This window comes from Clostridioides sp. ES-S-0048-02 (genome assembly GCF_020658495.1).
In the GTDB taxonomy this organism is placed as follows: domain Bacteria; phylum Bacillota; class Clostridia; order Peptostreptococcales; family Peptostreptococcaceae; genus Clostridioides.
Map to the genome: position 1 here is coordinate 57,672 of NZ_JACVWH010000002.1, position 57,671 is coordinate 115,342.

Below are 57,671 nucleotides of genomic sequence, written 5' to 3' on the forward strand. Positions count from 1 at the left end.
TTATAGAAATTGGAAAGCAATCAGGAGTAAAAGTTCACTTCTCACACTTTAAGGTTTGTGGTAAATCAAATTGGAAGTATATACCTCAAGTTATAGAACTTTTAGAAAAAGCAGAAAAAGAAGGTATAAGAGTATCATTTGACCAATATCCTTATGCAGCTGGAAGTACAATGCTTGGAGTAGTTTTACCTCCATGGGCACATTCAGGAGGAACTGATAAATTAATAGAAAGATTAAATGATGAAAACGAAAGAGCAAAAATGAAAAAAGATATAGCAAATGGAATCGAAGGTTGGGATAACTTTATAGAATTTGCTGGAATAGACCAAATCTTTGTAACAAGTGTAAAGACAGAAAAAAATCAAGATACAATTGGTAAGAGCCTACTAGAAATTGGAAAGATGAGAGGTAAAGACCCGTTAGATGCAACGTTTGATTTATTGAAAGAAGAAGAAAATGCAGTTGGAATGGTAGATTTCTATGGATTGGAAGAACATATAATAGGTTTTATGAAAAGAGACGAACAAAATGTGTGTACAGATGGTCTTTTAGCAGGTAAGCCACATCCAAGAGCATATGGTTCTTTCCCTAAAATACTAGGAAGATATGTTAGAGAATTAAATGTACTAACAGTTGAAGAAGCTGTTTATAAAATGACTAAAAAAGCAGCAGTAAGCTTTAGTATAAAAGATAGAGGTGAACTAAAAGAAGGATATTTTGCAGACTTAGTTATATTTGACAAGGATACTGTTAGTGGATGTGATGATTTTATCAATTCTATGCAATATCCTACAGGTATAGATTATGTAATTATAAATGGAAATTGTGTTGTTGAAGAAGGAAAATACAATAAAATTAAAGCAGGAAAAGTACTTAAAAATTAAATCTTAGCTTTAAGGAGGAATAAATTTATGATTTTAGTGGGGAATGGGAGGCTAATAAGCCAAGATTCTTTAAATCCCTATATGGAAGATGGATGTGTTGTAATAAATGACAATCTGATTGAAGATATAGGTACTACTGAGGAAATGAAAGCGAAATATCCAGGACATGAATTTATAGATGCAGGCAAGAAGATAATCATGCCTGGTCTAATAAATTCACATATGCATATATACAGTTCATTTGCTAGAGGTATGGCAGTTCCAGGAAAACCATCTGAAAATTTTTTAGAAATATTAAACAATTTATGGTGGAGACTTGATAAACAACTTACACTAGAAGATACAAAATACAGTGCATATGCAACTTATATAGAATGTATAAAAAATGGTGTCACAACAGTTTATGACCATCATGCAAGTCCAAATGCAATTGAAGGTAGTTTATTTACAATATCAGATGTTGCAAAAGATTTGGGAATAAGAACATGCCTTTGTTATGAGGTATCTGATAGAGATGGTGGAGATACAATACAACAAGGTATCAATGAAAATGTAAATTTCATAAAATATGCTCAAAAAGATGATACAGACATGATAAAGGGAATGTTTGGTCTTCATGCTGCATTTACATTGTCTGATGATACATTAAATAAGTGTGCCTCAGAAATGGCTGGTCTTGATACAGGTTATCATGTACATGTTGCTGAAGGATTAGCAGACTTACAATATAATGTAGATAAATATGGAAAAAGAGTTTTAGAAAGATTTAATGATTTTGGTGTTCTAAAAGAAAAGACTATAGCAGTTCATTGTATATATATAAGTACAGATGAAATCAATCTTTTAAATAAAACAAATACATTTGTAGTTCATAATCCAGAATCTAATATGGGAAATGCAGTTGGATGTTCTCCTGCAATAGAATTACTAAAAAGAGGTGTTACAGTAGGTCTAGGAACTGACGGATACACTAGTGATATGTTTGAATCGTTAAAGGTTGCTAATATAATTCATAAACACCACTTAAGTGACCCAAGAGTTGGATTTGGAGAATCACAAACAATGTTATTTGATAACAATAAAAAAATAGCAAAGGCTTATTATAAAAATGACCTAGGCATACTTAAAAAAGGTGCTTATGCGGATGTCATAGTAGTTGATTATACACCACATACTCCATTGACAGAAAACACAATAGGGGGACACATCATATTTGGAATGAGTGGAAGAAGCGTGGATACAACTATTATAAATGGAAAAGTACTTATGAAAGACAGAAAATTGGTAAACATTGATGAAGAAAGTATTCTAGCTAAGAGTAGAGAACTAAGTCAGAACCTATGGAATAGAATCTAAATAATTGATAATGACATACAAGTAAGAGACAAGAATATAAGTGTTAAAAATAAAACTTAGACAAAATTAGAATTTAAATGAAGTATATAGATAAAAAATATATGGAATAGAATATTAAACTAAATATAGAAGGGAGACCCAACATGTCTCAAAATGAAAGCCCTAAAATAGCTCCAGTAGATGAAAGGTTACCTGTATCCAAATCCTGGGTATTTTCACTACAGCACGTTTTAGCAATGTGTGCAGGAGCGGTAGCAGTTCCTATGATGATAGGAAGTGCTGCACGACTAGATCATGCTAGTATTGTTTTTTTAATAAATGCTTGCTTGTTTATGGCAGGTATAGGAACACTCATACAAAGTGTTGGTATAGGAAATATTGTAGGCGCTAAAATACCAGTAATTGAAGGAACTAGTTTTGCCGCTGTGGCAGGTATGACAGCAATAGCCTCATCATATAGTGATTCTCAAGTTGCAATACAGACAGTATTTGGCTCTGTAATAGTAGCTGGACTGTTTTGTATATTACTTGCTCCAGTATTTGAAAAACTAATAAGATTCTTCCCTAGTGTAGTTACTGGAACAGTTGTTATGGTAATAGGTATTTCACTATTCCCAGTTGGGATAAAGTGGATAACTGACAACAAATTGGAAGCGGTTGAACCAAACTCATTAGCATTAGCTTTAGCAGTATTGGCTATAACTTTACTTTCATTTAAGTTCTTAAAAGGAATTTGGAATAGTACAGCGATATTGGTAGGTATAGTACTTGGTACATTACTTTCTATGGCAGTTGGAATGGCTGATTTTAGTGCAGTAAGTGGAGTTGGTTGGCTTAACTTAAATGTACCTTTAAAATTTGGAATGCCTAGATTTGAACCATCTGCAATATTATCATTATGTTTAATTATGTTAGTACTTATGACAGAATCAGTTGGTAATATGATAGCTATTCACGAAATGGTAGACAAAGAGGTAACTGGTAAAAATATTAAAAGAGGTCTATTTGGAGATGGAATATCTACAGCTTTATCTGGAATATTCAATTCATTTCCAATAACTCCGTTTGGTCAAAATACAGGAATTGTTGGACTTACAGGTATAAAATCAAGATTTATTGCAGTTTATGCAGGGGTAATATTGCTAGTACTTGGTTTCTTACCAAAGTTTGCAGCAATAATAGGAGCAATACCTAAGCCTGTTCTTGGTGGAGTAGGATTTGCAATGTTTGGAATGGTAATGGTTGGAGGAGTAAAAACTCTAAGTAAAGTAAAATTTGATGGAACTAAAAATGGAGTGATAGTAGCAGTTAGTGTTGGGTTATCTATGATACCACTGACAAATCCTGATTTCTATCATAATTTTCCAACTTGGGTGCAAACGATATTCCACAGTGGAATAACAACAGGAAGTTTATCAGCAGTACTTTTGAATATCTTCTTCAATGAATTAGGTTCAAAAAAGGAAAAAGCTCCTAAGACTGAAGAAGCAAAATAGGAAGAAATAAATGAAAAGCAACATATATAAAAGAGTATCTAAGCTAAATATTAAAAAATATATTTAATTAAGGGAGAGATAATAATATGGCTAATTTAAAAGTTAATTTATATGGAATGGAATTCTTAAATCCAGTTATGACAGCGGCAGGTCCTGGAGCAAAAGATGGTGATCTCTGTCAAGAGGCAGCAAAAGGTGGAGCAGGAGCTATATGTACAAAAACTATATCTGTGTTACCAGCAGATGTACCAAGACCATGTATGGCAAAAACTAACAGTGGTTTCTTAAATACAGAATTATGGTCAGAGCTTCCAAAAGAACAATGGATAGAAGAAGAATACAAAAAAGTAAAAGCAGCAGGTCTTCCAGTAATAGTAAGTATGGGATATTCAGCAGAACAAATAGCTGAGGTTGCACCTTTGGTAAAACCTTACGCAGATGCAGTTGAATTATCAACTCATTATGTAGGCACAGATGTTGCTCCAATAGTAAATGCTTTAAAAGCTGCAAAAGCTGTTTTAGATGTACCAGTATTTATGAAAATGAGTCCTCATACTGATATTCAAACTATTGCAAAAGCTGTTGAAGAAGCAGGAGCAGATGGACTTGTAATGATAAACTCATTTGGACCATGTATGGCAATAGATGTAAACACAGGATACCCTATAATGGGAAGTAAAGCAGGATATGGATGGTTATCAGGAGCTCCTATAAGACCATTAGCAATAAGATGTATATATGAAGCTTCTCAAGTTGTAAATATACCAATTATAGGTGTTGGTGGAATAACTTGTGGAAAAGATGTAGCTGAAATGATGATGGCAGGAGCAAGTGCTGTTCAAGTATGTACAGAAGCAATCCTTAAAGGGCCTTCTATATATGGAAAAATTGCTAAAGAATTAAATGATTTCTTAGATGAAAATGGATATGCTGATGTTAATGAAATCAAAGGATTAACTCATAAGAAAATGGCAGCTAGAGGATTTAGAACTCATGCAGTGGCTCCAGTTGTAGATGATAATAAGTGTATCAAATGTAAACAATGTGTAACAAGCTGTGTATATGAAGCTTTAGAAGTGACAGATAAATTAAATATAGATGTGGATAAGTGCTTTGGTTGTGGATTATGTGTAACTAGATGTCCAAAAGGTGCTTTAAGTATTTGCTACAATCAAGTAGAAGCTGTTAATGAATAATAATTATATAGAATTTTAGTAATTAACTTAGAGTAATAAATATATTAAGATAATAAAATATATTAGATAAGCAAGTTTATACATTAACAATACAACGTGAAGTTAATAATTTTATGACGTTGATTTAACTAAACATTAGTTTAATTAAATAATGGTTTAATCTAAATATAAATTTACTGTGTATAAGTTCTCTAATCAAATTACTTTAAGTTAATTTCTTCAGATAAAATAAATTGATACGTTATAAGTAAGGTGGAGTCTATATGGGAATTGTTTTAAAAGGTGGGAAAGTAGTAACAAGTGAAAAAACTTACTGTGCAGATGTAAGAATAGAAAATGAGAAAATAGTTGATATAGGTGTTGATATATCAAAAGAAAATGATGAAGTAGTTGATGTTAGTGATTCTTATATTATACCAGGAGGTATAGATACACACACTCACTTTGATTTAGATACAGGAACTACTAAGACAGCAGATAATTTTGAAACAGGAACAAAAGCTGCAATAGCTGGAGGTACTACTACTATCTTAGATTTTGCTACACAATCTAGAGGTTGTTCTTTAAAAGAAGGATTAGATGAATGGCATGAAAAAGCTAGAGATAAATCTTATTCAGACTATGGTTTTCACATGGCTATAACAGATTGGAATGCTTCAGTTTGTAATGAAATGGAAGACATGGTGAAAGAGGGAGTATCTTCATTTAAATTGTATATGGCATATAAAGGAAGCCTTCAAGTTGATGATGGTGTCATCTTTGAAGCTTTGAGAAAAGCAGAAGAGGTAGGAGGAATTATTGGATTCCATTGTGAAAATGGGGATATAATATGTGAACTTGTGGATAAAGCAAAAGCAGAAAATAATCTATCTCCAAAATATCATCAATTAACTAGACCAGCTATATTAGAAGCAGAAGCAACTTCAAGACTGATGAAGATAGCAGAAGTGGCAAATTCTAAGGTGTACGTTGTTCACCTAAGTTGTAAAGAATCTTTGGAAGAAGTTCTAAAAGCTAAACAAAGAGGAGTAGATGTGATAGTTGAAACTTGTCCTCAATACCTTCTATTAAGTGATGAATTATATGATTTAGAAGGATTTGAAAGCGCTAAATATGTAATGTCACCACCTTTAAGGGATAAAGAAAATAATGAAATTTTATGGAATGCTATTTTAAATAATCAAATAGATACTATAGGTACAGACCACTGTTCTTTTAATTATAGGGGGCAAAAGGAACTTGGAATAAACGATTTCAGTAAAATTCCTAATGGTTCGCCAGGGGTGGAACATAGGATGAGTCTTTTATACACATATGGAGTCTGTAAAAATAAAATATCTATCAACAAGATGGTAGAAGTAACATCGACTAATGCCGCCAAATTATTTGGAATGTATCCTGAAAAAGGAACTATAGAAATAGGTAGTGATGCAGATATATTAGTTTTAAATCCAAATAAAAAATCTAAAATAGAAGCAAAAAAACAATTACAAAATGTAGATTATACGCCTTATGAAGGTTATGAAGTAAATTGTCAAATAGAACATGTTTATTTAAGAGGAAAAGAAGTTGTTAGAGAGGGAGAATTAATTTGTAATACTCCAAGTGGGAGATATATAAAAAGGCGTCTAACAGAGGGGGCTAGAGAATGGTAGAATTTATATTAAATGGAGAGAAAGTTGTTGCAAAAGAAGGCAAAAAACTTTTAGACTTCCTTAGAGAAGATATGAATATAACTTCAGTTAAAAATGGATGTTCAGAAGGTGCTTGCGGAACTTGTATGGTCATAATAGATGGTAAAGCAACTAAAGCATGTGTATTTAAAACTGATAAATTAGCTGGGAAAAATATAACAACTATAGAAGGATTATCAGAAAGAGAAAGAGATGTTTTTGCATATTCTTTTGCCAGCCAAGGAGCTGTTCAATGTGGATTTTGCATCCCAGGTATGGTAATTAGTTCAAAAGCGCTTATAGACGTTAATAATAATCCTACTGAAGATGACATAAAAAAAGCTTTAAAAGGTAATATATGTAGATGCACAGGTTATGTAAAAATAATTAAAGCTGTGAGTTTGGCAGCAAAGATATTTAGAGAAGATATAGATGTGCCAAAAGTAAACTGCAAAGGTCTAGTTGGTGAAAGTCTTCATAGAGTTGATGCAGTAGGCAAAACACTTGGATACTCTGAATATGTAGATGATATAAGATTAGAAGGTATGATTTATGGTTCAGCAGTTAGAGCCAAATATCCAAGAGCATTAGTTAAAAAGATAGATATAGAAGAAGCAAAAGCTTACCCAGGAGTTGTTGCAGTTCTTACAGCTAAAGATATTCCAGGAACTATAAAAGTAGGTCACTTAAAGAAAGATTGGGATACTTTAATTCCAGAAGGTGAAATAACTAGATACTTAGGAGATGGAATAGTTTTAGTAGCAGCAGAAACTAGAGAAGCATTAGAAGAAGCGAAAAAACTAGTTAAGATAGATTATGAAGAATTGACACCTTTAAGTACTACAGCAGAGGCTCTTAAAGAAGATGCTCCAAATATACATGAAACAGGTAATGTACTTGTTAAGGAACATTTAGTAAGAGGAAATGCTGAAGAAAAAATAAGGAACTCAAAATACGTTGTAACTAAAAAATACACTACACCTGCAACAGAACATGCATTTTTAGAACCTGAATGTGCAGTAGCAGGTCCTTATGAAGAAGATGGAGTAATAATTTACTCAACAGACCAAGGTGTGTTTGCTACTCAACATGAATGTGCAGATATGTTAGGATTACCACATGAAAAAGTAAGAGTGATAAATAAGATGGTAGGAGGCGGATTTGGTGGAAAAGAAGATATGAGTGTTCAACACCATGCAGCCTTACTTGCATACCACACAAAGAGATTTGTAAAAGTACAGCTTACTAGAAAAGAAAGTATAATTGTTCATCCAAAAAGACATGCTACAGAAATGGAATTTACAACAGCATGTGATGAAAATGGATATCTAACAGGTATGAAAGCAACTATAATATCTGATACAGGTGCTTATGCATCTCTTGGAGGACCAGTATTGCAAAGATTATGTACTCATGCAGCAGGACCATACAATTATCAGGATATTGATATAACTGGAACAGCAGTATATACTAATAATCCTCCTGGAGGAGCATTTAGAGGTTTTGGAGTTACACAAAGTTGTTTTGCTACAGAATGTAATCTAAATTTACTTGCTGAAATGGCTGGAATATCACCTTGGGAAATAAGATATAAAAATGCAATAAGACCTGGTCAAGTTTTACCAAATGGTCAATTTGCAGATGAAGGAACAGCAATGGCAGAAACATTAGAAGCTGTAAAAGAAGAGTATGAAAAACACCCACGTGCAGGTATAGCTTGTGCAATGAAAAATAGTGGTGTAGGAGTTGGGATACCTGATGTGGGAAGATGTAGACTGGTAATAAAAGATGGTAAAGTTCATATAAGAACAAGTGCCTCTTGTATAGGTCAAGGTCTTGGTACGGTTATGACTCAAGTAGTTTGTGAAACTGCAAATTTACTACCTGAAAACATAGTGCATGAAGTTCCAGATACTCACTTGACACCAGATTCTGGTAATACTACAGCTTCAAGACAGACAGTATTTACAGGGGAGGCTACTAAGGTTGCATCAATTAAATTAAAAGAAGCTTTAGCAACTGGAAAAGCATTATCTGATTTAGAGGGAGAAGAATTTTACGGAGAATATGCAAGTGTTACAGACAAAATGGGTTCTGATAAAGAAAATCCAGTAAGCCATGTAGCTTATGGATACGCAACACAAGTTGTAATGCTAGATGAAAATGGAAAATTAGAAAAAGTAGTAGCAGCACATGACGTAGGAAGAGCTATAAACCCAATCAGTTTAGAGGGGCAAATAGAAGGTGGAGTTGTTATGGGCCTTGGATATGCCTTAACAGAGGATTACCCAGTAGTCAACTCTGTACCTACAGCTAAATTTGGTACATTAGGCTTATTTAAATCTACAGATATACCAGAAATACAAGCCGTAATAGTTGAAAAAAACAAAGATTTATTGGCATATGGTGCAAAAGGAGTAGGAGAGATTTGTACAGTTCCCACTGCACCAGCAGTGCAAAATGCCTATTATGTATTTGATAAAGAGTTTAGAACTGAACTACCACTTCAAAATACGCCATATAGTAAAAAAAAATAACAAAAAAATAAATATTAAATAAAAAAAATCAATTAAATTGTAAATAAAAAAAACCCTTTTGCATAAGGTATATTTTAAATGATAGAATATACATATACAGGAGGGTTTTTCTTTTATAAAATAAGTTTAATAAAATTGAGAGGTGAGCAAAATGAATTTTAATAATAGTCTAGAGTTAACTCAGTCTCAGAAGCTAATCATGACTACACAACTTAAGCAATCATTATCAATATTAAATATGAGTAAGTTGGAGTTAGAAGAAGAGATTAAAAGGGAAGCAGAGAATAACCCATTAGTCGAAGTTGAGAAAAGTGGGGAGATAAATTGGGAAGAATATATAAAAGATATGGAAAAATCAAGACGTTTAGATAGAACAGAAATAAGTTATAACCCTGACAATGAAGTTAATCTAGAAAATTTAGTTAAATATTCGTCAAATTTATATGAGGATTTGAAGTTTCAGATAAGCTTATATAAGCTAACAGATAAACAAATGGAAGTCTGTGAGTATATAATTGATAGCTTAGATGAGGACGGATATTTGAGAACTGAGGAAAAAGTAATTGTTGATACTTTAAAGATAGATGAAGAACTTTTTGAAAAATGCTTGATTAGTGTTCAGCAGTTGGAACCTAGTGGAGTAGGTGCAAGAAGTCTTTCAGAATGTCTGATGATTCAAATGGCAAGCTTAGGAATATATAATGAAATTTTAGAGGAAATCGTTACAAAAGACTTAAATTTAATTGCAAATAATAAATATAAAGAGATAAGCAAGAAGTACAATATGTCACTACAAAAATGCGTTGAACTAATAAATATAATTAAAACATTAGACCCTAAGCCAGGAAGAACCTGTTCAGTAGAAAAAAGTGTATATATACAACCAGATGTAACAGTTGAAAAAATTGATGATGAATTTATTGTGTATTTAAATGAAAAAGACTCCTATCAAATAAAAATAAACAGTTATTATAAAGACATACTAAAAAATTCACAGTCTGACGAAAGTGCAAAAGAATTTATAAAAGAAAGACTAAATTCGGCAACAGGGCTTATGAAAAATATAGAAAGTAGAAAGACTACAGTACTTAAAATTGCAGAAGAAATAGTAAAAGCTCAAGATGAGTTTTTGAGAAAAGGAACAAAATATATAAAGCCCTTAAAAATGAAAGACATAGCAGAAAAATTAGATTTTCATGAATCTACTATAAGTAGAGGTGTAAATGGGAAATATATGCTGACACCTTTTGGAGTATATGAATTTAGGTACTTTTTCAGTAGTGCTATTGAAACTGAAAATCATGAAATGGCATCTAGTACAAGCATAAAAAAAATTATAAAGGAAACAATAAAAGACGAAAATAAAAAGAAACCTTTAAGTGATGACCATATATCTAAGCTATTAAAAGAAAAAGGAATCAATGTTGCAAGAAGAACAGTTGCCAAGTATCGTGAAGAATTAGGAATTTTGTCTTCAAGTAAGAGAAAAGAATATTAGTGAAAAGAGAAAGAAGTATCAGTAAAATGAGGGGAAATGCTAATTAAAATACAAATGAGCATTATACAAATGAATTTAAGTATTGGAAAGAAAAGTATTAGAAATAAAATTAAATATTAGGAAAAATCAGGAATTAGAACGATAACTAGAGTCAAAAAAATACAGAGATAAATAAACTGTTATTGTTAATTTTAAGAGCATAAAAATAAAAACATAAAGTATAAAAACAAAGACATATAGAATCTAGCAGAGTAGAACATGCAAGATTGAGTCAAAAATATTAGAATAAAAACCAAAAAATATATGGAAAAAATATTATATAAAAAATAAAAAATACTGTACTTTGAAAATGGTGGAGAAATTGCTATAAAACAAAAAAATAAAAAAGTTTTTGAAAAACTATTGAAATCTATACGCAAATCCTATAAAATAAAATTATCTTGTGGGACTTAAATAAACACTAGGGACAAAAAAAGTCCCTAAAGGAAAGCAATAAGGAGTATGTTATGAAGAACTTATTAGAAATTCAAAAGAAACTAATTCCACAGGCAATTGAACTTATGGAAAGAAGATACTCTATTTTAAGACAAATATCTTTAAGTGAACCAATAGGTAGAAGAACTTTATCAAATGTATTAGAAATTAGTGAAAGAATAATTAGGTCAGAAACAGAGTTTTTAAAAGAACAAGGACTTATAGATGTTGCTGTATCTGGAATGACTATCACTAAAGAAGGTTCTGATTTATTAGATAAACTTAAAGACATCATGAGTGACATCATGGGATTGTCTAAGTTACAAGATAGGGTCAGAGAAAAGCTTGGAATAAAAAAGGTAATACTAGTTCCTGGAAGCTGTGATGAAAATGGAAGCTTATTAAAAGATGTAACTAGATATGGAAGCGAGTATTTCTTAGGTATTTTAAAAGATGGAGATATAGTTTCAATAACAGGGGGAAGCACTATGTTAGAGTTTTCAAATGTTATTAAAACTGATAAGAGATATCCAAATTCTACAATAGTGCCAGCTAGAGGAAGTATGGGAACTGATGTAGAGATGCAGTCTAATAGTATAGTTGCTTCAGTAAGTAAGAAATTACACTCTAATTGCAAACTTTTACATATACCAGATGAATTGGACGAGAGTGCAATGAAAACTCTTAGCCAAGTGCCAGAGATTAAGACAACTTTGGAGTATATTAAAAGAACAGACATTTTAGTTTTCAGCATAGGTAGAGCAGATGTCATGGCAAAGAGAAGAAAACTTCCAGAAGATAAAGTTAACGAGATATTATCTAAAAATGCAGTTGGAGAAGCATTTGGATATTATTTCAACAAAGATGGAGAAATAGTTTATAAATTAAATACTGTTGGAATTGATTTAGAGACAGTTAAAGAAGTAAAAGAAACTATTGCAATCTTTGCAGGAACAGAAAAAGTAGAAGCCTTATTAGCCATATCAAATATGCATAAAAACATGGTTCTTGTAACAGATGAAGAAAGTGCTTATAAGATATTGTCATTATTATAAAAGTCGAAAACTAGCACAGAGCTAGACAACATACATTTACTTTATAGGAGGTAGCGAAAATGGTTAAAGTAGCTATAAATGGATTTGGAAGAATAGGAAGATTAGCATTAAGAAAAATGATGGAGCAACAAGATAAGTTTGAAGTTGTTGCAATAAACGACTTAACAGATGCTAAAATGTTAGCTCATTTATTTAAATATGATACAGCTCAAGGAAGATTTAACGGTGAAATAGAAGTTAAAGAAGGTGCTTTTATAGTAAACGGAAAAGAAATAAAAGTAACAGCAGAAAGAAATCCTGCTGACCTACCATGGGCTGAATTAGGAGTAGATATAGTATTAGAATGTACAGGATTCTTTACTTCTAAAGATAAAGCAGAAGCTCATATACAAGCAGGAGCTAAAAAAGTTGTTATATCTGCACCAGCAACTGGAGATTTAAAAACAATAGTATTCAACACAAACAGTGACATATTAGATGGTTCTGAAACAGTTATATCAGGAGCTTCTTGTACAACTAACTGTTTAGCTCCAATGGCTAAAGTATTAAATGATAAATATGGTATAGAAAAAGGATTAATGACTACTATACATGCATATACTAATGACCAAAATACTTTAGATGGTCCTCATCCAAAAGGTGATTTAAGAAGAGCTAGAGCTGCTGCTGGAAACATAGTTCCAAACACTACAGGAGCTGCAAAAGCAATCGGTTTAGTAATACCTGCATTAAAAGGAAAATTAGATGGAGCAGCACAAAGAGTACCAGTTGTAACTGGTTCAATAACTGAATTAGTTTGTACATTAGGAAAAAATGTTACAGTTGAAGAAATAAATGCAGCTATGAAAGAAGCTTCAAACGAATCTTTCGGATACACTGAAGAAATGTTAGTATCTTCTGATATAATCGGAATAAGCTACGGTTCATTATTTGACGCTACTCAAACAAAAGTTATGGAAGTAGATGGAAAACAATTAGTTAAAGTTGTTTCTTGGTATGATAATGAAATGTCTTATACTTCTCAATTAATAAGAACTTTAGGATACTTTGCACAATTAGCAAAATAGTCAGCTTTTAGAAAATAGAAAAGTAGATTGACAAAGTCCGAGTTTGTAGTTTAACACTACGGACTCTGGACTTTTTTTAAGAAAAAATATATAAAATACACCTAAATAATGTTACATACTATATATAAAAATATGATAATATGATATATTTAATAGGGTAAAAGTATGTACTATATTATACTTGGCAATAAAAAATTACTTTATTAAAAGGAGAGATATTTATGTCAATGCTAAACAAAAAAACTATAGAAGATATTGATGTGTGCGGGAAAAAAGTATTAGTGAGATGTGACTTTAATGTACCATTACAAGATGGTGTAATTACTGATGAAAATAGATTAAACGGAGCTTTACCAACAATTCAATATTTAATTTCTAAAGGAGCAAAAGTTATATTATGTTCTCATTTAGGAAAACCAAAGGGAGAAGCTAAACCAGAATTATCTTTAGCACCAGTTGCAAAGAGATTATCTGAAATGTTAGGTAAAGAAGTTGTATTTGCAGCAGATGATAATGTTGTAGGAGAAAATGCAAAAAAAGCTACTGAAAAAATGGAAAACGGAGATGTAGTGTTATTAGAAAATACTAGATATAGAAAAGAAGAAACTAAAAATGAAGAAAACTACTCTAAAGAATTAGCTTCACTTGCTGAAATATTTGTAAATGATGCATTTGGAACTGCTCATAGAGCGCATTGTTCAACAGTTGGAGCAGGAGAATTTTTACAAGAGAGAGTTTGCGGATACTTAATTCAAAAAGAATTGAAATTCTTAGGAGAAGCTGTTGCCAATCCTGTAAGACCATTTACAGCTATACTTGGGGGAGCTAAAGTTTCTGATAAATTAGCTGTTATAAATGAACTATTAGAAAAAGTTGATAATCTAATAATAGGTGGAGGAATGGCTTATACATTCTTAAAAGCTCAAGGTTATGAAGTAGGAACATCTTTACTTGAAATAGATAAAGTAGAATATGCAAAAGAAATGATGGAAAAAGCTAAGGCAAAAGGCGTTAACTTATTATTGCCAGTAGATGTTGTTATGGCAGACCACTTTGCACCAGATGCAACTCCAATAGTAACAGAAGATGCTAATGTAAAAGAAGATTATATGGGACTAGATATGGGACCTAAGACTATAGCAAACTTTGTAAAAGCTATAAAAGAATCAAAAACTGTAGTATGGAACGGACCAATGGGAGTATTTGAATTTGAAAACTTTGCAAATGGAACACTATCAGTAGCCAAAGCTATGGCAGAATTAACTGACGCAACTACTGTAATTGGTGGTGGTGATAGTGCAGCAGCAGTTAATCAATTAGGATTTGGTGATAAGATGACTCACGTATCAACAGGTGGAGGAGCATCACTAGAATTTTTAGAAGGTAAAGAATTACCAGGTATTGCAGCATTAGATAATAAATAAACTACTATATAGAGGAGATTGTAAAATGAGAAAACCTATAATTGCAGGAAACTGGAAAATGCATAAAACAATAAAAGAAGCTTTAGAATTTGTAAATGAAGTTAAAGGAAAAGTTAATGCTGATAAGGCAGAAGCTGTTATATGTGCACCATTTACTTTATTGAAGGATTTAAAAGAAGCTACTAAGGGTACAAATATAAAGATAGGTGCTCAAAACATGCACTTTGAAGAAAAAGGAGCATTTACAGGAGAAGTTTCACCTCTTATGTTAAAAGAAATAGATATGGACTATGTTATAATAGGACATTCAGAAAGAAGACAGTACTTCAATGAAACTGATGAAACTGTAAACAAAAAAGTTTTAAAAGCTTTAGAAGTAGAAATAGACCCAATACTATGTGTTGGTGAAACTTTAGAGCAAAGAGAAGCTGGAAAAACTAAAGATGTTTGTAAAGTTCAAGTTGAAAAAGCTTTAGAAAATGTTCTTAAAGATGATTTAGCAAAAGTAGTTGTTGCATATGAGCCAATTTGGGCTATTGGAACTGGTAAAACTGCAACTGCTGAAGATGCTAATGATGTTATATCTTATATAAGAGAAGTTATAAAAGGATTATATGGAGAATTAGCTAATGAAGTTAGAATACAATATGGTGGAAGTGTTAAACCTTCAAATGTAGCTGAAATAATGGGTCAAAGTGATATAGATGGAGCTTTAGTAGGTGGAGCTAGTTTAGCTGCTAATGACTATTTAGACCTTGTTAATTTCTAAGGAGTGAAATGATGAAAAAACCAGTTGCTTTAATTATTATGGACGGATTTGGATATAATAAGGAAGTTAAGGGAAATGCAATTGCTGAGTCCAAAACTCCTAATTTAGACAGAATAATGAAAGAATATCCAAACACATTAATAAATGCTAGTGGTCTTGATGTTGGTCTACCTGATGGTCAAATGGGAAATTCAGAAGTTGGCCATACTAATATAGGTGCAGGTAGAATTGTATATCAAGATTTAACTAGAATAACAAAATCTATAAAAGATGGTGATTTTTTTAATAATAAAGTTTTATGTGAAGCTATGGACAATGCAAAAGAACATTCTCTTCATGTAATGGGTCTTTTGTCTGATGGTGGAGTACATTCACATATAGACCATCTTAAAGCTATAATCAAAATGGCAAAAGATAAAAGTGTAGAAAAAGTATATGTTCATGCATTTACTGATGGTAGAGATACTGACCCTCAAAGCGCATTGGAATATGCTAAGGAAGTACAAGCTAGTATGAATGAAATTGGAGTAGGTGAATTTGCTACAGTTTCTGGTAGATACTATGCAATGGATAGAGATAAGAGATGGGAAAGAGTAGAGCTTGCATACAATGCCATGGCTAGAGGTATTGGCGAAAAAGCAACTTCTATTGAAGAAGCTATTCAAAACTCTTATGATAATGGAAAAAATGATGAATTTATAATGCCAACAGTTATTGTTAAAGATGATAAAGCAGTTGGAAGTATAAAAGAAAATGATTCAATTATATTCTTCAATTTCAGACCAGATAGAGCAAGACAAATAACAAGAGCTTTAGTAAGTGAAGAGTTTGATGGATTTAAAAGAGAAGAAATTAAAAACTTCTTTGTATGTTTAACAGAGTACGATATAACTATAAAAGAAGTGCATATAGCATTTGGACCACAATCTTTAACTAATACTCTGGGTGAATATCTTGCGAAAAATGGAAAGACTCAATTAAGAGCTGCTGAAACTGAAAAATATGCGCATGTTACTTTCTTCTTCAATGGTGGAGTAGAAGAGCCAAACAAAGGTGAAGAGAGATTATTAATACCTTCTCCAAAGGTTGCAACTTACGACTTACAACCAGAGATGTCTGCATATGAATTAACAGACAAAGCTTTAGAAAAACTAGGAGAAGATAAGTTTGACTTTATAGTTTTAAACTTTGCAAACCCTGACATGGTAGGTCATACAGGAAATATTGAAGCAGCTATAAAGGCTGTTGAGACTGTAGATACTTGTGTAGGAAAATTAGTAGATAAAATAATAGAGCTAGGTGGAAGCGCAATAATAACTGCTGACCACGGAAATGCTGAATACATGTTAGACCCACAAACAGGAAAGACTGTAACAGCCCACTCTATTAATCCAGTACCATTTGTGGTTGTTGGACAAGAATTTGAAGGTGCAAAATTATTAGACGCAGGAAGATTATCTGATATAGCGCCAACTGTTTTAGATATGATGAAGTTAGAAAAACCAGAAGAAATGACTGGTCATTCACTTATTTCAAAATAGTTAAGCTTAATAAGTATTATCTATTAATCTAGTGCCATTTGAAATTTTTGCTAAAGAATTTGAATATGCAAAATTAGGTGCTAGAAATTGAATTAATAAGTTTATAAATTGAATTAATAAGTAGAATAGTAACTTACAATAAAGTAAACTTAAAAGTATTTCAGTCTAAGTGCATTTTATAAAGTTTAAGTAAAATGATGTAAAAAATAATAATTAATATATATTATAAAATCAAAAATTATTAGAATCATTAGTTGTAAATTTTGTGTTTCATGTTTTAAGTTTATCTGTATATTTATGTATTGAAGATTGATTTTGGCTAATAGATAAGTTAAAAATTATAAAAAATAAAATAAAAATAGAAACTTTTACAAATTTACCCATCAAATAAATTTGTATCTAATTTTCAAAAATAACTTTCTGTACTATAATATAATAAGTAGATTAAAACTAGTAGACGGATGTTTACAGTAAATGAAAATTTAACTAATAGAAAAATCGAAGGGAGATATACAAATGTCAGTTATTGAATTAGTATATGCTAGAGAAGTATTAGACTCAAGAGGAAATCCAACTGTAGAAGTTGAAGTAGTATTAGAAGATGGAGCAATGGGAAGAGCAATAGTTCCATCAGGCGCATCTACAGGAGCTTTTGAAGCTGTTGAATTAAGAGATGGAGACAAAGGAAGATACTTAGGAAAAGGTGTAGAAACAGCTGTTGCTAACGTAAATGAAATAATAGCACCAGAAATCGAAGGAATGGATGCATTTGACCAACCAGCTATAGATGCAATGATGATAGAATTAGATGGAACTCCAAACAAAGGTAAATTAGGAGCTAATGCTATATTAGGTGTTTCAATGGCAGTAGCTAGAGCAGCTGCTGATGAAATAGGTTTACCATTATTCCAATACTTAGGTGGAGTAAATGCTAAGCAATTACCTGTTCCAATGATGAACATATTAAATGGTGGAGAACATGCTGATAATAACGTTGATGTTCAAGAGTTCATGATATTACCAGTAGGAGCTTGTTGCTTTAAAGAAGGTTTAAGAATGGGAGCAGAAGTATTCCATTCATTAAAGAAAGTTTTAGGAGAAAAAGGATTAGCTTGTGGTGTAGGTGACGAAGGTGGATTCGCTCCAAACTTAGGTTCAAACAGAGAAGCTTTAGAATTAATAGTTGAAGCCATAACAAAAGCTGGATATAAGCCAGGAGAAGATGTTATGTTAGGACTTGATGTTGCTGCTACAGAAATGTACAACAAAGAAACTAAAAAATACGTTTTAGCTGGAGAAGGAAAAGAATTAACTGCTGCTGAAATGGTTGCTTTATATGAAGATTGGTCAAACAACTTCCCAATAATAACTATAGAAGATGGTTTAGATGAAGAAGATTGGGATGGATGGAAATTATTAACTGAAAAATTAGGAAACAAATTACAATTAGTTGGAGATGACTTATTTGTTACTAATACAGAAAGATTAGAAAAAGGAATTGAAAATGGAGTAGCTAACTCTATATTAGTTAAAGTTAACCAAATAGGTACAATAACTGAAACTCTAGATGCAATAGAAATGGCTAAGAGAGCAGGGTACACTGCTGTTATATCTCATAGATCAGGAGAAACTGAAGATTCTACTATAGCAGATTTAGCTGTTGCAGTAAATGCTGGACAAATAAAAACTGGTGCTCCATCAAGAACTGATAGAGTTGCTAAATACAACCAATTATTAAGAATAGAAGAAATGGTTGGAGAGCAAGCTAGATACTGTGGATTAAAATCTTTCTATAACTTAAAAAAATAGTTTTTAAGGATTAAAAAGATAGTATAAAAGATTTTAAGTTTATCTTATAAGAGATAAATGGGATAAGTGTTAATTGATTTTTCAAAGCACTTATCCCTTTTTATATGTAAGCCATTTTTATTAGGAAAATAAATAAAAGCTTTGAAATAATTGCTATAATTAAAAACTATAGATATATTTTGATGGCTTTTGATATCAGTTTTGTTTGTGATTTATAACATAATAGTCTTGAAATGACTATATTATTGTGATACACTAAAGAGTAATGAAATTTAAGTAATAGAAAGATAGGAGGGGCAAGAATGGGCAACATTTTAATGGGTGTGCAAGTAGTACTAGGGATTTTACTAGTAATTAGCATAATGCCTCAAGATTCTAAGAATGCTTTACCTTCAGAGTTTGGTGGAGAAGGAAGTCAAGCTTACTTTAAACCAAAAGGAAAACAAGCATTTCTTGCTAGAGTTACAAAGATAACAGCAGTATTATTTTTTATAAATGCATTGGCACTACTTATAGTTAAGAAGTAGTGGTATTGTTGAATAACTGGCCATTATTTAATTAGTGCATTTTGGTTACATTTAAAAATTAAATTTAGTTTTTAATAAAAGTACGTCAACATAAAAAAGTACGTAAAGTAAAAGCTGGACTAATGATTTTATATTATTGGTCCAGTTTTTATTTTATGAATTGAGTCAGATATTTATAAAATAAATTTTTGATATATCTATTTTTTGTTATATAGTTTTTAATATCTAGCTTTTGATATCTAGTTTTGATATATCTAATTTTTAATCATTCTAGTATGCACAATCAACTTGATAATTTGCAAAATAGATACCATACTAAGCATCATTATTAAAAAAAAGTAGGAACTGTTAGTATATTGTGTATTTGTTAATATAAACTTTAATAAAAGAGTGTTGATTATTATTGTTAAAAGACCCATTAATTTACCAAATAAATTATAGTTCTTTTTTAAAATAGTGTTTTGAATTAGCAGTATAATTGCAATTATAGTAAAAACGATAAGAATAGCTATTAGAGCTATTTTAAGTGATTCAATAGGATAATCTCTTTCAAAGTTTCTGTTAGTGTATGTTACCCACCTATGCATTCCCATTCTTGTATTTGCATATTTTTCAAAAACCTTACATCCTATTAGAAAAGCAATTTGAAATAGTATTGTAATACTATAGAGTGTTTTCTTCATTAGTATTTCTCCTTATTATATTAAATTATAGACAAACTAAAAATATTATATTGATTTATATTATAATGTTTACTACTAAAATATTATAATATAAATCAATATAATTTAATAGTAAGATATAAATAGAATGCTGTATAGAAATTTTGTATAAAAAGTAAGATGAAGTATAGATATTTTGTATAGCCAATATTATGTATAAGCTGTAGAATTATTGAATAGAAAAAAGCTATATGATATACTTTTTAGATGAAAACTAGATAAGATGGAGGGAAAAACGTGAAAAAAAGGTTATTAAGTTTAATATTATGTATAGCTATGATTGCGACTTTATTAGTTGGGTGTTCAAACAACAATTCAAATGAAGCAAGTAATAAAGATGCTAATGCGGAAAAGGTTACAGCTGACCCAGTTGATACAACAAAAGTATTTGTATCACCTAAGTGGGTAAAAAGTGTTATTGATGGAAATCAACCAGAGTCTAAAAATTATGTTATTGCAGAAGGCTCATGGGGAGCAACTGAACAAAATGAAGGCTACTTGAAACAGCATATACCAGGAGCTATTCATATTGATACAGACTCTTTAGAATATGATAATGATGAAGGAGTAAAAGACTTTGATAACTACAATATCAAACCAGCAGATGTAGTTGAAAAAGTATTACTTAGCAATGGCATTACATCAGATACAACTGTTATACTATATGGTTCTGATTCAGGAGTAGATAGAATAGCATTCATTTGTCTTTGGGCTGGTGTTAAAAATGTTAAAGTTATGGATGGGAGTATTGAAGCATGGAAAAATGCAAAATATGATGTAGAAAAAGGAGCAGTAGAGCCAAAATCTCAAAAAGAGTTTGGTGTAAAGGTTCCAGCTCATCCAGAATATGTAATGGATATAAAAGATGTAGAAAATAAATTAAAAAATGACCCTAACTTTAGACTAGTAAGTATAAGAAGCTTAGAAGAGTTCTCTGGAAAAACAAGTGGTTACAATTATATTGATAAAGCTGGAGAGCCAAAGGGTGCTGTATGGGGGCGTGCAGGTACTGATGCAAGCAGTATGCAAGATTATATGAATGAAGATGGAAGCTATGTAGATTTTGATAAAGTATTAGGTTATTTTAAAGATATTGATGTGACAAAAGATACAAATACAGCATTTTATTGTGGAACTGGATGGAGAGCAACTATTCCTTGGTTAATGTGCTATGAAAATGGATGGAAAAACATCACTTTATTTGATGGTGGATGGTGGCAATGGCAAACACAACCTAATCTGCCAGTACAAGTAGGAAATCCTAAAGATGGGGATGTTAAGTATACAACTGTAGGTGAATTATCAACTGATAAAGCTAAAAAATAATATAAAAAAAGAGGATATGCCAATATAATTTTTATAAGTAATAAGCTATATACTATTTTAAAAAAAAGCTTGAAATTTTATGAGTTTCAGTAAAGAATACAAGTTTCAATAGAGAATATAAATTTCAATATAAAAGGTGAACTATATTTATTATAGTCCACCTTTTTTATATTTTTTTGAGTTATGAGTAGTACTTATTTTCTGTATATATTTATTACAATATCAATACATATTTACTATGCTATCAATATGTGTTTCTTACAATACAAGTATATATTTCTTATTATACCAAATTATACTATAGGATATTACTAAATAAGATTATTCTGTTTTAAGATAAATATTATTATAAATACTGTGATTATGGAAAATGCAGAGGTAAATACTACAATTTGTCCAGCAAGTTCACTATCAGAATTCATCTGTTGGGCCATTGTAAATGAAGAAATAGCAGTTGGAGCAGATAACATTATCATAAGTGAAGCTAATTCTACATTTCTAAATCCAAGAAAAATGCTAATTGGTAAAAATATAGCAGGTATAAGAATAAGTTTTCCGCACACTCCCAGTATAATTGGTCTTATATGTCCTTTTATAGCAGAAAAGCTGAAAGACCCACCTAGAATTATAAGTGATAGGGGAGTAGCAATTTTGGAAATATCACCAATGGTTTTATGTAAAAATTCAGGGATTTTAATATTTAAAATAAGCATTATCAATCCTATTACAGAAGCTATTATGAGAGGATTTGTTAAAACACCTTTAATCATGTGCTTTATATTTATTTTACCACCTCTAAAAATCTCAAGTATTATGACTGATAATACATTGAACATAGGAACAATAACTGCAATTAATAAAGATGTAACCCCAATATTTTTATCACCAAATAGTGAGATTGTTACAGGTATACCAAATATAACAAAATTACTGCGAAAGATACCTTGTATTAATGCACCTCTTGTTTTATTATCTTTTTCAATCTTAGGTATAATAAAAACTAAGAGTAAAAAGATTGAAAAAATACTTATAATAGCTACAGCCATAAGTTTGAGGTTAAGAGAACCATTTAAATCCGTATTGTATATATTAAAAAATAATAGTAATGGCAGGAAAGATTTGAAACAAACATTATTCATTTTATTTAAAGTATGTTCATCAAATAAACTTAATTTTTTCAGAACATACCCAAGTGACATTGTGAGAAACAAAGGAAGAACTACATTTATAGATAGAATTAAATTTTCCAAAGTTTATTCTCCATAACTTGACAATTCAATTAAATTTCCATCAGGGTCTCTTAAGTAAATAGACTTCATTTCACCAAAGGCTCCTGTGCGTTCTACAATTCCTTGCTCAATTTTAATATCATTTTGTTCTAAGTTTGTTTTTGTCATGTCAATATTAGTATTTATCTCAAAACACAAATCAGCACTACCTGTTTGTACGTTTTTGCTGTGAGGTGAAAGTTCATGACCTTTTAAATGGACATTTATTTTGAAATCTCCAGAGTAAAGTTCATATCTTTCATTTGCCATCTTTAATGTAAAACCAAGCTTTTTATAAAAATTTATGCAGTTTTCTATATTATTAGTAGTAATGACCACATGGTCTATTTTTTTTATCATAATAACCCCTCGAAATTTTATATAGATTTATTAAATGTGTTGATATCTTCTTTTAATAAGGCATAAAATAATAATTAGTTAAATATAAGAAATAACCTGAAATTAATTGATTTAATAGTTAAATAAAATATAAAAAATAATTCGAATCCATTGAATCAACAATTAATTAAAATAGAAAAATAATTTAATAGCAATTAAGCTAATCATTAATTAAGTGTAACAAATTAATGATTAGCTATAGTAAATCTAATTAATTAGAATAACTCCCTTTAAGTGTAAATCTATCTAAAATATGCCCATCCATGGCTTCAAAAAACTCATTCATATAAAATCCCTTTTCAAGATTAAGAGTAGTATCAAGGGCAAACACATGTATTTCATAAACATGTGGTCTATCTGGAGGAGCCATACCACCATAAACACTAGCTTCTAATCTACCAATATCACCTAATTTACTATGCCAACTAGTAGTCCCTTGAATAAAATCAGTAGCTGTTATGCTTTCATTTTCCTTTAATTCATCTTTTGTTATATTTGCAGCTAGCCAATGTATCCATGCAAATCCACATACAGGAACTGAATCTTTGTCCTCTAAAAATACAGCAAAGGACACTGTATGCTCTGGAGCATCTTCAAATTTTAGAGGTAATGAATATGTAGGCATACCACCTTTATTAAATTGATTTCCTCTTTTTCCATATTTATCTTCTATAACACCGTTTACTATACCTGTACTAGTTACTTTCATAATAATTTGCCTCCTAAATATATAATAAATTAATAAAAATTTTCTGTAAGTTTATTATATACCAGTTGTAAATAATGGTAAATTACTTACTTTACCATTCTCTAGCATGAAATTAATTCCTATATCTTGCATTATAGCCAAAGCATCTAACATCTGCTTTCCACGAATAGGTGTAAGTGAATATTCAACTTTAAGTGGATATCCTTCATAGGTTTTTTTATCAACCAGCCCAAATTCAATCAATTCTTTAAGTTGTTCAAGCAACATTTTTTGGTTGATTCCATTAATCTCTTTTTCTAGTTTTGATAGAGAAGTTGGACCTATACGTAATCTCCATAATATAATAGACTTCCATTTACCTTTTATCATATCATGTGTTAGTTCTAATGGACATGTATATTTTTCACGAAGCTTCAAGTATAGTCACCTCCAATTTATTTTGCCAAAATACGTTTTGAAGCAAGTTTATATACAAGTTCAACTTTTTTATTTGAAACATCCCATGAGTTTAATTCGTTTTTTACTAAATCTGGATGTTTTTTACTTATGTCTCTGAGAGCATTTCCAACAGATTTTCTTAAGTATTCACTGTCCTCATCTTTTAAACTAGAAAGCAATGATATAGCTACAGTGGGGTTGGTCTTAAAATAGTCTCGGATAGTCCAAACTCTAAGTCCTTCTGTTACAGCTCTCTTTATATTTGGGTTGTCAGAACTTAACCACTCTTTTATCACAGGAAGTGATTTATCATATCCAACTTCACTACAATAATAATCAAATGATTTAGCTAATATTTCTTGTACTCTCCAGTTTTCATCTTTACTCACATTGTTTTTTAAAAATAATAAGGCTTCAGAAATATCTATTGATATAAAGCCTAATATAAACACTGCTAATTCTCTTACTTGATAGTATTCTGATCTATATAAGTAAATTGATAGATAATAACACTTCTTTGAGTCATTATTTTTCACAATTTTTTTAGCAATATTTTCGATTTCTTTAAAACCATTTTCTATGGTAATAATTTTTGCAATTACTTCTTCCAAGTTTATCTCCTCCAATAAGTAGATTAGTTTAAATTTAATATATTATTTATAATAAAAAAATTTATTTAATTTATATAAAATAAAGACTTGTCAAAAAACGTTTGCAAGCCTTTAATATTAGAATAAATAAAAAACAATAAAAAATCAACCTAATTTAACATATAAATTTACTTTTATTATAAGTTTTATATTATAAAAAGTTATATTTAAAAAATTAATTGAGTTATATAAATTTAACTTAATTTGAGTATACTAATAGAATAAATTATTATATAGTAATACTTAGATGGAATGAATATTTTACCAATTCTATATGATGGTGTATAATTAGGTGATAAAGTAGCTGTAATAATGATATTTTAAGTAAATTACAATTGTGCTTATGATAACTTAAACTATTATTAGAGAATTATCATAACTTTTTTAAAGATTTATTAAGATAATTTCAATTAAATATAAAAAACATATAATAATTGATTTAACTTGAAACAATAATAAAAGAATATAAAAAACGGTGTGTGAAGATATATGAAAGGTAATATAGAAGATATACAAAGGGTAATATAATAGAAAACTAAAAAAATAATATAACAAGAAAGTAAAATAGGAGGAAAAAATGATACCAGGACTTAAAGAGAGTTTGTTAGGATTAATAAACGAAAGTGCATATAATCCTCTAAAAAAGGAAGAATTAGCAGAAATTTTTGATATACATTCATCAGAAATGCCAATGTTCTATAATTTTTTAGAAGAATTAGAGGAAGATGGATATATATGTTTTACTAAGAAAAATAAAATAGTATCATCAAATCAAATGGGATATTTTGTTGGTAAATTTACATCACATAAAAAAGGCTTTGGATTTGTAGAATCTGATGTTGAATACACACAAGATTTATTTATCTCAAGTGACAATATAAATGGAGCTATGCATAATGATAGAGTTATGGCAGAGATAGTTGTACCTGCAACTGAAGAAAAAAGAGCAGAAGGAAGAATCGTAAAAATTATAAAGAGAGAAATAACTAAAATAGTAGGTACTTTTCAATCAAGTAAAACTTTTGGATTTGTAACACCAGACAATAAGAAATTTACTAAGGATGTATATATACCTAAAAGATATTTTAGTGGTGCAGTAGATAATGATAAGGTAGTTTGTGAAATTACAGTATGGCCACAAGAAGATAGAAAACCAGAAGGAAAGATTATAGAAATACTGGGTCAAAAAGGTGAAAGAGGAGTAGAAATAGACTCTATAATAAGAGAACATGGTCTTCCAGAAGAATTTCCTAAGAAGGTATTGCAAGAAGCAGAAGCTGTTGCTGTTGAAATTCCAGAAGAAGAGGTAAAAAGAAGAAGAGATTTAAGAGATTTAAATATATTTACTATAGATGGAGATGACGCAAAAGATTTAGATGATGCTATATCAATAGAGGTATTATCTAATGGAAACTTTAAGTTAGGGGTTCATATAGCTGATGTTACACATTATGTAAGAGAAAAAAATAAATTAGATAAAGAGGCTTTAAAAAGGGCTACATCTGTGTATTTAGTAGATAAAGTAATTCCAATGTTGCCAAAGACTCTTTCTAATGGAGTATGTAGTTTAAATCCATTTGAAGACAAATTAACGCTTTCTATATTTATGGAAATAGACCATAAGGGAAATGTAGTTAAGCATGAAATATGTGAATCTATAATAAATTCAAAGGCTAGAATGACTTATACAGAAGTATCCGATATATTAGAAAAAGATGATGAAAAGCTTAAAAAGACTTTTGAACATGTTGTAGATGATTTTAAAAATTCTGAAATTTTGGCTAGAATTCTTATGTCAAGAAGAGAAAAAAGAGGGGCTATAGACTTTAACTTCCCAGAAGCAAAGATAATTCTAAATGGAAATGGAGAAGTTGCAGATATAAAACCATATGAAAGAAGAATTTCTAATAAAATAATAGAAGAGTTTATGCTTATAAGTAATGAAACAATTGCTGAACATTTTTATTGGATGGGTATACCATTTGTGTATAGAATACATGAAACACCATCTTTAGAAAAAATGGAAGAATTGAGTAAATTTATATCTACATTTGGATATACAATAAAAGGTGATAAAGAAGAGGTACATCCAAAGGCATTACAAGGAATAATAGAGAAGATAAAAGGCAAAACAGAAGAGGGAGCAATCAGTACCATAATGCTTCGTTCTTTAAAACAGGCTAAGTATTCACCAGAATGTAGTGGACACTTTGGGTTAGCTGCTAAATTCTATTGTCACTTTACTTCACCAATAAGAAGATATCCTGACCTTCAAATTCATAGAATAATAAAAGAGTCTTTAAATAATAAGATAAATGGAAAGAGACAAGAGCAACTTACTACTATAGTAGATTATGCATCTGTTCAATCATCTGAAAAAGAGAGAAAAGCAGAATTGGCTGAAAGAGATGTACATGACTTCTATAAGGCTCTTTATATGAAGGATAAAGTTGGTCAAGAGTTTGAAGGTGTTGTATCTAGTGTAACTTCATTTGGAATATTTGTTGAGCTAGATAATACTATAGAAGGATTGATAAGACTTGCAAATATGAATGATGACTATTATATCTATGATGAAAGTTCTTATAGTGTGTTAGGTGAGAGAACCAAGAAGTCATATAAAATAGGTGACCTTGTTAAGATAAAAGTTGAAGGTGTAAATGTAGACTTTAAAGAAATTGACTTTGAGATAGTTGAAAAGATTGAAGAATAAACAAAATATAAAGAATAAGGTTTAATATTTGAAAATAAGAGTAAACAGGAAAAAATTAATATCTTAAAATAAGAGTAAACAGGAAAAAATTAATATCTTAAAATAAGAGTAAACAGGAAAAAATTAATATCTTAAAATAAGAAAATACAGAAATATTTAAAAGTAGACATGAAAATTTGTAGTGTTTATGGTATGACTAAATGTAGAATATTTGATAAAAAGGAGATGTTTAGACCATATTTAGCATTTAGCAAAAAATATATATTAAAAAATAGATTTTTATAGGAAATAAGTGTATCATTTAGAACTTGAGATACACTTATTTTTTATTTTATATAATTTTGACACGACAACACATGTATTTTACTAAAAAGATAGAACTAGTTTATGCAATATTAGTGCATGTGTGTGCGTAATAAAATTCTTTGGTTCCACATCAGAAATATTACCTCATGTATACTTTGATTTTTAAGATGTAATGACATTTTTTTTAGTGAATTTTCTTGTCAATACCTTTTGTTATGAGTTAAAATTATAAAAATACTACTTAGGAGGTAAGTAATTATGGGCATGATAGGAAGTTACTTTAGAATAAGTGAAGAAAATATTTTGAAATTACAACAATCAACAGATAACTTAGAGGATTTTATGTTTGAAGATGTACAGGAAGATAGCAGTATTAATATTGATAAAGCATGGCATGCAATTCAGTTTACTCTGACTGGTTGTCCTCTTGGTGGAGATAATGCTAATATTTTTAGTAAATTAGTGTTGAGTGGAAACACATTTATGGAAATTGAAGGAGAATTTTATCCTATGCTGATTACACCCGATGATGTAAAAAAACTATCAGAGGCAATGAACAATTTGGAAGAAGAAGAATTTAGAAAAAAATTTAGTGTCAGTGAAATGCTAGAAAATGAAATTTATCCTGTTATGGATGATGAAGATGAGGATGAATTTTTTGAATATGTATGGGCTAATTTAATTGAACTTAAAAAATTTATGCAAGTAGCTTCTAATGAGGGACAAGCTGTAATATTTTGTATAATGTAATGATTATTATAAAGCTATTTATCATAAGATTGTAAGTTTTATAAAGTTGTTTACTATAAAGTTGTAAATTTTAATAAAGTTAGATATGAGTAAATGATGCCTTTATAAACGTACATATTGAAACAGCAGTAGAATGTAATCCAATTATAGTAATTTTAAAAGAACTTTTTAAATAGTAATATTATCTTTAGACACTTCAATTATTTTTAAATCACTATAGTACAGAAGTCATTAGTATATAAGCGTATTTATTTTATTTATTAAGAGAAATTAGAATCTTTAGAAAAAATTTAGAAATTTCTAAATAATATCTTAAGTTTTAGAATTTATTATGGAAATATAATAAAAAATTAATAAAAATAAAATACTATAAAATGATTTATGGGGGTGTACTTATATATGGAAATGAAAATATCAGTGTCTAATCTCAGTAAGAGGTTTGGTTCAAAATTGGCTCTTGAAAATGTAAACATTGAAATTGATAGTGGAATGTTTGGACTTTTGGGAAGAAATGGAGCAGGAAAAACAACATTTATGCGAATTCTAGCTACTTTATTGTCAAAAACTGATGGCTCAATAGATATGTGTGGAATTCCTATAGAAAAAACGAAAGAAATTAGAGATATGGTTGGTTACCTTCCTCAAGATTTTTCAATGTATCCAAATATGACAGTGTATGAAGCAATGGATTATCTAGCTGTTTTATCAAATATACCATCAGGAAAAAGAAGAAAAATTATCAATAAGTTATTAAGTAAAGTAAATTTAACTAATCATCAAAGAGTAAAAGTAAAATCTTTGTCTGGAGGTATGAATAGAAGACTTGGAATTGCCCAAGCGCTGATTCACAATCCTAAAGTTTTAATCGTAGATGAACCAACAGCAGGACTTGACCCAGAAGAGCGTATACGATTTAGAAATTTATTATGTGAGATTGCCAATGATAGAATAGTTATATTATCAACACATATTGTAGGAGACATAGAAGCAACATGTGAAAATATAGCTATATTAGATAATGGAAAAGTTATATATAATGGAACAACTGAGGCATTAACAAAACTTGCTTATGGAAAAGTATATAGTGTTGAAGTAGATAAAAAGGACATAGAAAATATAAAAAATAGATTTGTAGTTATAGGTATGTTGACTCAAGGTGGAAAAGCTACACTTAGAATCATATCAGAAGAAAAACCTTTTGAAACAGCAGTAGAATGTAATCCAACTATCGAAGATGGCTATATGCTTATGATGGGAGGAAATAAGATATGAATCTATTTATAAAAGAGTGTAAAAACATATTAAAAAGCACAGTCTATTATGTTTTTATTGTAGTATTAGTAGTTTTCTATATTTCACAACTTGGAAGCTCAGTTTCAGAAGATGTAAGCAAAAATATTCCTAATGAAGGGAATCCATTAGTTGCTCCTCAAAGAGTAGAAAACATTGATGAATACTACTTAAAACACAATCAATATCCATATGGTCAAAAAGAATCTTTGAAGTCTGATAAAGTAATTCCAAGTGCAACTATAAGTTTAATTAGAGAATATCAAGAAAATTCATATACAACATATCCAATGGGAATTATTAAGCATATAAAATTAAATGAAAGCAAAACCCAAACTATAGAGAAGTATATTGAGGAGATAACTGGTAACAGTATTGACAAAGTAAACTCAATTTGGGAAAGTGGAGAAAATATAGAAATAAATTCTTCTAAATTATCATTTGAAAGATTTGAAGAAATAATGCAAAGCGTAGATGAAATTTTAGGTGGTGGGTCTGCATATGCCATTGATAAATTACAAAGATTTGGTATAGTTCCAATTACTTATGAAGAAGCTATGCAAAATTATAACTATACAATTCAAAAAGATAAAGTAACTAATGGTTATGCAAGAATTTTTTGTGACTATATTGGTATAATTTTAAGTATATTTCCAGTATTTGTAGCAGTTTTTATGTCAATGAAAGATAGACGTTCAAGAATGAGCGAAATTGTCTATTCAAAACAAGCATCAACATCTAAAATAATTTTATCAAGATATTTTGCTCTTGTATTTATGATGATGTTGCCAGTTTTAATTTTAGGTATAAAAGAATTACTTCCTTTAATTTCATTTGCTAAAGATGAAGGAATTTCTGTTGAGAATTTAGCATTTATAAAATATACACTGTGGTGGTTATTGCCAACTCTTATGATAGTTACAGCTGTAGGAGTGAGTCTGACTGTTTTAACAGACACACCAGTAGCAATTATTGTTCAATTAATTTGGTGGTTTTACAGTATAAACTCTATAGGTCTTGAAGGAGATTATCCATCAATGGGACTAATGATAAGACATAATAATGTACTAAATGGAACTATTATAGCAGAAAACTTTAATACTATTATGAGTAATAGACTTTTAATAGGATTAGGAGCATTAATAATTGTCTTGATAACTACATTTTTATATGAACAAAAAAGAAGGGGGAATCTTAATGTTGGTTCAAGGTTTTCAAAATTATTTAGTTTTAATAAAAGAAAACTTCAAATTAAGCACTCTAATTAATCTAATATGTTCAATTGGTATGTTATGTTTGATTCCATTTATACAAGGGGTAGCAAATTTAGATAGTATTTCAGCAGCTATATGTCTTGAAAACTATGTTATAATAGCAGGAATAATAATGATAGTTCCTATATTTTACTTAGAACAATCGAAGGAAATTGATGAGATAGTATCATCAAAATCAGTATCTCAAGTAGTTATACAATTAATAAGAATAATAATGTCAATTATAAGTATACTTGTGTTAATTGCTGGATTTGTACTGATGTTAAAACATCTTGGAGGCAATTTTCCTATATTTAAATATATTGTGGGGAGTTTTGCATCAGCTATGTTTATAGGAAGTTTAGGTATGTTATTTTCTAATTTATTTAACAATACTATTATAGGATATATGGTATCTATAGGATATTTAATTTTAAATATGATGACTAAAGATAAGTATGTTGGAAATTTCTTTATAATGTCTATGAGTCGAGGTAGCTTTGATGAAAAGTATTGGTTGATATGTGGAAGTATTGTGCTTATAGTTGTATCTCTTTTGATAAAGCCAATAAAGAGAAAGATTGGTTAGTTAGATTAAAATTGTTTATTGTAGGTAAATTAAATAGAGTAATACAAAAGTTGTTTATTGCAGGTAAATTGAATAGAGTGATATTAAAGTTGTTTATTGCAGGCAAAGTAAGCATACTAATATAAAAATTGTTTATTGTAGTAAAACTAAATAGATTAATAATAGGCATTTTTAGGTTAATAATCAGAACTATAATAAAAGTTATTAGATTTATAATATATGCTATCAATAATTTTATTTAATTGGATTTATTGATAATTGAATGATTTAACGCAGATAAGATTTGAATTAGAGCATTAGTTAAAACGAATATATCTTTAAATATGAATTTATATTTATAAAAGAGGCTATTAGTAGATTTGAGGCTGTAAGTAGATTTGTGTGTAGAAACAAATTTACCTACAGCTTTTTTATATTTACACTGATGTCTTTATATTATAAAATATATCTATTTACTAAATTTTATCTAAAGATGTCAAAAGTATATTTTATATTAACTTTACATGAATAGTTTTATAAAATTTTCATAAAATTTCTATTTTTGCTTAGAAACCTTATTATTCATATTATCATTAGTAGGCATGGCTCCAAAGCTTAGTTTTTCGTACATTACTTGAGTAGGAGCTAACCAAACTGTACCATTTCCAGTAAATGTATTTAAGAAACCTTCACCATTTAAAGCAGAACCAATTAAAGATTTATCTGACTTTGTAACAGAAAAATTAACTCCAGATGTTCTGGCTATTGCAAAGTTACCATCTACTTTTAATTCTTCTCCATTGCTCAATTCATATTCTACAATTTCACTTTGAGGCACAACACATTCTAGAACAACTACACCAGTACCACTTAACTCTATTTGGAAGAAACCTTCACCGCCAAGTAAAGCAGAAGAGAAGTTCTTTTGCGTAAATGCCTTTACTTCTATAGTGTCAGAGCAACAATAGAATAGACCTTTATCGACGATTATAGAATCATTATCAAGGCTCATAAATAAATAATGTCTAAAAGAAGGCTCTAAGTAAACTTCGCCAGTACCCTTATATGTAGGTTTCATCATTGACTCATTAGTAAGTGCTCCTGATATTCCTTTTTTGAAAAGACCTCCAACACCACCAATTTTAGTTTCAGAAGATATCTTTCCTTTATAATAGTACAGTGCACCAGCTTCTGTTTTTATTGATGAATTATTTAATTTTATCTTAATTTGTCTAGCCTTCAAGCCAGCTTCTCTAGCAAAATATAATCCCATTGCCATCATTGGGCTAGAAGCACCTTCAAGTTTTTCAAATTCTAATATTTCAAATTCACTTCTACCATCTGATGTATTTTCTAAAATTTTTACTTTTTTGCTTAAATCCATACAAATTTCTCCCTACTATATTAAAATTTATCTCTAAAATATTATAAGATATAACTATATATTACATTTTTTTTGAAAAATTAGCTACTTTATCATCAAAGTTTTACATAGATATTAAGAAATTTTAAGAATATTTATAATTGAAGTATATTGTTTGAGTATGTATTTTGAGTAATATTTATAATTTGTGGGTATTATATTTTATGGGAGTGTTAAAATTAGTTAAAAGTTAAAAGTTAAAAGTTAAAAGTTAAAAGTTAAAAGTTAAAAGTTAAAAGTTAAAAGTTAGAAGTTAGAAGTTAGAAGTTAGAAGTAGGTATTAGAGTATTAAAATTTTTGTTTTGAGTTTGATAGATTATTTTTAGTAATTTATTTTGACTTTGCATTAAATAGAGTAGATGCAATTTCTTACAATATGTTGTTATATTATTTAATATATCTTGCTTAATTAGTTTAATGTATGAGTTGTCATATTGACTAAAGTACTTGAATATGTTATCATACAGGGTAGTCAAAAGATTTGTAGATATAAAATAATTAGTAAATTTTTAGTATATATTAAAGAAATTTCTAGCAAAGAAGGTGAGATTTATATGGCTGGTAAAAAAATATTAGCAACAAACAAAAGAGCAAGACATGAATATTTTATAGAGGAAACCTATGAGTGTGGAATTGAATTAAAAGGAACAGAAGTAAAATCAATAAGACAGGGTAAAGTCAACCTAAGTGATGGATTTGCATCTGTAGATAACAGTGAAGTATTTTTAAAACAAGTTCATATAAGTCCATATGAGCAAGGAAATATATTTAATGTTGACCCTCTAAGAGTGAGAAAGTTATTGCTTCACAAGCATGAGATAAGAAAACTTATTGGAGCAACTACTATAAAGGGGTATTCACTTATACCACTTAGTTTATATTTAAAAAATGGTAAAGTTAAAGTAGAGATTGCTTTAGCAAAAGGTAAGAAGTTATATGACAAGCGTCAAGATATGGCTAAGAAAGATGCCCAAAGACGTATAGAAAGAGAAATGACAGGGAAATATTAAACTAGTTAAAATTGTATTTTTTAGAATAAAATTCTTTATTATCTAGAACATAACATTGATTTTTATTCTTAAAAGTATTATATTATATATACATTAAAAATTTAATAAGAATGGTGATAAAGTTTGCGAAGAGTCTAATGGACTATAAACTACTCAAGGGGGCGTAAAGGTTTCGACGTGGGTTTGGAACTTGAGGCTGCGTGTCGTGTTACTCTGGGTCACGTAAAAACTGGGGAACTTTAAAATAAACGCAGACGATAATTTCGCGATAGCAGCCTAGTTGCTGCTCGTCCCTCTTAGCCCTCCTGCCGGCTAAGACTGGACGTCATTATGCAGGGAACTACTTTGAGGGTGTCTCGACTTAGGGTAGATTAATTGGGACTGGCTAAGCATAGAGCCTGCCACTTGGCGTTATGTAAGGTGAGATATTAGTAAAGTTGGCTACACATGTAGATGCAGCGAGGAAAAGATTTGCGGACAGGGGTTCGATTCCCCTCGTCTCCACCATTGAAATCCACGAACACTTATATCCTTTGGGTATAAGTGTTTTTAATATGTCCAGAAAAACGTTGAGAAATTGATGTTAGTATGAGTATATAGACACAATTAATTCAACTATATTATGATTATTTAGTCCATACATGATTGTAATATATGGTAGCTAAATTCGAGCATTTAAATAAGTAAATGCGATCCTATTAAAATATACATTGGAAATTATAATAATATATACTTTGAAATAAGTAATATTGATTTTAATATAATATAAATTGTATAAAAATATGAGAGACATATACAGGTTGATAAAATAGACATAATTAATTTTAATAAAATACATTAAAATATGTATATAAGATATTATTTTAAACTTTAAAGAAGCGTGGAAAATATATAAGTAATGCAGGTTATTTAAGACTAAATATACTTATTTAATATGGATATATAGTATAAATTTAAGCTTAAATTTATATTAAAACAAATACAGAAATGTTAAGACAAGTAAGGAGAAAAATGAAAGACAAAACAAAAATAATATTAATAGCAATAATTTTATTAATAGGAGTGGTAGGATGCTCAAGTAGTAATCCTATAGATAACTTGACTAAATATGAGTAAGTACCAATGTTTATAGAAGAAGATGCTATACCTGTAATACCAGAAGTATATAAAACTTGAAGAATTAGATGCATCTTTTTGACTAGTAATAGGATGTACTAAACACTGATGTCATCTTCTACTTTTTAAATTATAGCAGACTTCAAACATCTTTAGAGAATAGTAGTATAACAACACCAAAAACAAAACTAGTGAGAATAAGATTAGTCAAGGTAACATTACTAGGAGTAGCTGAAAAATCAAATGACAGATGTGGTAATTGTAGCTAATCTTAAGGTATGATAAACTAAAAAATACTATAGAAAAATCTAGAAAATAGATATATCACAATGTTTAAATAAGCAAAATTATATATGTTAAAATAATATATACGTATAGTTCGTGTTGATAAATTAAAAAAGTTTCATTAAATGTAAAATTAGTTTAAGTATGGGGGATTAATTATGGTAAAAACAATTATAAATATGACAGAGAGTAAAGTGGGTGGTGAAATATATGAAAAATCACTAAAATACATATTTGGGGACTCGATAAAAGTAATTAATTATAATTTAGAAAATAATAATCAAGTGCTAGAAGAAGCAGACCTTTATATTATAAGTGGTAGGACTAAATATGAGGATTTAGGTGATAAAATAAATGAAAGTAAAGTGGTGATTCCTAAATTAACATATAATAAACAAAATTTTAAAATGCTCGATGAAATTCCTTTAGGCAGCAAAGTACTTTTAGTAAACAGCAATAGATATATGGCAATAGAAGCAGCTTCAGGATTAGTAAGAAAATTTAATCAAATAGAATTCATTCCATACTACCCAGGAAATTGTGAAGTACATGATTGTAAGTGGGCAATTACTTTTGGGAAACCAAATTTAGCACCAGCTGAAATTGAAAATGTAATTGATTTAGGACCACGAATATTTCAAATAAGCACTATTATGGAAATTGCACTACGTATAGATATGATCAATGTTTTAGAAAGTAAAAATTTTATTGAGTATAGGAAGTGTATAGCACTAGGTGAATATTCTATAAATAATATGTCCCTTAGAGCATTCAACATAGAAAATAAGTTTAAAAATTTATTAGAAGCTATGGAAGAGGGGGTAATAGGTATAGATAAAGAAGATGTAATTTTTACATTTAATAATACCTGTGAAAAAATATTAAATATTAATAGTTCAAAAATTGTGGGTAAGAAAATAAATGAACTTAATAATCTCTTGCCTCCAGGAATAATTGATTACAATCAAAGTGGTAAAATAGCTAATTCAAGTAGTAAATTAATTAGAATTAATAACATAGATATTAGTGTTACAAGTACGCCTATATTAAAAAATAGTGATTATGAAGGACATTTTATTATAATACAAAAGTTTTATGAAGAAGAGAAAAAGAGACAAAAGCTTAGACATAAGTTATTAAATAAAGGACATGTATCAAGGTATAAGTTTGACGATATAATTGGAGAATGTAGTGAAATGTGCAAAGTCAAAAGTATGGCAGAAAAAATGGCTAAATCTGATACTACAATTTTAATTGTTGGGGAAAGTGGGACAGGTAAAGAGTTATTTGCACACTCTATACATCAAGCTTCTCCACGTAGTGATATGCCTTTTGTAGCAATAAACTGTGCAGCATTGTCTGATACTTTATTAGAAAGTGAACTTTTTGGTTATGTAGAAGGAGCATTTACAGGTGCTAGAAAAGGTGGTAAGAGTGGTTTATTTGAACTTGCACATAAAGGAACAATTTTTTTAGATGAATTAGAAGCAATGAGTCCTAATCTTCAGGCCAAGCTTTTAAGAGTTTTACAAGAAAGAGAAGTAATGCGTATCGGTGGAGATGAAGTAATTTATATTGATGTTCGTGTCATTGGATCTACTAATGAAGATATAAATGTAATGGTTAAGAAGGGGGAATTTAGAAAAGATTTATACTATAGATTAAACACATTACAGTTAGATATTCCTTCGTTAAGAGACAGAGGAAATGATATTTTATTAATTATGGATAGTATAAAAAAACAGCTAAATGTTGATTTTAATTTAACTAAAGATGCAAGAGATGCATTTCTTAATCATGATTGGGATGGAAATGTACGTGAACTTAAAAATATTATTGAGTATCTTAAGTATATAGATAAAAAAGATATAGATATATCTGATTTACCATATAGCATGTTAGAACAGACTAGTAGTCAAAGCTTTTTAGATGAATTTTATATTTTATGTGGTCATAAGTATGAAAAGGCAATATTTTTATTAAAAATGATGAAAAATGCACAAGAAAAAGGAATTATAGTTGGAAGGAGACAATTATCAGCTTCAGCAACAATGCAAGGATATTCTATTACAGAGCAAGAAATTCGAACTATAATAACTAATCTGGCAAAAAATAATTTTTTATCTTTGCTAGAGAACAAAAGAGGATATTTTCTCACATCAAAAGGTTTATCCCTATGCAGTCAATTACATATATAGGGTTGATTAGATGGATAAATTGGGTTGATGATTAACCCTAAAAACTCAGTGTATAGAGCTAACTATAGTAAAATTAGCTTTATACACTGTTTTTTATTGTAAAAAAATTGGCACGGTAATTGCTAATATATTAAACATAATTAAAATAAATTATTTTTAGTAATTTGCTTTAGTTACGTTTAATATCTCAATGGCGGGGATTAAAAATGTCAACAGAAGCAATAACAAAGAAAAAGCTAAACGTACCACCATTAATTGTATTGATATTGTTATTTATTGTAGTAGCGAGTATTTTATCGTACATAGTACCTGCTGGTGCATATGATATTGCCCTAATACTCAGCAAAGTATTAGCGGTACATATCATACAATTGATAAGACACTGGTTTCGCCTTTTGATGCTTTAGGGATGATTTATGAAGGTATGAATATGATGTCATCAACAATAAATCTGGTTTTATTCTTAGGAGGAGTAATAAGTATATTCTTATCATTAGGTGCAGTTGAATAAATACTTAATTAGACAGTTTTTAAACTGAAGGATAAAGGTACTATTTTAGTAACTATAATATGTTGTTTTATGATGTCAACAATAGGTGCATTTGCTGCTAACAATGCTTTAATTACATTCGTAGCATTAGGAGCTATTATATGTAAAAAATTAAGTTTAGATCCACTAGTTGGAGTAGGTATATTTTTCTATTGTACATTTATAGGATTTTGCACTGGGCCAATGACAGCTTACATAGCACAGGGAATAGCTGGCATTCCACTTTATTCAGTATTTGCATTTAGAACGATTTTGTGGTTATTCTGTACATTAATATGCTTATGATATTCAAAGCGTATTTCAAAAGATCCAAATAAAAGTTTTATGGGTAATATAGATTGAATTAATATGTCAATAGAAAATACAAAAGAGGAAAACGTTAGGTTGAGTGGTAGTGCTGTTATTGTAATAGTATTACTTTTGGGAGGATTTTTCTTCCAAGCATATGAAATGACAAGCCTTGGATGGAGTAGAGGAAGTTCGTTTGATTTACTAGAAATACTAGCTATAATAAGTGCATTAATAAGAAAGAAGACTGCTGATGATATTGTAAAAGATTTTGCAAATGGTCTAAAAAATATGGCATTCATTTGCTTTATTATGGGAGCTGCAGCAACTATTGGGTTAGTTTTACAAGAAGGTAATGTGTTGCCAACAATAGTTAATACAGTAACGGTTCCATTAAGTACTGTTACAAAGGGAGTTTCTTCTATAATAATGTTTTTACTGAACTGTATAATAAATATAATAATTCCATCAAGAGGTGGTCAAGCAGCTATTGTAATTCCACTAATGGCTCAAATAGGGGATATGCTTGAAATTTCGAGACAGATAATTGTTACAGCATTTAGCTTAGGGGATGGACTAACTAATATGATAAATCCACTAGATGGGGCAACTTTTGCTGCCATTGCATTAGGTGGAGTAGGGTCATATGGTAAATGGTTTAAATGGGCAGCGCCTTTAACATTAATATTGATAATATTATCATGTGTTATGCTTTATGAACTTACTATAATTGGTTGGACAGGTATGTAGTAAATTTATCAATAATAATACTCAAAAATTTAATTAAATAGGCAAAGATATTAGATTCACATATATTAATTTGAAAATGATATATGCGAAAGATAGAGCAGTAAGAGGAGGAGAATTGACATGAAATATAATTTTGATAAAAGAGTAGATAGGAGAGAAAATAATTCAGCTAAGTGGGATGAAATGGGAAAAAATTTTGGAAATAATGAGTTACTTCCTATGTGGATAGCTGATATGGATTTTGAAACAGCACCAGAAATATTAGACGAAATGAAAAATAAATTAGAACAAAAAATATTTGGATATGTATCTAGATCAGATTCATATTACCAAAGTGCCATAGAATGGTCGAAAAATAGATATAACTATGACATAGATTTTAATACAATAATACATTCTCCAGGTGTTATACCAACAATATCTATAGTATTAAAACACTTTACAAAAAATACAGATAAAATAATGATCCAAACACCTGTATATCCACCTTTTGCAGGAACTATTAAAAATAGTGACAGGATATTAGTAGAAAATAAATTAATACAAGACTCTAATGCTAATTGGGTAATAGATTTTGAAGATTTTGAGGCTAAGGCTAAAGATGAAAATCTAAAGTGGTTTATATTATGCAATCCTCATAACCCAGTAGGAAGAATATGGAAAAAAGAAGAATTAAAAAAGATAGCTGATATATGCTTAAAGTATGATTTAAGAGTGATATCAGATGAAATATGGAGAGACATAGTTTTTAAAGGACATGAATTTACAGCATTTGCTTCATTATCTAAAGAAGTAGAAGATATAACGATAACTTGTTTCTCAGCAACAAAGACATTTAACTTAGCAGGCTTACAAGCATCTTTTGCAGTATTCCCAAGAAAGGTAGAATTAGAACTATTTGAAGCTAAGCTTGCATCATTAGACATAAAAAGAAATAATGTATTTAGCTTAGTTGCAATAGAAGCTGCATTTAATAAAGGTGAAGATTGGTTAAATGAACTTTTAGAATACTTGGAAGGAAATATAGATTTAGTTGTAGAGTATGTTCAAAAAAATATACCAGAGCTAAAAATAACTAAATCAGAAGGTACATATTTAGTATGGTTAGATTTCAGAGAATTAAACTTAAGTAATGAAGAAATATCAAAGGCTCTTATTGAAGAAGGAAAGATTGCTTTAAATGAAGGATCTTCATTTGGAGATGTAGGTTCTGGATTTGCAAGAATGAATATAGCTTGTCCAAGATATATGGTACAAGATGCAATAGAAAGGGTAGGAAAAGTGGTTAAATCACTTAGAAAATAATATATAATAAATGATTTTAATGAAGAACTAGATAAATTAATAAAGCTATAGTGAGTTAAATATATATTATTAGACATAATTTGGGAGGAAAATGAATGAATATTTTATCTTTAGCAAAACAAAATGAGGAGTTGCTGATTTATATCAGAAGAAAACTACACCAAATTCCAGAATTACCTAAGCAAGAGTTTAAGACTTTAGCGTTTATCAAAGAAAAATTAACTGAGTTTGGTATTAATTATATAGAGATAGAGGATGGAGGCGTTTTGGCCTTTATTGGAAAGACAAATGGAAAAACAGTACTTCTGAGAGCTGATATTGATGCTTTGCCGATGCAGGAGTTACCAAATAATATGAAAGAGCAGAAGGCTTGCCCTATATCAAAAAATAATGGAATAGCTCATATGTGTGGACATGATGCACATACTGCAATGTTGCTTGTATCAGGAAAAATATTACAGGAAAATATGGATCAGTTGGATGGCAGAGTGATTCTTTTATTTGAACGTGGAGAAGAGGGTAGCGATTGCATGAAATATATTTTACGATATTTAGAAAAAGAAAATGTTCGTATTGATGGTTGTCATGCATTACATGTATCTCCAACTTATCCTGCTGGAAAAATTGCTGCTAAATATGGAGAAGTATTAGCTGGATCTATCGGATTTGATGTAGTACTTAATGGAAAAGGAGGTCATGGTTCAAGACCTGACTTGTCAAATAGTCCACTTGATTGCTTTAATGCTATTTGCTTTGATTTAAATACGGTGCGAATGAAAAATATTTCACCACTACATACGATGACTTTATCTATTGGAGAAGTACATTATGGAACTAATTGGAATATAATAGCTCCTCAATTGAACTTTGTAGGTGGAGGTAGATATTTTGACCGAGAAGGAGCAGGCATAATTCTACGTAATAGATTAATTGATATTGTGAAAAAGAATGCAGAAATATATGGTTGTACATATACATTTAATAGGCTACAAGGACCTTCTTTTGGAGTTGTTAATAATAAAGAGTGTGTAGATGTAGCTCGTACTGCCATTGATAAATATTTGGGACGTGATGTATTGATTGAAATAGAGCCAGAATTTGCATCAGAAAGTATGGCAATGATGATGCAACGTTACCCAGGTGTATATTGTATGTTAGGAGTAGGTAATAGCGAAAAAGGAATAACTTCAAATCCTCATAATCCAATGTTTGATATAGATGAATCAGCATTACATTTTGGTGTGGTGTCCAATATAGCTTATACGTTAGAGTTCCTAAATTCTGATTACAAGCCTGAATTTAAATCATTTGAAGGTACGGGTGAGGAAATATATTCTGCACACAGAGGGATAGGGTTTGAACATCCATAAGTTGATTATTTATCAGTATAACTTTATTTAGATAGTTAACAAATAAAATAAATTAGAATTATTAATAACTTAGTAATATATTAAAATCGGAGGATCTAAAAATGTCAACAACAGCAATGTCTATAATCATGCTTACAATTATTATAGCACTAATACTTTCGAAAAAAATGCCAATGCAATTTGCATTATCAGTTGTTCCTATAGTTTTTGCACTTATTATGGGAGTATCAATAATAGATTTAAGTACATATATTATTGATTCAGCTAACTCAGTAATGAAATCATCAGGATATATGCTTTTATTTGCATTAATGTACTTTACAATGTTATCTGAAACAGGAATGTTTGAGATTTTGGTCAATAAAATAATGAAATTATTAAAGTGTGAAGCCAATGTATGGGTTGTTGTTATATTCACAACGATAATAGCTTTAATTGCTTCATTAACAGCAAGCACAACTACAACTTTTTTAATAGTATTTCCAATAATGATACCATTATATAATAAAATAAATTTTGATAAAAAAGCTGCATTGATAATAACAATAACAGCATTTTCTTTTATGAGTTTTGTTCCATGGGGGATGGCAGTTACAACGCCTGCTGCATTTTCTAATTTAGATCCTATGGAAATATCAAAATATGCCTTACCAATTGCTTTATGTGTTATACCTGCCATTGTTCTTCAATGGATATACTTTGGGTTATGCCATAAAAAACAAGTGGCTATGATGGTTGAATTAGATAAAATGAATTTAACTGATGCAGAATCAGAGGTTCAAAAGAAAGAAAATCCAAATGCAAGAGAAGAAAAGTTCTGGATAAATATTATTGTTTTTGTAGGTGCAGTTGTAGCATTAGCATATTATAAAGTTCCTGCATATTTAGTATTTATCATAACATCATTCTTAACTGTTTTGATAAATTATCCAACACCTAAAGAGTATCAACCTATTTGGGCTAAGTGTAGTGTACCATTTTATCAAGCTTTGTTAATGATTATTTCAATAGCAGTGTTCCTTGGAATACTTAATGGAACTGGAATGTTAGTAAGTATATCAGAATTTATAACATCTTTATTCCCAGAGGCATTAACGAGATATATGTATATAATATTAATTGCAATTGCTGTTATTGTACTTAGATTTATTCCATATCAAGTATATATGTCTATACTACCAGTATTAGTTGCTGTGGGGGTAAGTTTTGGATTAAATCCAGCTATGATTGCTGCTCTATTTGCTCCAAATTATTCATTAGCCGTAGGTTCTTCACCACTGAGTTCATCGACACATGTAGCTATGAGTTTATTAGATACTGATGTTGATGATTATGTTAAGTTAGCAATGCCTGTTCAAACTGTTACAAATATAATTATAATTGTGGTTGCATTAATTTTTGGTGTAATTAAATAGGAATGTAGATTAAGATAAAATAATATTTAAATTGACTTTAAAAAGTATTAGTAAGCTTATAAGATTAAGAAAATATTTAGAATTTAGTAGAAGTTTAGATATATATCATAAAAAAATTAGGTAGTAGAAAATATATTTATAAAATAATTGAATAAGAAAGGATAAAATTAAAATGAAAATTCTTAAAACAACAAAAGCACCAGGTGCTATAGGACCTTATTCTCAAGGATATCAAATAGGAGACTTTGTATTTACCTCAGGTCAAATACCAGTAAATCCAGAAGATGAATCTGTACCTGAGGGGATAACAGCACAAGCAGAACAAAGCTGTAAAAATGTTAAAGCTATATTAGAATCAGCTGGTACTAATTTAGAAAATGTATTTAAAACAACATGCTTTTTAGCTGATATGAAAGATTTTGTAAAATTCAATGAAGTATATGCAAAGTACTTTGTTTCTAATCCAGCGCGAAGCTGTGTGACGGTTAAAGAACTACCAAAGAACGTGCTTTGTGAGATAGAGTCAATAGCTATTATAAAAAAATAAATATTTATTTTTAATATAGATTATAAGGGAGTGTATTATTATGAAAGTAACTGTAGTAGGTAGTCATTTATGTCCATATACATTATATGCTTTAAATGAATTAATAGGAGCAACTATACATGTGGATTTTAAAAATTTATCAGCAAGCTTACAGGATTTAAAAGAATATTTATCATTACGAGATGATCTAGAAATATATAGTGAAATAGGAAATATGGGTAGACTAGGAATACCATGTTTTATATTAGAAGATGGAACAAAGACATTAGATTTAAATGAAGTATTATGAAAATAAGTTAGTATAATTAGAAAGATATTTACTTTGAAAAAGTAAATATCTTAATTTAGCTATACATGAAAAAGATATTGATTAATAATCAATATCTTTTTATTTTAATTATTAGAATAAATAATTATGACCATACCATAAAAAACAAATTATGTTTTTACATATCCATTGAAAATACTTAGTATATCTTTTTTATAAATAAAAATATAAGATAGATGTATGTATACCAAATATCACTTGACTGAAAATTTAACTAAATTAAAAACTATGGCCAATATATAACTGTATATCTAAGTAAATCTTCTGAGAATATTTAGGAGAAATATTAAATATATGAAAACACCACTTAGCAAGAATAATTATCACAAGTATGGATTTTTTCTCCCACCATCAAAATTTGATTGAGGTGGAGAATAATAATTGGGATATTTAATAAGTTATAATTTGCATTGTTAGGAAGTCAAGTCAGTTCATTCATTGATTATGATCTCAAGAGGAAATATTTTTAAAAATGAATTATACAAAGTGTTACTAGATTTAAACTACTCGATTAAAAAATTTAATATTAAAATTTAACTGTGGATATTATTCCTGTGATTCGTCTCCACCATTGAAATCCATGAAAAATAATCTAATAACATATATAATTAACTTATAAAACATATATGAAGGGGTAAAACTATATGGCTAAAATTGACAACATGATGTCTATATTATGGATATTAAACTCAGATAAAAAAGTTACTGCAAAACAAATATCTGAAAAACTAGAAATAAATATAAGGACTGTCTACAGATACATTGATGCATTATCTGCTAGTGGAGTACCTATAATTTCAGATACAGGTCATAATGGTGGGTATAGCCTTTTAAATAACTTCATTAAAGCACCTCTTTTTTTTGATACAGAAGAGCAAACTGCTCTACTTCATGCAGCTATATTTGCTAAAGAAGAGGGATGTTTCTTAGATGACACATTAGATAAAGCAACATCAAAGTTAAAAATGTATTCAAATCAAAAACAAGAAGAAATTTTAACAAAACATTTAATAGGTTTTGAAGTAATAAAACCCACTGGAAAAATATCTATAGAATCTGTACTTAAAAAGTTGAAAAATAGTATAGTAAATGAATTATCTATAGAAATCAACTATCGTACAGGTCGTGAAGAAAAATCAAAATGTAGGATTATAAATCCATATGGAATTGTTCGTTGGAATAATAATTGGTACATAGTAGCATTTTGTCAAATGAGAAATGAGATTCGTAGTTTTAGGGTAGATAGAATTAGTAGTGTCATAGAAACATCAAATACTTTTAGTAGACCAAAGGAGTTCTCTGCAAGTGAATTTTTTATAAAAGGGATTATGGATGAAACAAAAGATGAAGATAATCTTATAACATTAGTTATAGAAGGAAGGATGAATGCATTGGACAACTTATGTCAGCATTGGCTTCTAGGATATTATTTGAAAGAAAGGACTCCAAATAAAGTAATATTTAAACTTCAAGAAGATATAATATTTACCTATATACCAAATATACTTATACCTTATAGAAAATCGATACAAATAATTGAACCATTAAGTCTTAGAGATAAAATGGTTGAAAATTTACTCGAATTAATTAATCATTATCAAATTTAATAACTTGACTGACAGAGTATGTCAGTTAAGTTATTTTACAATTAGGTATATTAATTAATCATATAAGGAGAAAAAAATGAAAAATAGAAAAGTATATATGTATGTATTTGATACTATGTCAGATTGGGAAGTTGGATATTTAACTGCTGAATTAAATACAGGAAGATATTTTAAAAAAGGATTAAAACCATTAAAAGTACTTACAGTAGGAGTTAATAAAAATCCTATTATAACAATGGGTGGATTAAAAGTTTTACCTGAGCTTACAATTGATGAGTTTAATATGGAAAGTAATGATTTATTAATTTTGCCAGGGGGAAATACTTGGACATCTATAGGTCATGAGAAAATATTAGAAAAATCTAAAGAAGCTTTTGAACAAGGGTCTATAGTTGCAGCTATTTGTGGTGCTACTTTAGGGCTAGCTAAAAAGGGTTTACTAGATTTTAGAAATCATACAAGTAATGATTTAGAATTTCTAAAAATGGTGATACCAAGTTATTCTGGAGAAAAATATTATAAAATGGAATCTGCAGTTAATGATGAAAATTTAATTACTGCTTCAGGAATTGCACCATTAGAATTTACGATACAAGTTTTAAAAGTTTTAGATGTTTTTAAAGAAGAAGCATTAAGTTCTTGGTTAAACCTTTATAAAACTCATGATTCTAAATATTTTTTCGAACTAATGAATTGTAATAAAGAAGTTTAAGGTTTGTTTTTAAATGTAATGTAGTATAATATAGTTATAGATAAAATAAAAAGAAACTATAATCTAGTGGGTAGAGTAGTGGTTTCTAGTATAGATTACTTTTTAGTGAACTTGAATTTAATTTTAAATTCAAATTCTAAACCACTTTTTCTACGACCAATAGATAAGTGGTTTTTTATTTTATCATATATGTAATTAGTACTTATAGCAATACAAATAGAAACGATAGCTCCTATAATAAAATTTATAATTAGTTCTATACAGAGTACACACTATAGGAACTAGGACTATATGAAACCACCACTCATAGATTGTAGTTTCTTTTGTTGTGTTATATCATAGAATAGTAAAGTGATGTATATTTTTAATAAAAACTTAGAGTTGTATATGAAATGAATTAATCGTGGGTATTATTCCTGCGATTCGTCTCCAACAATTTGTAAAAAAGAATAATGAAATACTTGGAAATACTAGTCAATATTGACTAGTATTTTTTATTTTGGTGATGAAATCTACCAACCGTATCTCAACCACAGAAAAATGTTTTTTGAGGGGATATGGGGGTGCATTTAGGTTGTATAATTATATATTTCAATATTACATGTTCATTAGGAAAATAGTTAGCAAATGATATGATTGATAAAATAGATATAGTAAACTAATCTAGCACTGTATTGTAATGTTTTAAAGAATATGTTTTTATAGTAGAAGAGTTTTTTAAATAGACAGCTCCATAAAAATGAGTGAATAAGTAGTTTTATAATATTATTTGTAACTATTTGATGTTTATTATGAAATTTTTTATAAGTTATATTTATCAAGATATTACTAAATATTTACAATATTCTATTGCAATTTATTTGGAAAAGTTATATATTTATAACATAAGGTATTATAAATATATAAATTTTAAGGAGTGATTTTATATGTCTAGATCAGAACTTGGTGTTAAAGCAAATCTTGTTTCAGAGTTACTAATGCTATCCTATTTTTTTATAGACTTATTATTAAAAAAGTTTATTTTTAAAGGGGAAGGTATTTGGGTTACTTTTATAATTTTATTAGCTTTTTGGGCATGTGATTTCATGTATAATAAGAAATATAATGATTTAGTTGATGAGGCATCAAAATTTATGCTATTAAAGGTTGATCAGATTGCATCAAAAATAATGCTATACTCTATGTTTGTAATAGCTGTTTTCTTTTCAGCCAATCATACAAGAGCTTTGGATATATCAAATTTAGATATAGGTATAATTCTTATTGCTGTTTTATTTATACAATCTTTATCTAAATTAATTTTGTATATATATTTTGATAAAAGGGGGATATGTAACTAAGTGGCAATATTGATGAAAACAAAAATTAAAGAATATAGAGAAAAGCTCCTTATGACACAAAATGAACTTGCCAAATCAGTTGGGGTAAGACGTGAGACTATTGTGCACTTAGAAAATGGAAAATATAATCCTTCTTTAAAGTTAGCGATGGATATTGCTAAAGTATTTAATACTACAGTAGAAAATTTGTTTGAATTTATTGAAGAAGAATAGTGGATAGATTGTAAATATTTATAAGATGATTAATGAAATATAGTTATTTAATTATTAAGTTTGTTAAAAATATTTATATATAATATAATGTGTGATTAAGGTTAGATTATAATTGTTTTAAGATAAGAAGAGTATTATAAATTATAAAAATTAGTGAATATACAGTTAATTAATAAATAATAAATAAAAATTTAAAGTTTAGATGCGAGGAGAAGGTATAGTTTTATAGAAGCTAATAAGACATTGTTGCAATCACTATATAAAAAAATTATATTACAATTTTCCAAAAATACAGGTAAAAGTTTGGATTATTTATATACTTCTGAAACATATAAACTTATAAGTGAGGGTGTATCAGATATGCATTGTAAGGGTCATATATACTTAACTCAAGAATTAATGCTAGAAAATGGATTAATGTATCATAAGGGCTATCCAAGGTAAATAGTTAAAAAAGCAGATAGAGTCTGGAAATATTTATGTGTATTTTTTAAATGAAAATTTATTTTTTAAGTGAAAATTAGATATTTATTGATAAGGCTATGGTTGTAAAAATCATAGCCTTACTTTCATGTTTTTCTATTTTTCGAAAAATTATTATCTATTTAAGAAAATTTCTTGATTTTTTTGAAATATTTCTTTATTAACTTAGAGTTAAATTTCTTTTTTAAAAATAAATACTTAAATGGGTTAAAATCTGAGTCCGATTTCTAATTATCTGAGTCCATTTTTCAAAAATATCCATATTTGCTAAGTATAATGATTTGTGTAAAGAATCATCTGAAGGAAAAATATACTTTGATTTAGTAACCTTTCTTAATAATCTATTGTAACTTTCTATTGAATTTGTAGTATATATCAATGTTCTCATCTCTTGAGGATATTTAAAATATGTTGCTAGTTCATTCCAATTATTTTGCCAACCTCTTAATGCTTTGTATATTGATTACCCCATTTTTTCTCTAAGAACGATAGATCACTTAACGCTACTTCTTCTGTAATTGCAGCATATACTTTCTTTAAATATTTTGCAAATTCTTTTCTATTTTTGTATGATATATAATTTAAAGTGTTTCTAATTTGATGCACAACACATCTTTGTATTTCAGTATCAGAAAATACTGCTTTAATTGTATCAGAAAATCCAATTACAGAAGCTATTAATATAACCTTAACTCCTCTATTTCTAACATATGTAAATACATTTAGCTAATACTTTCAACCTTTATTTTCTCCAATCCATATCCCTAAGACCTCCTTTATACATTCTAAGTTAATACCTATAGTTATATATGTTGCTTTGTTTATTATTCTACCTTCACTTCTAACTTTATAATGTATAGTATCCATAAATACAATTGGATAAATTATACCAAGTGGTCTATTTTGCTATTCATGAGCTAAAGGTATAACTCTATCAGTAATTTTAGCTATTAGTGAATGGGATATATCAATTCCGTAAATATTTTTAAGATGACTTGATATATTTCAAGTAGACATGCCTTTTGAGTACATTCCAATCACTTGGTTCTCTATTCCTGATATATCATTTTCGTAGTTTCTAATTACCTTTGGTTCAAAATCTCCATTTCTGGCCCTTGGAATATTTAAAGTTATTTCTCCAAAATCTGATTTAACATTTTTATTTTTATATCAATTTCTAGAGTTTTTAGTGTTTCTATTATTATATCTATCATAACCTAAATGCTCATCAAGCTCTATTTCTAACATCTGGTGAATTGTACTTGCAAATAAATTTTTCAACATATCTTGAACATCTGTAGTTATTTTAACATCATATTCTTCAATAAGTTTTTTTCACTTTGTTAAAGATAAAAAGTGTGAACTTTTCTTTATATAGTGATATTTGATGTTCTAATCATCACTACTTTTTGGAAAAATACACACTTTATATTAAAGCCACTAGAAATAATAGAAGAATATAAATTTACTTATAGAGTTATCCTAGATATTTTTATTTAGTTGATTAAAGTAATATCAAACATAATATATTTACCAGTTAATAATACACCAATATTAAAATCTCCACTTTCGATATTTACTGATTTTAACTTTCCATCTTCATTAGATGCAAGTTCATTTATTTGATTATTTAAATCAGAGTAATCTATATTATTTTTAACTATAATATTTGATAAACTATGAAATAAAGTATCCTCTACTTTGAATTTATTACCTTTAAATGTATCTTTATCAGTATTTATTGCTAAAGTAACTCTCCAAGATCCTTCATTAGCTTTAGAAATATATTCTGCAATTAAAATATCACCAATTGTAGTGTTTGAATTATTCATATGTGCCTTATAAATATCTCCAGGTTTTTTTTCTATACCTTCATCAAATTCTCTATCCTTAATCTCTATACCATTTTCTTTAAATAGTTTTTCTACTTGAGGTAAGACTTCTTTATTTAATTTATCCATCTTTTCTAAAGTAAAATTAGATACACTTTGAGTATCAGATGGTACTTGAGTTATTTTATTACTCTTATTGTTATTATTTGCTGATTCACATCCTATAGTTAAAGATGTTGTTGCTACTAATAAAAGTGCTACTATGTGATTTTTTGTTATTTTCATACTTTTTCTCCTTATATATAATCGTTTTATTTGATAATAAGAAGTTTATAATATATTAAAATGAAACTCAATGCTATAGCTAAAGAGTAAACATACAATTAACATATGATGTATAGTTTGTAGCGTATTAATTTATGGATGATACTAAAGGAAGAATTTCCATAATAAAACAAAGAGATTAGCTTGTGATAAATCAAATATACAAGAACTACGTTTATGTAAACATAAGATTAACATTAAGATGTTACACTCATACCAGAGTTAAGGATTAGCTCTAAAGCCTAACATTTATCAAAGTAAATATTAAGATGTTATATTGGTGATGAGAAATACAAATATAAGATAAATTATGGAAAATATTAAAGTGTAATTATATATTTACAGTACTTTACAATACTTAAGGAGGAATATCATGAAAAAACCAAAAAAACTTATAGTTATAGCAGCTATTACAATAACTCTAGCAGGATCGGGGGCATACATAGGGCTTAATAAAAATGCAGACGCAAAACAACAACAGCAAATGAATTTAACAATGAACACTCTATCAGTAGAAAAAGGAAATATAAAATCAGTTGTATCAGCTGGAGGAAAAGTTTCATTAATTGATGCAGAAGGAAACAATCCAAATGACATTAAAATAATTGTATCAGTGAATCAATATGATGTATCTCAGTTAGAAGTAAATCAAATAGTTGAGATAAATGCAAAGGCATTTCCAGATGAAACTATAAAAGGAACAATAACTGAAATATCTAACAAAGCAGAAGAGGGAGAGAGTCCGACATACAATGTAACTGTGGCAGTTTCTAACCTGATACTTGAAGTTGGAGAGAGTAAATACGAAGAAATAAGTGTAAGAAAAGGACCATCTAAAGAATATGGAAAAGTAGCTAAAATAGAAAAAGGAGATAAATTCCACATATTAGAAAGAAAAGGAAGCTGGATGAGAGTTAGATTAGAAGATAACACACAAGGGTGGATACAAAAACATGGAGTTAAGTTAGAAGGAATAGATAAAAAAGATGTAAAGGTAAAAATAGCTAGCAATGATACAAGTCTTAGAAAGAATAATGCATCTAATAGTAAGAGTCTTGGTAAATTATTACAAGGTGAAGAAGTAGCAATACTAGATAAAAAAGAGAATTGGTATAAAGTTGAAACTAGTGACAAAACTATTGGATGGATTTTAGAAAATAATTTAACTATACAAAGTCTTAAAGATGGTATGTCTGTAACAGGTACAATCATAATAAACGAAAAAAATGATGTAATAAAGATTCCTGTAATGGCGGTTCAAAAAGATGAAAAAGGATACTTTGTTACTCTTGCAAGTACAAGTGGAAAAAAATACATTGAAACAGGAATTACGGATTCAGAATATATAGAAGTTACAAAAGGACTTTCAGAAAATGAAAGTATAAGTATACAGTCATTTAAAGGCTCTGTTGAAAATTCAGGGGCAGAATTAAGTTCAACAATGGAAAAATCAATAGAATAGAAAGGTGATAATATATGAATGATTATGTAATACAAGCTAAGGACTTAGTGAAATCATATATCATAGGCGATGAAAAAATAACTATATTAAAAAAGGTTTCATTAGATATTAAAAAAGGTGAATTTGTATCTATAATAGGTCCATCAGGTTCAGGTAAATCAACTTTTATGAATATTATTGGTTGTTTAGATTTAGCTGATAATGGTGAATACATACTGGACGGAAAAAGTATAACATCACTAAGTGAAGATGAGTTAAGTGCTGTAAGAAATAAGACAATAGGATTTATATTCCAAAGCTTTAACTTATTAAATAAATTATCAGCTTTAGAAAATATAGAACTTCCTCTTATATACCAAGGTAAAACGCCTAAAGAAAGAAGAGAAATAGCTATAGAATGTCTGAAAAAGGTTGGACTACAAGATAAATTAAATAATAGGCCGAATCAATTATCTGGAGGGCAACAACAAAGAGTAGCAATAGCAAGAGCTCTAGCTACAAATCCACAAATACTTCTAGCTGATGAGCCAACAGGAGCATTAGATAGTAAAACAAGTAAAGAAATACTTGAGATATTAGAAGGTCTAAACCAAGAAGGTAAAACTATAATTATGATAACTCATGACATGGATATAGCAAGAAATGCTAAAAGATTGATAAGAATTAAAGATGGTGAAATTTTTGAATAGGGGGTGGCGTATATGAATATTTTCCAAATAGTTAAGATGGCATTAGGAGAAATCAAAGCTAATAAACTACGCTCATTTCTTACTATATTAGGTATATCAATTGGTACAGCCAGTGTAATTCTATTCGTTACAATATCTATAGGTAGTAAACAAAGTATGTATAAAAGTTTTGAATCAAAGCCACTAGATTTAATAACTACAAGTGTATATGGAGATAAAAAAATAACTGAATTTGATATAAAAGTATTGAAAAGTAGTTCGAATGTAAAAGAAATATCTCCAGAAATAAGTGATTCAGCAACTGTGAGTTATGATAAAAAAGATAGTAAAAAAAGTATAGTTGGAACGGATGAAAACTATGCAAAACTAAACAACACTAAAATCAAGAGTGGTAGATTTATTATGCCAATTGACAATGATAAATCAACTAAAGTTATAGTATTAGGGAGTAAAGTTGCCAGTGAATTATTCCCTAAAGGAGATGCACTTGGAAAAACAATAAATATTAAGTCTATACCATACAAAGTTATAGGTGTATTAAGTAAGATTGATGAAGCTTATAATAGCCCAGAAGATGATACTATATATATGCCTTATAAAACAGCACAAATTGTTTTAGGAGTAAGTGATATATCTAAATTAAATGTACAATCTGCTTCAAATGATAGTGTTACAAATACAATGGATGAAATAAAAGCTCACTTTACTAAAAAAGGTATGGCACCAAACGATTCTTATGTATCAAGTAATAAAGAAATGATAGATTCAATGAAATCAATGGATGCCATTATGAACCTAATGGTAGGAGCAATAGCAAGTGTATCTTTATTCGTAGCAGGTATAGGTATAATGAACATGATGTTAGTATCTGTAAATGAGAGGACTAAAGAAATAGGTATAAGAAAAGCGTTAGGGTCTCCTAGAAACTTTATACTAGTACAGTTCTTAGTAGAATCTCTTACAATAAGCTTAATAGGTGGAATATTAGGTTCTTCAATAGGTATACTTGGATCATTTCCAATACTAGGAACAATGGGGGATGAGCCCTATATAGCATGGAATGTAGTATTTGCTGCAGTTGGATTTGCAGTATTTATGGGAGTAGTGTTTGGAATATCTCCTGCAAATAAAGCATCTAAGTTACAACCAATAGTAGCACTTAAATCAGAATAAAATTACACATCAAATAATTTGTTAGATAATTAATATACTGTTTAGCAAATTTAATAAATATTAGTTTTATGAAAAAGGTAATAAAATAAAAAATATATAAAATAAAAGGAGAGAAAAAATGAAATTTAATAAGAAATTTACAGCAATAGTAATAGTATCAATGGTGGCTCTTAGCGTAATTGGATGTGAAGGTAAGAAGGAAATAAATAATACACCAAAAGAGACAGAGCAACAGAACAATTTACCAAAACTAGGCGAGGAACAAATAGAAAAAGGTCTTGAAGATGGAACAATAGGACGTGATCAATAAAAAATATATATGATTACATCAAATACTTTAGAATAATATGAAACATAAAAATAAACCTAGTGGTTAATAACAAGATACTGGGTTTATTTTTATTTTATATAATTAATATTTAATAAAATTCAGTGATATGCTTATCTTTAATATACAAAATGTGTATACTTATAAATAACTTAACATTACTTATTATATAATAAGTAGATGGATGTTTTATAATCCCAATTAATGAGCTTAAAACATATAAATATATCGTCAACTCGTTGCTAAAGCAACAGATACAGCCGTTATCTACATGAAATAGTGCGTCTACACATGGTTTAAGTGAAGCAAATTTTTTATTTATGAAGTGGCAAAAGATTAATATATAGTTATAAGTTATGAAATTTCTGCTTTATACGCTAATGAAATATAGGAATTAGTAAATAGTGGAATTATGTTTATAAAAAATAACTAAATTAAAGTATCCTAAGTAAATATGATGATAACCGAAAATGCTTATACCAATTGGATATGAGTATTTTGTGCTTTAATATAAAATAAGCAACTATATAAAAATCTATTAAGAATTAGAATATAGCTATTATAGATTTATTTTCTACAATTAACAATATAGCATGAGATATAAATCGAAGAGCCTAAACAATAAACTTATAAGGTAGAGGAATTAATAGTATGTTCAACTAAACTGAGAAAAAACAATATATTTTATTAGGATTGGTATTTTTAATATCGTTTATATTAATATCTGTAAGGATAGTAGTATTTAAAATATTTACACAGATTATGAATTTTTCAGATTTTTATTAATTTCAATAGAGTTTTTGGTAGTACTAAGTATAGATTACTTTATATTTATATTGATTCAAAAAAATATTAAATTAGACTCATAAATCTTTTTATTATTGATATAGATTCTAATTCAAATGAAAAAGTTAGTAATTGAATTTATGAATAAGATAAATGACCTTCTATGATAAAAATTATGATGAGAGTAACAAAAAAGATTGTAGTCTATATATATAAATATAAAATACATTGAAAGAAAACGTTGACAAAATATATCTAATGTTTTATCATAATAATTGGAATTAGGTAGTAATTGTTTAAGTACAAGCTAAGCTTATTCATTAATAATAGCAGTATCCTAGGAAGGATTGTGCCCATTATTATGGATAAGCTTTTTTTATGCTCAAAAGGAGGATAATCATGATAATTAATAAGATATTAAATAATAATGTTGTAATTACATTAGATGGCAATGATGAAGAAATTATTGTCATGGGCAGAGGCATTGGATATCAAAAATCAAAAGGCGATTTAATAGATAAAACTAAAGTAAATAAAGTATTTAGAATATCAAATAAAGAAATATCAAATAAGTTGCAGGAATTACTTAATAATATTCCTATGGAGCACATGAAATTATCAAGTGAAATTATAGAGTATGCACAAATAAAGTTAAACAAGAAGTTAAATGAAAGTATTTATATATCATTAAGTGACCATACATATTCTGCAATTCAAAGAATGAAAGAAGGAATAAACGTAAAGAATGCAATACTTTGGGAAACTAAAAAGTTCTATAAAGAAGAGTTTGAAATTGGAATGAAAGCGCTAGATATTATTGAAAGCAAAACAGGTGTAAAATTACCTGAAGATGAAGCTGGATTTATAGCTTTTCATATAGTAAATGCTCAGTTAAGTGAAGGTCATACTTTGGCATCTGATATTACAAAGTTAATACAAGAAGTACTTAGTATAGTTAGATATCATTTTAGGATAGAATTTCATGAGGAATCAGTATTTTATTATAGATTTATAATGCATCTGAAATTTTTTGCACAGAGATTACTTTCAAATAGTGTACATGAAGGTGAGACAGATAAAGACTTATTAATTATTATTAGGTCTAAATATAATAAAGAGTTTGAATGTGTAGTTAAAATTAACAATTTTATTAAAAAACAATATAACTACATATTAACAGATGATGAACTTATATATTTAACAATACATTTAGCTAAAGTAGTTAAAGATTCAAATATGTAAGTTGATAATTTTTCAGCAGTATATAGGCAGTATATAGTAAGAGTTATTGAAAGGAGTGATACTAACAAAACTATACCTATGGTTGGATGGTAACATTGAGTTGGCCAAACCTTCAAATTTCAAAAAATTTATTTAAAAGAAATATGGAGGAGAAAATGGGAAAATACAAACAATTAGCACAAGACATAGTAAAAAATGTTGGTGGAAAAGAAAATATTGGTGGATTAGTACACTGTATTACAAGATTACGTTTTACATTAAAAGATGAAAGTATAGCAAATGACGATGTGTTGAAAAATATGGAAGGTATTGTTACTGTAATGAAAAGTGGAGGGCAATATCAAGTAGTTATAGGAAATCATGTTGAAGCTGTCTATAAAGATGTAGTTGAAATAATTGGCTTAGATGACTCAAGTACAAATTCGGAAACGAAAAAGTCAGGTAGTATGTTGGATAAGTGTATAGATATAATATCAGGAATTTTTCAGCCAGTACTAGGAATAATGGCAGCCTGTGGTATGTTAAAAGGATTTAATGCTTTATTTGTAGCAATGGGATTATATAGTAATGTGTCTGGTGGATATATGGTAATAAATGCAGCAGGAGATGCATTATTTACATTCCTTCCTTTATTTTTAGGATATACTTCAGCTAAAAAATTTGGTCTAAAACCAATGTTGGGATTAGCACTAGGAGCTGCAATGTGTTATCCTGCCATACAAGGTAGCAGTATATCGGCAGGTACAGATGCAATGTATACTTTATTTAAAGGAACAATGTTTGCATCACCAGTATATATTGATTTCTTTGGATTACCAATAATATCAATGGATTACACTGGAACAGTTGTACCAATTATATTTATAGTGTATTTTGCATCTAAGTGTGAAAAATTATTTAACAAGATTGTTCCAGACTTAGTTAAGTTTTTCTTTGTACCAATGCTTACATTATTGGTAGCAATACCTGTTGCACTTATAGTTATAGGTCCTATAGCAACATTTGGATCTACACTTATTTCGCAAATTGTAATTTCGATAAGAGATTTTAGTCCACTATTAGCAGGTGCTATAGTAGGGTTCACTTGGCAAATTCTTGTTATTTTTGGTATGCACTGGGGATTCATTCCTGTATATATAAACAATGTTATGACTTTAGGGTACGATAATGTTATGATGCCATTCTTTGCTTGTACAT

The 57,671-nt window shown here is 28.9% G+C and carries 48 protein-coding genes, 1 other RNA gene and 1 pseudogene (2 of these 50 cut by a window edge); 41 read left to right on the forward strand and 9 right to left on the reverse strand.

The genetic code is table 11. The features are described from left to right. The 14 genes from IC173_RS03160 to secG all read left to right on the forward strand — a co-directional run. Positions 1–884, forward strand: partial view of a D-aminoacylase gene (locus IC173_RS03160; protein WP_227831556.1) — the 3' portion only. The gene continues 700 nt to the left of window position 1, outside the view; 884 of the gene's 1,584 nt are visible here — the last part of the coding sequence; its start codon lies off the left edge, out of view; it ends in the stop codon at positions 882–884. A 27-nt stretch (positions 885–911) separates the two neighbouring features. After that, positions 912–2,240: a putative aminohydrolase SsnA gene (gene ssnA, locus IC173_RS03165; RefSeq protein ID WP_227433766.1), complete on the forward strand. Its 1,329-nt coding sequence runs from the start codon at positions 912–914 to the stop codon at positions 2,238–2,240. A 143-nt stretch (positions 2,241–2,383) separates the two neighbouring features. Then, the gene (locus IC173_RS03170) at positions 2,384–3,736 is read left to right on the forward strand and encodes a nucleobase:cation symporter-2 family protein (RefSeq protein WP_227824441.1); all 1,353 of its coding nucleotides are present in this window, start codon (positions 2,384–2,386) and stop codon (positions 3,734–3,736) included. A gap of 86 nt (positions 3,737–3,822) precedes the next feature. Continuing rightward, entirely contained in the window at positions 3,823–4,932 is a 1,110-nt protein-coding gene (locus tag IC173_RS03175; RefSeq protein ID WP_227433768.1) for a 4Fe-4S binding protein, read from the forward strand. A gap of 263 nt (positions 4,933–5,195) precedes the next feature. Beyond that, on the forward strand, positions 5,196–6,587 hold the full coding sequence (gene hydA, locus IC173_RS03180; RefSeq protein ID WP_227481906.1) for a dihydropyrimidinase: 1,392 nt from the start codon (positions 5,196–5,198) through the stop codon (positions 6,585–6,587). Beyond that, entirely contained in the window at positions 6,581–9,142 is a 2,562-nt protein-coding gene (gene xdh, locus IC173_RS03185; protein WP_227433770.1) for a selenium-dependent xanthine dehydrogenase, read from the forward strand. The genes hydA and xdh overlap by 7 nt, the downstream gene beginning before the upstream one ends. Positions 9,143–9,293: 151 nt before the next feature. After that, positions 9,294–10,640 (forward strand): RNA polymerase factor sigma-54, encoded by a 1,347-nt coding sequence (gene rpoN / locus IC173_RS03190; protein WP_227433771.1) that lies wholly within the window; start codon positions 9,294–9,296, stop codon positions 10,638–10,640. A gap of 506 nt (positions 10,641–11,146) precedes the next feature. Further along, positions 11,147–12,169: a sugar-binding domain-containing protein gene (locus IC173_RS03195; RefSeq protein WP_227855143.1), complete on the forward strand. Its 1,023-nt coding sequence runs from the start codon at positions 11,147–11,149 to the stop codon at positions 12,167–12,169. A 59-nt stretch (positions 12,170–12,228) separates the two neighbouring features. After that, on the forward strand, positions 12,229–13,236 hold the full coding sequence (gene gap, locus IC173_RS03200; RefSeq protein ID WP_227433773.1) for a type I glyceraldehyde-3-phosphate dehydrogenase: 1,008 nt from the start codon (positions 12,229–12,231) through the stop codon (positions 13,234–13,236). A 221-nt stretch (positions 13,237–13,457) separates the two neighbouring features. After that, a complete protein-coding gene (locus IC173_RS03205; RefSeq protein ID WP_227481909.1) occupies positions 13,458–14,660 on the forward strand; it encodes a phosphoglycerate kinase in 1,203 nt (400 codons plus the stop codon). A gap of 25 nt (positions 14,661–14,685) precedes the next feature. Next, positions 14,686–15,429 (forward strand): triose-phosphate isomerase, encoded by a 744-nt coding sequence (gene tpiA / locus IC173_RS03210; protein WP_227433775.1) that lies wholly within the window; start codon positions 14,686–14,688, stop codon positions 15,427–15,429. An 11-nt stretch (positions 15,430–15,440) separates the two neighbouring features. Beyond that, entirely contained in the window at positions 15,441–16,970 is a 1,530-nt protein-coding gene (gene gpmI, locus IC173_RS03215) for a 2,3-bisphosphoglycerate-independent phosphoglycerate mutase (protein WP_413927538.1), read from the forward strand. A 516-nt stretch (positions 16,971–17,486) separates the two neighbouring features. Continuing rightward, positions 17,487–18,779: a phosphopyruvate hydratase gene (gene eno / locus IC173_RS03220; protein ID WP_227433777.1), complete on the forward strand. Its 1,293-nt coding sequence runs from the start codon at positions 17,487–17,489 to the stop codon at positions 18,777–18,779. A 302-nt stretch (positions 18,780–19,081) separates the two neighbouring features. Next, on the forward strand, positions 19,082–19,306 hold the full coding sequence (gene secG / locus IC173_RS03225; RefSeq protein ID WP_227433778.1) for a preprotein translocase subunit SecG: 225 nt from the start codon (positions 19,082–19,084) through the stop codon (positions 19,304–19,306). Positions 19,307–19,560: 254 nt separating this feature from the next. Here the strand turns inward: secG and IC173_RS03230 are convergent, their stop codons facing one another. Further along, positions 19,561–19,989 carry a hypothetical protein gene (locus IC173_RS03230; RefSeq protein ID WP_227433779.1) on the reverse strand — a complete coding sequence of 143 codons (429 nt, stop codon included), beginning with the start codon at positions 19,987–19,989 and terminating at the stop codon, positions 19,561–19,563. Positions 19,990–20,265: 276 nt separating this feature from the next. On the opposite strand from IC173_RS03230, the gene IC173_RS03235 reads away from it, so the two are divergent. Continuing rightward, the gene (locus tag IC173_RS03235; protein WP_227831563.1) at positions 20,266–21,354 is read left to right on the forward strand and encodes a sulfurtransferase; all 1,089 of its coding nucleotides are present in this window, start codon (positions 20,266–20,268) and stop codon (positions 21,352–21,354) included. 311 nt (positions 21,355–21,665) lie between these two features. Here IC173_RS03235 and IC173_RS03240 read toward each other — a convergent pair whose 3' ends face one another. The 5 genes from IC173_RS03240 to IC173_RS03260 form a co-directional block, all read right to left on the reverse strand. Continuing rightward, entirely contained in the window at positions 21,666–22,553 is an 888-nt protein-coding gene (locus IC173_RS03240; RefSeq protein WP_413926640.1) for an AEC family transporter, read from the reverse strand. A gap of 54 nt (positions 22,554–22,607) precedes the next feature. Next, complete coding sequence (locus tag IC173_RS03245) at positions 22,608–22,982, reverse strand: VOC family protein (protein WP_227855145.1); 375 nt, start codon at positions 22,980–22,982, stop codon at positions 22,608–22,610. Between the two features lie 250 nt (positions 22,983–23,232). Beyond that, the gene (locus IC173_RS03250; RefSeq protein WP_227481913.1) at positions 23,233–23,730 is read right to left on the reverse strand and encodes a YbhB/YbcL family Raf kinase inhibitor-like protein; all 498 of its coding nucleotides are present in this window, start codon (positions 23,728–23,730) and stop codon (positions 23,233–23,235) included. 54 nt (positions 23,731–23,784) lie between these two features. Next, positions 23,785–24,147 (reverse strand): winged helix-turn-helix transcriptional regulator, encoded by a 363-nt coding sequence (locus tag IC173_RS03255; protein WP_227481914.1) that lies wholly within the window; start codon positions 24,145–24,147, stop codon positions 23,785–23,787. A gap of 17 nt (positions 24,148–24,164) precedes the next feature. Further along, positions 24,165–24,779, reverse strand: coding sequence for a DNA alkylation repair protein (locus tag IC173_RS03260; RefSeq protein ID WP_227481915.1), 615 nt, complete (start codon positions 24,777–24,779; stop codon positions 24,165–24,167). 616 nt (positions 24,780–25,395) lie between these two features. Between IC173_RS03260 and rnr the strand changes: the two genes are divergently transcribed. From rnr to IC173_RS03285, 5 genes are all read left to right on the forward strand, one after another. Further along, positions 25,396–27,531 (forward strand): ribonuclease R, encoded by a 2,136-nt coding sequence (rnr, locus tag IC173_RS03265; protein WP_227433786.1) that lies wholly within the window; start codon positions 25,396–25,398, stop codon positions 27,529–27,531. A gap of 564 nt (positions 27,532–28,095) precedes the next feature. Further along, positions 28,096–28,587 carry a YfbM family protein gene (locus IC173_RS03270; RefSeq protein WP_227855146.1) on the forward strand — a complete coding sequence of 164 codons (492 nt, stop codon included), beginning with the start codon at positions 28,096–28,098 and terminating at the stop codon, positions 28,585–28,587. Between the two features lie 399 nt (positions 28,588–28,986). Next, positions 28,987–29,859 carry an ABC transporter ATP-binding protein gene (locus tag IC173_RS03275; protein WP_227433788.1) on the forward strand — a complete coding sequence of 291 codons (873 nt, stop codon included), beginning with the start codon at positions 28,987–28,989 and terminating at the stop codon, positions 29,857–29,859. Continuing rightward, a complete protein-coding gene (locus tag IC173_RS03280) occupies positions 29,856–31,145 on the forward strand; it encodes an ABC transporter permease (RefSeq protein WP_227855147.1) in 1,290 nt (429 codons plus the stop codon). The genes IC173_RS03275 and IC173_RS03280 overlap by 4 nt, the downstream gene beginning before the upstream one ends. Beyond that, positions 31,075–31,719, forward strand: a complete 645-nt coding sequence (locus tag IC173_RS03285; protein ID WP_227855148.1) for an ABC transporter permease — start codon at positions 31,075–31,077, stop codon at positions 31,717–31,719. The genes IC173_RS03280 and IC173_RS03285 overlap by 71 nt, the downstream gene beginning before the upstream one ends. Before the next feature lie 535 nt (positions 31,720–32,254). On the opposite strand, the gene IC173_RS03290 is transcribed toward IC173_RS03285, so the two are convergent. Continuing rightward, positions 32,255–33,082 carry an AIM24 family protein gene (locus tag IC173_RS03290; protein ID WP_227433791.1) on the reverse strand — a complete coding sequence of 276 codons (828 nt, stop codon included), beginning with the start codon at positions 33,080–33,082 and terminating at the stop codon, positions 32,255–32,257. Positions 33,083–33,675: 593 nt separating this feature from the next. On the opposite strand from IC173_RS03290, the gene smpB reads away from it, so the two are divergent. From smpB to IC173_RS03365, 15 genes are all read left to right on the forward strand, one after another. Continuing rightward, the gene (gene smpB / locus IC173_RS03295) at positions 33,676–34,131 is read left to right on the forward strand and encodes an SsrA-binding protein SmpB (protein ID WP_054275121.1); all 456 of its coding nucleotides are present in this window, start codon (positions 33,676–33,678) and stop codon (positions 34,129–34,131) included. Between the two features lie 157 nt (positions 34,132–34,288). Continuing rightward, positions 34,289–34,638, forward strand: a transfer-messenger RNA (tmRNA) gene (gene ssrA, locus IC173_RS03300). A 1,052-nt stretch (positions 34,639–35,690) separates the two neighbouring features. After that, the gene (locus tag IC173_RS03305; protein WP_227855149.1) at positions 35,691–37,730 is read left to right on the forward strand and encodes a sigma 54-interacting transcriptional regulator; all 2,040 of its coding nucleotides are present in this window, start codon (positions 35,691–35,693) and stop codon (positions 37,728–37,730) included. 206 nt (positions 37,731–37,936) lie between these two features. Then, positions 37,937–38,137: a hypothetical protein gene (locus IC173_RS03310; RefSeq protein WP_227855150.1), complete on the forward strand. Its 201-nt coding sequence runs from the start codon at positions 37,937–37,939 to the stop codon at positions 38,135–38,137. Between the two features lie 176 nt (positions 38,138–38,313). Further along, positions 38,314–38,565, forward strand: a complete 252-nt coding sequence (locus tag IC173_RS03315; protein WP_227855151.1) for a hypothetical protein — start codon at positions 38,314–38,316, stop codon at positions 38,563–38,565. Positions 38,566–38,628: 63 nt separating this feature from the next. Then, on the forward strand, positions 38,629–39,318 hold the full coding sequence (locus IC173_RS03320; RefSeq protein ID WP_227855152.1) for a Na+/H+ antiporter NhaC family protein: 690 nt from the start codon (positions 38,629–38,631) through the stop codon (positions 39,316–39,318). A 120-nt stretch (positions 39,319–39,438) separates the two neighbouring features. Beyond that, positions 39,439–40,623 (forward strand): MalY/PatB family protein, encoded by a 1,185-nt coding sequence (locus tag IC173_RS03325; protein WP_227855153.1) that lies wholly within the window; start codon positions 39,439–39,441, stop codon positions 40,621–40,623. Positions 40,624–40,718: 95 nt separating this feature from the next. Further along, the gene (locus tag IC173_RS03330; RefSeq protein WP_227855154.1) at positions 40,719–41,993 is read left to right on the forward strand and encodes a M20 family metallopeptidase; all 1,275 of its coding nucleotides are present in this window, start codon (positions 40,719–40,721) and stop codon (positions 41,991–41,993) included. A gap of 101 nt (positions 41,994–42,094) precedes the next feature. Beyond that, complete coding sequence (locus IC173_RS03335; RefSeq protein ID WP_227855155.1) at positions 42,095–43,408, forward strand: SLC13 family permease; 1,314 nt, start codon at positions 42,095–42,097, stop codon at positions 43,406–43,408. Between the two features lie 172 nt (positions 43,409–43,580). Then, complete coding sequence (locus IC173_RS03340; RefSeq protein WP_227855156.1) at positions 43,581–43,955, forward strand: RidA family protein; 375 nt, start codon at positions 43,581–43,583, stop codon at positions 43,953–43,955. A 40-nt stretch (positions 43,956–43,995) separates the two neighbouring features. Further along, a complete protein-coding gene (locus IC173_RS03345; protein ID WP_227855157.1) occupies positions 43,996–44,244 on the forward strand; it encodes a glutaredoxin in 249 nt (82 codons plus the stop codon). Between the two features lie 683 nt (positions 44,245–44,927). Beyond that, positions 44,928–45,890 (forward strand): helix-turn-helix transcriptional regulator, encoded by a 963-nt coding sequence (locus tag IC173_RS03350; RefSeq protein WP_227481926.1) that lies wholly within the window; start codon positions 44,928–44,930, stop codon positions 45,888–45,890. 76 nt (positions 45,891–45,966) lie between these two features. Further along, positions 45,967–46,602, forward strand: coding sequence for a type 1 glutamine amidotransferase family protein (locus tag IC173_RS03355; protein WP_227481927.1), 636 nt, complete (start codon positions 45,967–45,969; stop codon positions 46,600–46,602). A gap of 926 nt (positions 46,603–47,528) precedes the next feature. Continuing rightward, positions 47,529–47,942 carry a hypothetical protein gene (locus IC173_RS03360; RefSeq protein ID WP_227481928.1) on the forward strand — a complete coding sequence of 138 codons (414 nt, stop codon included), beginning with the start codon at positions 47,529–47,531 and terminating at the stop codon, positions 47,940–47,942. Then, entirely contained in the window at positions 47,943–48,155 is a 213-nt protein-coding gene (locus IC173_RS03365) for a helix-turn-helix transcriptional regulator (protein ID WP_176702544.1), read from the forward strand. 667 nt (positions 48,156–48,822) lie between these two features. On the opposite strand, the pseudogene IC173_RS03375 reads toward IC173_RS03365, so the two are convergent. Then, a pseudogene (locus tag IC173_RS03375) lies at positions 48,823–49,964 on the reverse strand (IS256 family transposase). Positions 49,965–50,134: 170 nt separating this feature from the next. Further along, the gene (locus IC173_RS03380; protein ID WP_227481929.1) at positions 50,135–50,755 is read right to left on the reverse strand and encodes a hypothetical protein; all 621 of its coding nucleotides are present in this window, start codon (positions 50,753–50,755) and stop codon (positions 50,135–50,137) included. A 412-nt stretch (positions 50,756–51,167) separates the two neighbouring features. On the opposite strand from IC173_RS03380, the gene IC173_RS03385 reads away from it, so the two are divergent. The 6 genes from IC173_RS03385 to IC173_RS03410 all read left to right on the forward strand — a co-directional run. Beyond that, a complete protein-coding gene (locus IC173_RS03385) occupies positions 51,168–52,256 on the forward strand; it encodes an SH3 domain-containing protein (RefSeq protein WP_227855158.1) in 1,089 nt (362 codons plus the stop codon). A gap of 14 nt (positions 52,257–52,270) precedes the next feature. Next, positions 52,271–52,945, forward strand: a complete 675-nt coding sequence (locus tag IC173_RS03390) for an ABC transporter ATP-binding protein (protein ID WP_227830971.1) — start codon at positions 52,271–52,273, stop codon at positions 52,943–52,945. Positions 52,946–52,957: 12 nt separating this feature from the next. Then, the gene (locus IC173_RS03395) at positions 52,958–54,118 is read left to right on the forward strand and encodes an ABC transporter permease (RefSeq protein WP_227855159.1); all 1,161 of its coding nucleotides are present in this window, start codon (positions 52,958–52,960) and stop codon (positions 54,116–54,118) included. Between the two features lie 118 nt (positions 54,119–54,236). Further along, positions 54,237–54,428, forward strand: a complete 192-nt coding sequence (locus IC173_RS03400; RefSeq protein ID WP_227433819.1) for a hypothetical protein — start codon at positions 54,237–54,239, stop codon at positions 54,426–54,428. 1,203 nt (positions 54,429–55,631) lie between these two features. Further along, on the forward strand, positions 55,632–56,474 hold the full coding sequence (gene licT, locus IC173_RS03405) for a BglG family transcription antiterminator LicT (protein ID WP_227481934.1): 843 nt from the start codon (positions 55,632–55,634) through the stop codon (positions 56,472–56,474). 155 nt (positions 56,475–56,629) lie between these two features. Next, positions 56,630–57,671, forward strand: partial view of a beta-glucoside-specific PTS transporter subunit IIABC gene (locus IC173_RS03410; protein ID WP_227855160.1) — the 5' portion only. It continues 887 nt past the right edge of the window; the window shows 1,042 of its 1,929 coding nt (coding positions 1–1,042); its start codon is at positions 56,630–56,632; the stop codon falls past the right edge of the window.

Excerpts from the sequence above, each read along its gene's own strand:
- ssnA (WP_227433766.1), top strand. The coding sequence starts at position 912 with ATGATTTTAGTGGGGAATGGGAGGCTAATAAGCCAAGATTCTTTAAAT.
- IC173_RS03170 (WP_227824441.1), top strand. The coding sequence starts at position 2,384 with ATGTCTCAAAATGAAAGCCCTAAAATAGCTCCAGTAGATGAAAGGTTA.
- IC173_RS03175 (WP_227433768.1), top strand. The coding sequence starts at position 3,823 with ATGGCTAATTTAAAAGTTAATTTATATGGAATGGAATTCTTAAATCCA.
- hydA (WP_227481906.1), top strand. The coding sequence starts at position 5,196 with ATGGGAATTGTTTTAAAAGGTGGGAAAGTAGTAACAAGTGAAAAAACT.
- xdh (WP_227433770.1), top strand. The coding sequence starts at position 6,581 with ATGGTAGAATTTATATTAAATGGAGAGAAAGTTGTTGCAAAAGAAGGC.
- rpoN (WP_227433771.1), top strand. The coding sequence starts at position 9,294 with ATGAATTTTAATAATAGTCTAGAGTTAACTCAGTCTCAGAAGCTAATC.
- IC173_RS03195 (WP_227855143.1), top strand. The coding sequence starts at position 11,147 with ATGAAGAACTTATTAGAAATTCAAAAGAAACTAATTCCACAGGCAATT.
- gap (WP_227433773.1), top strand. The coding sequence starts at position 12,229 with ATGGTTAAAGTAGCTATAAATGGATTTGGAAGAATAGGAAGATTAGCA.
- IC173_RS03205 (WP_227481909.1), top strand. The coding sequence starts at position 13,458 with ATGTCAATGCTAAACAAAAAAACTATAGAAGATATTGATGTGTGCGGG.
- tpiA (WP_227433775.1), top strand. The coding sequence starts at position 14,686 with ATGAGAAAACCTATAATTGCAGGAAACTGGAAAATGCATAAAACAATA.
- gpmI (WP_413927538.1), top strand. The coding sequence starts at position 15,441 with ATGAAAAAACCAGTTGCTTTAATTATTATGGACGGATTTGGATATAAT.
- eno (WP_227433777.1), top strand. The coding sequence starts at position 17,487 with ATGTCAGTTATTGAATTAGTATATGCTAGAGAAGTATTAGACTCAAGA.
- secG (WP_227433778.1), top strand. The coding sequence starts at position 19,082 with ATGGGCAACATTTTAATGGGTGTGCAAGTAGTACTAGGGATTTTACTA.
- IC173_RS03230 (WP_227433779.1), bottom strand. The coding sequence starts at position 19,989 with ATGAAGAAAACACTCTATAGTATTACAATACTATTTCAAATTGCTTTT.
- IC173_RS03240 (WP_413926640.1), bottom strand. The coding sequence starts at position 22,553 with ATGTCACTTGGGTATGTTCTGAAAAAATTAAGTTTATTTGATGAACAT.
- IC173_RS03245 (WP_227855145.1), bottom strand. The coding sequence starts at position 22,982 with ATGATAAAAAAAATAGACCATGTGGTCATTACTACTAATAATATAGAA.
- IC173_RS03250 (WP_227481913.1), bottom strand. The coding sequence starts at position 23,730 with ATGAAAGTAACTAGTACAGGTATAGTAAACGGTGTTATAGAAGATAAA.
- rnr (WP_227433786.1), top strand. The coding sequence starts at position 25,396 with ATGATACCAGGACTTAAAGAGAGTTTGTTAGGATTAATAAACGAAAGT.
- IC173_RS03270 (WP_227855146.1), top strand. The coding sequence starts at position 28,096 with ATGGGCATGATAGGAAGTTACTTTAGAATAAGTGAAGAAAATATTTTG.
- IC173_RS03275 (WP_227433788.1), top strand. The coding sequence starts at position 28,987 with ATGGAAATGAAAATATCAGTGTCTAATCTCAGTAAGAGGTTTGGTTCA.
- IC173_RS03280 (WP_227855147.1), top strand. The coding sequence starts at position 29,856 with ATGAATCTATTTATAAAAGAGTGTAAAAACATATTAAAAAGCACAGTC.
- IC173_RS03285 (WP_227855148.1), top strand. The coding sequence starts at position 31,075 with ATGTTGGTTCAAGGTTTTCAAAATTATTTAGTTTTAATAAAAGAAAAC.
- IC173_RS03290 (WP_227433791.1), bottom strand. The coding sequence starts at position 33,082 with ATGGATTTAAGCAAAAAAGTAAAAATTTTAGAAAATACATCAGATGGT.
- smpB (WP_054275121.1), top strand. The coding sequence starts at position 33,676 with ATGGCTGGTAAAAAAATATTAGCAACAAACAAAAGAGCAAGACATGAA.
- IC173_RS03305 (WP_227855149.1), top strand. The coding sequence starts at position 35,691 with ATGGTAAAAACAATTATAAATATGACAGAGAGTAAAGTGGGTGGTGAA.
- IC173_RS03310 (WP_227855150.1), top strand. The coding sequence starts at position 37,937 with ATGTCAACAGAAGCAATAACAAAGAAAAAGCTAAACGTACCACCATTA.
- IC173_RS03315 (WP_227855151.1), top strand. The coding sequence starts at position 38,314 with ATGTCAACAATAGGTGCATTTGCTGCTAACAATGCTTTAATTACATTC.
- IC173_RS03320 (WP_227855152.1), top strand. The coding sequence starts at position 38,629 with ATGTCAATAGAAAATACAAAAGAGGAAAACGTTAGGTTGAGTGGTAGT.
- IC173_RS03325 (WP_227855153.1), top strand. The coding sequence starts at position 39,439 with ATGAAATATAATTTTGATAAAAGAGTAGATAGGAGAGAAAATAATTCA.
- IC173_RS03330 (WP_227855154.1), top strand. The coding sequence starts at position 40,719 with ATGAATATTTTATCTTTAGCAAAACAAAATGAGGAGTTGCTGATTTAT.
- IC173_RS03335 (WP_227855155.1), top strand. The coding sequence starts at position 42,095 with ATGTCAACAACAGCAATGTCTATAATCATGCTTACAATTATTATAGCA.
- IC173_RS03340 (WP_227855156.1), top strand. The coding sequence starts at position 43,581 with ATGAAAATTCTTAAAACAACAAAAGCACCAGGTGCTATAGGACCTTAT.
- IC173_RS03345 (WP_227855157.1), top strand. The coding sequence starts at position 43,996 with ATGAAAGTAACTGTAGTAGGTAGTCATTTATGTCCATATACATTATAT.
- IC173_RS03350 (WP_227481926.1), top strand. The coding sequence starts at position 44,928 with ATGGCTAAAATTGACAACATGATGTCTATATTATGGATATTAAACTCA.
- IC173_RS03355 (WP_227481927.1), top strand. The coding sequence starts at position 45,967 with ATGAAAAATAGAAAAGTATATATGTATGTATTTGATACTATGTCAGAT.
- IC173_RS03360 (WP_227481928.1), top strand. The coding sequence starts at position 47,529 with ATGTCTAGATCAGAACTTGGTGTTAAAGCAAATCTTGTTTCAGAGTTA.
- IC173_RS03380 (WP_227481929.1), bottom strand. The coding sequence starts at position 50,755 with ATGAAAATAACAAAAAATCACATAGTAGCACTTTTATTAGTAGCAACA.
- IC173_RS03385 (WP_227855158.1), top strand. The coding sequence starts at position 51,168 with ATGAAAAAACCAAAAAAACTTATAGTTATAGCAGCTATTACAATAACT.
- IC173_RS03390 (WP_227830971.1), top strand. The coding sequence starts at position 52,271 with ATGAATGATTATGTAATACAAGCTAAGGACTTAGTGAAATCATATATC.
- IC173_RS03395 (WP_227855159.1), top strand. The coding sequence starts at position 52,958 with ATGAATATTTTCCAAATAGTTAAGATGGCATTAGGAGAAATCAAAGCT.
- IC173_RS03400 (WP_227433819.1), top strand. The coding sequence starts at position 54,237 with ATGAAATTTAATAAGAAATTTACAGCAATAGTAATAGTATCAATGGTG.
- licT (WP_227481934.1), top strand. The coding sequence starts at position 55,632 with ATGATAATTAATAAGATATTAAATAATAATGTTGTAATTACATTAGAT.